At 73.1% G+C, this 57671-nt stretch carries 49 protein-coding genes and 1 tRNA gene (2 of these 50 only partly in view); 27 read left to right on the top strand and 23 right to left on the bottom strand.

Annotation, left to right across the window (positions count from 1 at the left end):
• The 6 genes from ACF053_RS24395 to ACF053_RS24370 all read right to left on the bottom strand — a co-directional run.
• Positions 1 to 262, bottom strand: partial view of a hypothetical protein gene (locus ACF053_RS24395; RefSeq protein WP_391955899.1) — the start only. The gene continues 1136 nt to the left of window position 1, outside the view; the window shows 262 of its 1398 coding nt (coding positions 1-262); it begins with the start codon at positions 260 to 262; its stop codon lies beyond the left edge, outside the window.
• Positions 259 to 1035 carry an ATP-binding cassette domain-containing protein gene (locus ACF053_RS24390; protein ID WP_391955898.1) on the bottom strand — a complete coding sequence of 259 codons (777 nt, stop codon included), beginning with the start codon at positions 1033 to 1035 and terminating at the stop codon, positions 259 to 261. The genes ACF053_RS24395 and ACF053_RS24390 overlap by 4 nt, the downstream gene beginning before the upstream one ends.
• 28 nt (positions 1036 to 1063) lie before the next feature.
• On the bottom strand, positions 1064 to 1486 hold the full coding sequence (locus ACF053_RS24385; RefSeq protein ID WP_058941617.1) for a hypothetical protein: 423 nt from the start codon (positions 1484 to 1486) through the stop codon (positions 1064 to 1066).
• A 193-nt stretch (positions 1487 to 1679) separates the two neighbouring features.
• The gene (locus ACF053_RS24380; RefSeq protein WP_391955897.1) at positions 1680 to 2471 is read right to left on the bottom strand and encodes an ASCH domain-containing protein; all 792 of its coding nucleotides are present in this window, start codon (positions 2469 to 2471) and stop codon (positions 1680 to 1682) included.
• A 112-nt stretch (positions 2472 to 2583) separates the two neighbouring features.
• The gene (locus ACF053_RS24375; protein ID WP_391955896.1) at positions 2584 to 3984 is read right to left on the bottom strand and encodes a GntP family permease; all 1401 of its coding nucleotides are present in this window, start codon (positions 3982 to 3984) and stop codon (positions 2584 to 2586) included.
• A 151-nt stretch (positions 3985 to 4135) separates the two neighbouring features.
• Positions 4136 to 4645, bottom strand: a complete 510-nt coding sequence (locus ACF053_RS24370) for a gluconokinase (RefSeq protein ID WP_391955895.1) — start codon at positions 4643 to 4645, stop codon at positions 4136 to 4138.
• A gap of 182 nt (positions 4646 to 4827) precedes the next feature.
• Between ACF053_RS24370 and ACF053_RS24365 the strand changes: the two genes are divergently transcribed.
• From ACF053_RS24365 to ACF053_RS24350, 4 genes are all read left to right on the top strand, one after another.
• Positions 4828 to 5529 carry a FadR/GntR family transcriptional regulator gene (locus ACF053_RS24365; RefSeq protein ID WP_391955894.1) on the top strand — a complete coding sequence of 234 codons (702 nt, stop codon included), beginning with the start codon at positions 4828 to 4830 and terminating at the stop codon, positions 5527 to 5529.
• A 355-nt stretch (positions 5530 to 5884) separates the two neighbouring features.
• Positions 5885 to 7351, top strand: coding sequence for an amino acid permease (locus tag ACF053_RS24360; RefSeq protein ID WP_391955893.1), 1467 nt, complete (start codon positions 5885 to 5887; stop codon positions 7349 to 7351).
• 238 nt (positions 7352 to 7589) lie between these two features.
• Positions 7590 to 8675: an S-(hydroxymethyl)mycothiol dehydrogenase gene (locus ACF053_RS24355; protein ID WP_391955892.1), complete on the top strand. Its 1086-nt coding sequence runs from the start codon at positions 7590 to 7592 to the stop codon at positions 8673 to 8675.
• On the top strand, positions 8675 to 9304 hold the full coding sequence (locus tag ACF053_RS24350; RefSeq protein ID WP_391955891.1) for an MBL fold metallo-hydrolase: 630 nt from the start codon (positions 8675 to 8677) through the stop codon (positions 9302 to 9304). Before ACF053_RS24355 ends, ACF053_RS24350 begins: the two co-directional genes overlap by 1 nt.
• On the opposite strand, the gene ACF053_RS24345 is transcribed toward ACF053_RS24350, so the two are convergent.
• The 3 genes from ACF053_RS24345 to xylB form a co-directional block, all read right to left on the bottom strand.
• A complete protein-coding gene (locus tag ACF053_RS24345; protein WP_391955890.1) occupies positions 9288 to 10220 on the bottom strand; it encodes a pseudouridine synthase in 933 nt (310 codons plus the stop codon). The two genes, ACF053_RS24350 and ACF053_RS24345, sit on opposite strands and share 17 nt — an antisense overlap.
• Before the next feature lie 76 nt (positions 10221 to 10296).
• Positions 10297 to 12570, bottom strand: a complete 2274-nt coding sequence (yicI, locus tag ACF053_RS24340; protein ID WP_391955889.1) for an alpha-xylosidase — start codon at positions 12568 to 12570, stop codon at positions 10297 to 10299.
• Positions 12567 to 14030 carry a xylulokinase gene (gene xylB / locus ACF053_RS24335; RefSeq protein ID WP_391955888.1) on the bottom strand — a complete coding sequence of 488 codons (1464 nt, stop codon included), beginning with the start codon at positions 14028 to 14030 and terminating at the stop codon, positions 12567 to 12569. The genes yicI and xylB overlap by 4 nt, the downstream gene beginning before the upstream one ends.
• Positions 14031 to 14170: 140 nt before the next feature.
• Between xylB and xylA the strand changes: the two genes are divergently transcribed.
• Entirely contained in the window at positions 14171 to 15340 is a 1170-nt protein-coding gene (gene xylA / locus ACF053_RS24330; protein ID WP_391955887.1) for a xylose isomerase, read from the top strand.
• 97 nt (positions 15341 to 15437) lie between these two features.
• On the opposite strand, the gene ACF053_RS24325 is transcribed toward xylA, so the two are convergent.
• Positions 15438 to 16691, bottom strand: coding sequence for an ROK family protein (locus ACF053_RS24325; RefSeq protein ID WP_391955886.1), 1254 nt, complete (start codon positions 16689 to 16691; stop codon positions 15438 to 15440).
• A 59-nt stretch (positions 16692 to 16750) separates the two neighbouring features.
• Positions 16751 to 16838 (bottom strand) — tRNA-Leu (locus ACF053_RS24320).
• 172 nt (positions 16839 to 17010) lie between these two features.
• Between ACF053_RS24320 and ACF053_RS24315 the strand changes: the two genes are divergently transcribed.
• The 3 genes from ACF053_RS24315 (at position 17011) to ACF053_RS24305 (ending at position 19688) form a co-directional block, all read left to right on the top strand.
• Entirely contained in the window at positions 17011 to 18345 is a 1335-nt protein-coding gene (locus ACF053_RS24315; RefSeq protein ID WP_391955885.1) for a M20/M25/M40 family metallo-hydrolase, read from the top strand.
• Positions 18346 to 18498: 153 nt separating this feature from the next.
• Positions 18499 to 18732 carry a chaplin ChpH gene (chpH, locus tag ACF053_RS24310; protein ID WP_391955884.1) on the top strand — a complete coding sequence of 78 codons (234 nt, stop codon included), beginning with the start codon at positions 18499 to 18501 and terminating at the stop codon, positions 18730 to 18732.
• A 149-nt stretch (positions 18733 to 18881) separates the two neighbouring features.
• The gene (locus ACF053_RS24305; protein ID WP_391955883.1) at positions 18882 to 19688 is read left to right on the top strand and encodes a chaplin; all 807 of its coding nucleotides are present in this window, start codon (positions 18882 to 18884) and stop codon (positions 19686 to 19688) included.
• A gap of 86 nt (positions 19689 to 19774) precedes the next feature.
• On the opposite strand, the gene ACF053_RS24300 is transcribed toward ACF053_RS24305, so the two are convergent.
• On the bottom strand, positions 19775 to 19963 hold the full coding sequence (locus tag ACF053_RS24300; protein ID WP_058941632.1) for a DUF5703 family protein: 189 nt from the start codon (positions 19961 to 19963) through the stop codon (positions 19775 to 19777).
• A gap of 47 nt (positions 19964 to 20010) precedes the next feature.
• On the opposite strand from ACF053_RS24300, the gene ACF053_RS24295 reads away from it, so the two are divergent.
• Positions 20011 to 20679 carry a hypothetical protein gene (locus tag ACF053_RS24295; RefSeq protein WP_391955882.1) on the top strand — a complete coding sequence of 223 codons (669 nt, stop codon included), beginning with the start codon at positions 20011 to 20013 and terminating at the stop codon, positions 20677 to 20679.
• 209 nt (positions 20680 to 20888) lie between these two features.
• Here the strand turns inward: ACF053_RS24295 and ACF053_RS24290 are convergent, their stop codons facing one another.
• Together ACF053_RS24290 and ACF053_RS24285 are read right to left on the bottom strand one after the other, a co-directional pair.
• Positions 20889 to 23342: a helix-hairpin-helix domain-containing protein gene (locus ACF053_RS24290; protein ID WP_391955881.1), complete on the bottom strand. Its 2454-nt coding sequence runs from the start codon at positions 23340 to 23342 to the stop codon at positions 20889 to 20891.
• Positions 23339 to 24328 (bottom strand): aldo/keto reductase, encoded by a 990-nt coding sequence (locus ACF053_RS24285; RefSeq protein ID WP_391955880.1) that lies wholly within the window; start codon positions 24326 to 24328, stop codon positions 23339 to 23341. Before ACF053_RS24285 ends, ACF053_RS24290 begins: the two co-directional genes overlap by 4 nt.
• A 139-nt stretch (positions 24329 to 24467) precedes the next feature.
• Here ACF053_RS24285 and ACF053_RS24280 point away from each other — a divergent pair, with 139 nt between their 5' ends.
• Positions 24468 to 25520: an LLM class F420-dependent oxidoreductase gene (locus ACF053_RS24280; RefSeq protein WP_058941636.1), complete on the top strand. Its 1053-nt coding sequence runs from the start codon at positions 24468 to 24470 to the stop codon at positions 25518 to 25520.
• Positions 25521 to 25790: 270 nt separating this feature from the next.
• Positions 25791 to 26576, top strand: a complete 786-nt coding sequence (locus ACF053_RS24275; RefSeq protein WP_391955879.1) for a ferritin-like domain-containing protein — start codon at positions 25791 to 25793, stop codon at positions 26574 to 26576.
• Positions 26577 to 26604: 28 nt separating this feature from the next.
• Here ACF053_RS24275 and corA read toward each other — a convergent pair whose 3' ends face one another.
• A complete protein-coding gene (corA, locus tag ACF053_RS24270; protein ID WP_391955984.1) occupies positions 26605 to 27597 on the bottom strand; it encodes a magnesium/cobalt transporter CorA in 993 nt (330 codons plus the stop codon).
• Positions 27598 to 27706: 109 nt separating this feature from the next.
• Here corA and ACF053_RS24265 point away from each other — a divergent pair, with 109 nt between their 5' ends.
• From ACF053_RS24265 to mshC, 4 genes are all read left to right on the top strand, one after another.
• Positions 27707 to 28411 carry a histidine phosphatase family protein gene (locus ACF053_RS24265; protein WP_391955878.1) on the top strand — a complete coding sequence of 235 codons (705 nt, stop codon included), beginning with the start codon at positions 27707 to 27709 and terminating at the stop codon, positions 28409 to 28411.
• An 81-nt stretch (positions 28412 to 28492) separates the two neighbouring features.
• The gene (locus ACF053_RS24260; RefSeq protein WP_391955877.1) at positions 28493 to 29083 is read left to right on the top strand and encodes a DUF3090 domain-containing protein; all 591 of its coding nucleotides are present in this window, start codon (positions 28493 to 28495) and stop codon (positions 29081 to 29083) included.
• Positions 29047 to 29880, top strand: coding sequence for an SCO1664 family protein (locus ACF053_RS24255; protein WP_391955876.1), 834 nt, complete (start codon positions 29047 to 29049; stop codon positions 29878 to 29880). Before ACF053_RS24260 ends, ACF053_RS24255 begins: the two co-directional genes overlap by 37 nt.
• A 114-nt stretch (positions 29881 to 29994) precedes the next feature.
• Positions 29995 to 31224, top strand: coding sequence for a cysteine--1-D-myo-inosityl 2-amino-2-deoxy-alpha-D-glucopyranoside ligase (gene mshC / locus ACF053_RS24250; RefSeq protein ID WP_391955875.1), 1230 nt, complete (start codon positions 29995 to 29997; stop codon positions 31222 to 31224).
• A 484-nt stretch (positions 31225 to 31708) separates the two neighbouring features.
• Here mshC and ACF053_RS24245 read toward each other — a convergent pair whose 3' ends face one another.
• The 5 genes from ACF053_RS24245 to ACF053_RS24225 all read right to left on the bottom strand — a co-directional run bounded on the left by ACF053_RS24245 (position 31709) and on the right by ACF053_RS24225 (position 38484).
• Complete coding sequence (locus ACF053_RS24245) at positions 31709 to 32821, bottom strand: PAC2 family protein (protein WP_391955874.1); 1113 nt, start codon at positions 32819 to 32821, stop codon at positions 31709 to 31711.
• A gap of 447 nt (positions 32822 to 33268) precedes the next feature.
• Positions 33269 to 34879, bottom strand: coding sequence for a glycerol-3-phosphate dehydrogenase/oxidase (locus tag ACF053_RS24240; RefSeq protein WP_391955873.1), 1611 nt, complete (start codon positions 34877 to 34879; stop codon positions 33269 to 33271).
• A 16-nt stretch (positions 34880 to 34895) separates the two neighbouring features.
• Entirely contained in the window at positions 34896 to 36422 is a 1527-nt protein-coding gene (gene glpK / locus ACF053_RS24235) for a glycerol kinase GlpK (protein WP_391955872.1), read from the bottom strand.
• A gap of 32 nt (positions 36423 to 36454) precedes the next feature.
• Positions 36455 to 37246, bottom strand: a complete 792-nt coding sequence (locus tag ACF053_RS24230; protein ID WP_391955871.1) for an MIP/aquaporin family protein — start codon at positions 37244 to 37246, stop codon at positions 36455 to 36457.
• A gap of 473 nt (positions 37247 to 37719) precedes the next feature.
• Positions 37720 to 38484, bottom strand: coding sequence for an IclR family transcriptional regulator (locus ACF053_RS24225; RefSeq protein ID WP_058941645.1), 765 nt, complete (start codon positions 38482 to 38484; stop codon positions 37720 to 37722).
• Between the two features lie 242 nt (positions 38485 to 38726).
• Between ACF053_RS24225 and metH the strand changes: the two genes are divergently transcribed.
• From metH to ACF053_RS24205, 4 genes are all read left to right on the top strand, one after another.
• Complete coding sequence (gene metH, locus ACF053_RS24220; RefSeq protein ID WP_391955870.1) at positions 38727 to 42239, top strand: methionine synthase; 3513 nt, start codon at positions 38727 to 38729, stop codon at positions 42237 to 42239.
• Positions 42240 to 42387: 148 nt separating this feature from the next.
• Positions 42388 to 43089, top strand: coding sequence for an HAD family hydrolase (locus ACF053_RS24215; protein ID WP_391955869.1), 702 nt, complete (start codon positions 42388 to 42390; stop codon positions 43087 to 43089).
• Between the two features lie 480 nt (positions 43090 to 43569).
• The gene (locus ACF053_RS24210) at positions 43570 to 45174 is read left to right on the top strand and encodes an ABC transporter substrate-binding protein (RefSeq protein ID WP_391955868.1); all 1605 of its coding nucleotides are present in this window, start codon (positions 43570 to 43572) and stop codon (positions 45172 to 45174) included.
• Between the two features lie 38 nt (positions 45175 to 45212).
• Positions 45213 to 46802 carry an ABC transporter substrate-binding protein gene (locus ACF053_RS24205; protein WP_391955867.1) on the top strand — a complete coding sequence of 530 codons (1590 nt, stop codon included), beginning with the start codon at positions 45213 to 45215 and terminating at the stop codon, positions 46800 to 46802.
• Between the two features lie 184 nt (positions 46803 to 46986).
• On the opposite strand, the gene ACF053_RS24200 is transcribed toward ACF053_RS24205, so the two are convergent.
• Positions 46987 to 47658, bottom strand: a complete 672-nt coding sequence (locus ACF053_RS24200) for a response regulator (protein ID WP_058941650.1) — start codon at positions 47656 to 47658, stop codon at positions 46987 to 46989.
• A gap of 9 nt (positions 47659 to 47667) precedes the next feature.
• Positions 47668 to 48528, bottom strand: coding sequence for a RecB family exonuclease (locus ACF053_RS24195; RefSeq protein ID WP_391955866.1), 861 nt, complete (start codon positions 48526 to 48528; stop codon positions 47668 to 47670).
• Between the two features lie 121 nt (positions 48529 to 48649).
• Here ACF053_RS24195 and ACF053_RS24190 point away from each other — a divergent pair, with 121 nt between their 5' ends.
• From ACF053_RS24190 to ACF053_RS24180, 3 genes are all read left to right on the top strand, one after another.
• Positions 48650 to 49906 carry a site-2 protease family protein gene (locus ACF053_RS24190; protein WP_058941652.1) on the top strand — a complete coding sequence of 419 codons (1257 nt, stop codon included), beginning with the start codon at positions 48650 to 48652 and terminating at the stop codon, positions 49904 to 49906.
• A gap of 310 nt (positions 49907 to 50216) precedes the next feature.
• Positions 50217 to 51104, top strand: a complete 888-nt coding sequence (locus ACF053_RS24185) for a tRNA (adenine-N1)-methyltransferase (protein ID WP_391955865.1) — start codon at positions 50217 to 50219, stop codon at positions 51102 to 51104.
• A gap of 225 nt (positions 51105 to 51329) precedes the next feature.
• Positions 51330 to 51902 carry a hypothetical protein gene (locus tag ACF053_RS24180; protein ID WP_391955864.1) on the top strand — a complete coding sequence of 191 codons (573 nt, stop codon included), beginning with the start codon at positions 51330 to 51332 and terminating at the stop codon, positions 51900 to 51902.
• Between the two features lie 4 nt (positions 51903 to 51906).
• On the opposite strand, the gene ACF053_RS24175 is transcribed toward ACF053_RS24180, so the two are convergent.
• Entirely contained in the window at positions 51907 to 52218 is a 312-nt protein-coding gene (locus ACF053_RS24175; protein ID WP_058941655.1) for a ferredoxin, read from the bottom strand.
• Between the two features lie 254 nt (positions 52219 to 52472).
• Between ACF053_RS24175 and arc the strand changes: the two genes are divergently transcribed.
• The 5 genes from arc to prcA form a co-directional block, all read left to right on the top strand.
• Positions 52473 to 54239 carry a proteasome ATPase gene (gene arc / locus ACF053_RS24170; protein WP_391955863.1) on the top strand — a complete coding sequence of 589 codons (1767 nt, stop codon included), beginning with the start codon at positions 52473 to 52475 and terminating at the stop codon, positions 54237 to 54239.
• Between the two features lie 261 nt (positions 54240 to 54500).
• Entirely contained in the window at positions 54501 to 56012 is a 1512-nt protein-coding gene (gene dop, locus ACF053_RS24165) for a depupylase/deamidase Dop (protein WP_391955862.1), read from the top strand.
• Positions 56013 to 56154: 142 nt separating this feature from the next.
• A complete protein-coding gene (locus ACF053_RS24160; protein ID WP_391955861.1) occupies positions 56155 to 56373 on the top strand; it encodes a ubiquitin-like protein Pup in 219 nt (72 codons plus the stop codon).
• Between the two features lie 284 nt (positions 56374 to 56657).
• Positions 56658 to 57506, top strand: coding sequence for a proteasome subunit beta (prcB, locus tag ACF053_RS24155; protein WP_391955860.1), 849 nt, complete (start codon positions 56658 to 56660; stop codon positions 57504 to 57506).
• A 35-nt stretch (positions 57507 to 57541) separates the two neighbouring features.
• Positions 57542 to 57671 carry the beginning of a proteasome subunit alpha gene (gene prcA / locus ACF053_RS24150; RefSeq protein WP_391955859.1) on the top strand. It continues 638 nt past the right edge of the window, so the window shows 130 of its 768 coding nt (coding positions 1-130); the start codon lies at positions 57542 to 57544; its stop codon lies off the right edge, out of view.

Below are 57671 nucleotides of genomic sequence, written 5' to 3'. Positions count from 1 at the left end.
CGCGCGCGGTGGTCCCGGCCCAGTCGAGCGTGCGGAAGCGGTGCACGCGGCCCGCGGTCCACGCGGCGGCGGCGCTCGTCATGGGACCCATCACCATGACGGCGAAGACCTGCAGCTCGATCGAGGTCTGCGCCCACCAGCCGATCCAGTCGCTGGTCGACGCGTCGTCACCGGCGAAGTGCCACAGCCCGACGGCGGCGATGACGGCGGCGACCCACTTCGTCTCGCCGCGGCGCATCTCGGTCCACAGCAGGCGGATCACAGCGCGGCCCCTTCCGGGCCGACGACGTGGAGGTAGCCGCTCTCCACGGTGCCGCCCTCGCCGGGCAGCGCGCAGAGCTCGTCGACGGTGCCGGTGAACCGGACGTGCCCGTCGAGGAGCACGGCGATGCGGTCGCAGGTGTGGGCCACGTCCTCCGCGAGGTGCGTGCTCATCACCACCGCCGACCGGGTGCCGAGCTCGCGGATCAGCTCGCGGAACCCCACGCGCTGGGCGGGGTCGAGGCCGACCGTCGGCTCGTCGAGCAGGACGAGCGCCGGCCGGTTGACGACGGCCTGGGCGATGCCCACGCGGCGCAGCATGCCGCCCGACAGCTCGCCCATGCGGCGGTCGGCGTACTTGTCCATGCCGACCAGGGCGAGCGCCTCGCGGGCCCGCTCCCGGCGCTCCCGGCCCGGCACCTTGCGCAGCCAGGCGGCGTACTCGGTGAACTCCTGGGCGGTGAAGCGGGGGTAGAAGCCGAACGACTGCGGGAGCACCCCGATGCGTTCCCGCACCCGGCGGACGGTCCGGCGGTCCGCCGCCCGTTCGCCGAGGAGGGTGACGGCGCCCTCCGCGGGCGGCTGGGCGGTGGTGAGGAGGGAGAGCAGGGTGCTCTTCCCGGCGCCGTTCGGCCCGAGGAGGCCCGTCACGCCGGACGGGAAGGTCAGCGACACCCCGTCCAGCGCGACGAGCGCCCCGTAGCGGACCGACACGGCCTCGACGGCCGCGACCGGCGGAGAGCCGGCCGCGGCGCGTTCGTTGCCAAGGGACACGGTGTTCCTGTCGGTTCTGTCGTGCGTGCTAGTTCTGGGCGTTCACGTACCCGTAGGCGCGGCTGCCGGCGATGCCGGCCCAGGACGCCTTCGTGTAGTACTTCTTGTTCGTGCCGGTGCCCGCGTAGGAGCCACAGCCGTACGCCGAAGAGTAGTTCTTCGACACGGAGGCCTTCTTGCTGTCCGGCGCCCACGAGACGTCCTCGTAGACGTAGCCGCTGAAGGTCTGGACGTGGCTGGTGGGGACGTCGCCGCAGGCGCGGGCGTGGCCGCTGCCCGGGCCCGCCCAGCGGTCGCCGTCCTCCTTGCTGCCGGCGGTGGCTATCGCGAACGGCAGCCGGCTGCCGCTGATCTCGCCCGCGACGGCGCTGAACGCCGGGACGACGACGGCGACGGCGGTGGCCGCCGCGACGACCGCGGTCCGGCCCTTGCCGGACATGTGCTTCCACATGTGGAATTCCCCCTGTTGGTCTGGTGCTTGATTGGTCGTCATCGAGCCTAGGCAGCCGGTTCGGGTGCGTCTGTGGCGGAGATCACCATCCCCGCAGGTGTGTCGTAAAGGCGGGATCTCGCTCCTCGCTGGCCGGAATCCGCCTTGTTGGCCACCCTTTGCCGGAATCCTTCCGTCCGCCTCGCCCGGCCCCCTACCGTCCCTCCGCCGCCGGGGTCGCCTGGTGGTGGTACAGGCGCCACGGCGCCCCGGAGCCGTCCGCCGCGCGCCGCCACAGCGAGCTGCGGTGCGCCCGACGGCCCTCCACGACCGTCTCGTACGTCAGGTGCACGACGCCGGGCGCGAGCAGGACGCCCGCCATGCCGGAGGGCTCGTACCGTGGCCCCCGCGCGCCGCCGGGCATGTCGGGCAGGGCGGCGAGCAGCTCCTCGCGTGTCCAGCGCCGCCCCGACGCGCCGACCTCCGTGAACTCCGGGTCGAGCAGCCGTCCGGCCTCCTGCCGGGAGGCCCGAACGGACGGTTCGAGCAGCCGCAGTTCGCCCGCGACGGCCGCGGCCACGGGGTCGAGCAGCTCCACCACCCGGAACCGCTCCGCGACCACCGGTGTCGTGTCGTCCACGGTGAAGGCCGGATCGCCGAGGAGCTCCCGCAGCTCCCCGCCGTGCCAGAACCCCTCGTGCGCGGCCCGCCACTCGGCGACCGACCGGTGCCCCTCGCCCTCGTCGACGGCGTGCCGGAGGTCGACTCCGCCGAGCGGCAGCACCCGCACCTCCGTCACCTCCACCACCGCGACCGGCCGGCCGCCGGAGTCGATCAGCGCGGACCGCGTTCCGGCGGTGGGCAGCGGTTCGTCCTCGGCCTCGTACGCGGCGAGCAGTCCGGTCGTGGCCGTCTTCGCCCCGGTCAGGACGGCGGCGACCAGCCGGTCGCGCAGGGGACCGGGGAAGGCGAGCAGGTACGGGGGCAGGTGGGTGACGTCGCTCATGGGCCGTAGCGTCACACACGGCCGCGCCGGGGCGCCCCGGGTTTCCGGAGCACCCCGGCACGGACGTGCGGCGGGTGCCGGCGGCGCTCGCCGGATGCCGGGGCGCCGTCGGCTACAGCACCAGGGACAGCAGCAGCACGCAGACGATCCCGACGACGGAGATGAGGGTCTCCATCACCGACCAGGTCTTCACGGTCTGGCCGACGCTCATTCCGAAGTACTCCTTCACCAGCCAGAAACCGGCGTCGTTGACGTGGCTGAAGAAGAGTGAGCCGGCACCGATCGCCAGGACGAGCAGCGCCGCGTGCGTGGTCGACATGTCGGCGGCCAGCGGGGCGACCAGGCCGGCGGCCGAGATGGTGGCCACGGTCGCGGAGCCCGTCGCGAGCCGGATGGCCACGGCGATGAGCCAGCCGAGCAGGAGACCGGGGACGGCCCAGTCCTCGGAGAGGTCGAGGATCACCCGGCCCACCCCGATGTCGATCAGCGTGGTCTTGAAGCCGCCGCCCGCGCCGACGATCAGCAGGACGCCCGCGATGGGCGCGAGCGAACGCTCGACGGTCGTGGAGATCCGCTCCTTGGTGAAGCCGGCGGCGCGGCCCAGGGTGAACAGCCCGACGACCACGGCGGCGAGCAGGGCGATCAGCGGCGAGCCGATGACGTCCGTGACCCGCTGGAGACCGTCCTCCGGGTCGTCCACGACGATGTCGACGAGCGCCTTCACCATCATCAGGGCGACCGGCAACATGATCGTCGCGACCGTCACGCCGAAGCCGGGCCGCTTCTCGGGCGCGTCGGCCACGTCCGGCTGCGGCGCCATGTCCCGCGGTACGGGGACGTCCACCCAGCGTGCGGCGTACCGGGAGAACAACGGACCGGCGACGATCACCGTGGGTATGGCCACGACCAGACCGAGGGCGAGCGTCACGCCGAGGTCCGCGCCGAGCGCGTCGATGGCGGCGAGCGGCCCGGGGTGCGGGGGGATCAGCCCGTGCATCACGGACAGGCCGGCGAGCGCGGGGACGCCGATCCGCATGAGGGAGTGGTTGCCGCGCCGGGCGACCATGAGCACCACGGGGATCAGCAGCACGATGCCGACCTCGAAGAAGAGCGGCAGTCCGATCACCGACGCGATGAGCACCATCGCCCACGGCATGGCCCGCCCGCTCGCCCTGGCGAGGATCGTGTCGACGATCCGGTCGGCGCCCCCCGAGTCGGCGAGCAGCCTGCCGAGGATCGCGCCGAGCGCCACGAGCACGCCGACCCCGGCGACCGTCGAGCCCAGCCCGCCGGTGAACGACGCGATCGTCGCGTCCAGCGGCGCGCCCGCGAGGACCCCCAGGGCCAGCGACCCGATGGTCAGCGCCAGGAAGGCGTGCAGTTTGACGGTGGTGATGAGGACGACGATCAGGGCGATGCCGGCGAGTACGGCCACGCCCAGCTGCGCGTCGCCCGCCGAGGTGATCGGTTCGGCGGCGTCCGCTGCCAGCATCTCGACGCTGAGTCTGGTCACGGGGGGTCCCTTCGCGGGGGTCGGTCGGGTCGGTCGGGGGAGTGGCGGGGAGGGGGAGCGGTGAGCTGCGGATCGGAGGGCGGAGGAGCGGAGGAGCGGTGAGCGGCGGATCGGGGGAGCGGGGGTGCCGCGGGTCGGCGGAGCGGGGCCGTCAGCCGGCCCGGCGGCACAGCGCGGCCACCGCCCGGTCGGCGATGTCCGCCGGGGTGCCGGCCACGTCGACCGCGACCCCGGCCTCGTCGTCGCCGAGCGGCTGGAGCGTGGCGAACTGCGAGTCGAGCAGGGCCGTCGGCATGAAGTGGCCCCGGCGCGCCGCCATCCGCTCCCCGACGAGGGCCCGGTCCCCGGTCAGGTGCAGGAAGACGACGCCGGGTGCCGCGGCCCGCAGCCGGTCCCGGTAGGCGCGCTTCAGCGCCGAGCTGCTCACCACGCCGCCGCGTCCGGCCCGGCCCGCGGCCCACCGGCCGATCGCGTCGAGCCAGGGCCATCGGTCGGCGTCGTCCAGAGGGACGCCGGCCGTCATCTTGGCGACGTTCGCCGCGGGGTGGAAGTCGTCCCCCTCCGCGTACGGCACGCCGAGCCGCTCGGCCACCAGCGGCCCGATGGTGGTCTTGCCGGTCCCGGCGACCCCCATCACGACGACGACCTGGGGTTTCTCCATGGGTGGGGCCTCGCTGTCCTGACGTTGCCGGTCGTTGCCGGTCGGGGGGTGGGTCGGTCGTGGGTGGCGCCGCGAGCGGCGTCGGGACACTGAAACCCATGAGGTACGACGTATTCAAGACCCTGTGATCTAAAAGTCATACGTTTTGTTGGCGCTCTTCACCGGCGCTTAGGCTGGGGCCCATGACGACGCAGGCCCAGGGGCTCCATACGCGCGTGCTGGACGCCCTGGGTCTGGCGATCACCGCCGGGGAGTACCCGCCCGGCAGCGTCCTGCGCACGGACGAACTGGCCGCCCGCTTCGAGGTCTCCCGCACGGTCGTGCGCGAGGTCGTCCGCGTGCTGGAGTCCATGCACCTCGTCGAGTCCCGCCGCCGCGTCGGCGTGACCGTCCGGGCGGCCGAGCTGTGGAACGTCTACGACCCCCAGGTCATCCGCTGGCGGCTCGCGGGCGCCGACCGTCCCCGCCAGCTGCGCTCGCTCACCGTGCTGCGCTCCGCCGTCGAGCCGGTCGCGGCCGGGCTGGCCGCCCTGCACGCCACGCCGGAGCAGTGCCGCGCCCTCACGGAGGAGGCGCTCGGCATGGTCGCCACCTCGCGGGGCCGCCGGCTGGAGGCGTACCTCGTCCACGACGTGGCGTTCCACCGCGCGGTGCTGAACGCCTCGGGCAACGAGATGTTCGCCCGGCTCGGCGACGTCGTCGCCGAGGTCCTCGCCGGCCGCACCCACCACCACGTGATGTTCGACGACCCCGACCCGGCCGCCGTCACCCTCCACGTGCGGGTCGCCGAAGCGGTGCGCGAGCGGGACGCGGTGCGCGCCGAGGAGCTCACCCGCGAGATCGCCCTGGGCGCCCTGCGCGAGCTGGACGTCCTCGCCCCGTGACCACCGGCCCCCGGCGGCGCCCGGTCCGCCGGAGCGAGCCGGTCGCCCCCGCGCCATGTGACCCTCCGTGATCACCCGTGCGTCCCCGGCCCCGGAGCGCCCCGCGGCCGGCCCCGGACCCCGGCGTGGCACCTCGCCCCGGCGAGCCGGTATGTTACTGAGCCGTACTTAACCGGCACGTAACCTCAGAAACAGCTCAGATCTGCTTTTACGGGGTCTTGACGTGACATGGGCCACAGCCAAAAACGGCTGCGGACTGTGACGATGTGCCACTGGCGCCGCCGCGGAGACGACCCCTTCCTCGCGGCCGGCGGGCGCCAGACCCGATCCCCCCTTCACAAAGGCGACTAACCAGATGAGCGACCGCTCGCTGTCCGCGGCCCCTACAGGGAACGCCGGAACCCCGGCCACCCAGGCGTCGCCCCACGTCGACGCCGGAGACACCGGCTACAGCAAGGACCTCAAGTCCCGCCACGTCAACATGATCGCCATCGGCGGCGCGATCGGCACCGGCCTCTTCCTCGGCGCCGGTGGCCGCCTGGCGGGCGCGGGCCCCTCCCTCGCCATCGCGTACGCCGTCTGCGGCGTCTTCGCGTTCTTCGTCGTCCGAGCGCTCGGCGAGCTGGTCCTCTACCGCCCGTCCTCGGGCGCCTTCGTGAGCTACGCCCGTGAGTTCATGGGCGAGAAGGGCGCCTACACGGCCGGCTGGCTGTACTTCCTCAACTGGTCGACCACCGCGGTCGCCGACATCACCGCGGCCGCCACGTACGCCCACTTCTGGGCGATGTTCAGCGACGTCCCGCAGTGGATCCTCGCCCTGATCGCCCTCGCCGTCGTGCTCACCGCGAACCTGATCTCGGTGAAGTACTTCGGCGAGATGGAGTTCTGGTTCGCGATCATCAAGGTCGCGGCCCTCGTGATCTTCATGTGCGTCGGCATCTTCCTGGTCGTCACGCAGCACGAGGTCGGCGGGCACACCCCCGGCCTGGCCACGGTCTCCGACAACGGCGGCATCTTCCCGCTCGGCATGCTGCCGATGCTGATGGTCGTCCAGGGCGTCGTCTTCGCCTACGCCTCCGTCGAGCTGGTCGGCGTCGCCGCCGGTGAGACCGAGAACCCCGAGAAGATCATGCCCAAGGCGATCAACTCGATCATGTGGCGCGTCGGCCTCTTCTACGTCGGCTCCGTCGTCCTGCTGGCGCTGCTCCTGCCGTACACCGCGTACTCCGGCGACCAGAGCCCCTTCGTCACCGTCTTCGACAAGCTCGGCATCCCGGGCACGGCCGGCATCATGAACCTGGTCGTCCTCACCGCCGCCCTGTCCAGCCTGAACTCCGGCCTGTACTCCACCGGCCGCATCCTGCGCTCGATGGCCATGGCGGGCTCCGCGCCCAAGTTCACCGCCCGCATGAACAAGGGCCAGGTGCCCTACGGCGGCATCCTGCTCACCGCCGCCTTCGGCGTGCTGGGCGTCGGCCTGAACTACGTCATGCCGGGCGAGGCGTTCGAGATCGTGCTGAACCTCGCCTCCATCGGCATCCTCGGCACCTGGGGCATGATCATGATCTGCTCGCTGCTGTTCTGGTCCCGCTCCACGGAGGGCCGGGTCACCCGGCCGTCCTACCGGCTCCCCTGGGCCCCGTACACGCAGATCGTGACGCTCGTCTTCCTCGCGTCCGTCCTCGTCCTGATGTGGTGGGGCGGCGGCGTCGGCCGGACCACGGTCAACTGCCTGCCCCTCATCGCGGCCCTGCTCGTCGGCGGCTGGTTCGCCGTCCGCAAGCGGGTCGGCGCGCTGGCGGCCTCCGGGTCGCAGGACTGACCCCTCGGGGGCCCCGCGCCCCCACCCCCGCACTCCGGGGCCCCCGCCGGACCGCGTCCGGCGGGGCCCCGCGCATCCGACGGGGGGCTCCGGGGGCCTCGCGCGTCCCTCGGCCGAGCGGCCGTCGGACGCGCCCCGGCGCGTCCGGGCGCCCGTACGGCCGGAAACGACCCCCCGGCACGCCCGCCGACCGCGATAGTGGTGCCGTACACCCGTACCGAGGAAGGGACGCGCCGCGATGGCACAGCAGGTCCGAGGGGTCGTGGCCCCGGGGAAGAACGAGCCCGTGCGGGTCGAGACGGTGATCGTCCCGGACCCCGGCCCCGGCGAGGCGGTGGTGCGGGTGCAGGCGTGCGGCGTCTGCCACACGGACCTGCACTACAAACAGGGCGGCATCAACGACGACTTCCCCTTCCTCCTCGGCCACGAGGCGGCGGGCGTGGTGGAGAGCGTCGGCCCGGACGTCACCGAGGTCGCCCCCGGCGACTTCGTGATCCTCAACTGGCGAGCCGTCTGCGGCAGCTGCCGGGCCTGCCGGCGCGGCAGGCCCTGGTACTGCTTCGACACCCACAACGCCACGCAGAAGATGACCCTGGAGGACGGCACCGAGCTGTCGGCCGCGCTGGGCATCGGCGCCTTCGCCGAGAAGACCCTCGTCGCCGCCGGCCAGTGCACCAAGGTCGACCCGTCCGTGGCCCCCGCCGTCGCCGGGCTGCTCGGCTGCGGCGTGATGGCCGGCATCGGCGCGGCCGTCAACACCGGCGCGGTCGGCCGCGGCGACACGGTCGCCGTCATCGGCTGCGGCGGCGTCGGCGACGCCGCGATCGTCGGCTCCCGCCTCGCCGGGGCCGCCCGGATCGTCGCCGTCGACATCGACGACCGGAAGCTGGAGACCGCCCGCTCCATGGGCGCCACCCACACCGTGAACAGCAGCACCACCGACCCCGTCGAGGCGGTCCGCGAGCTGACCGGCGGGTTCGGCGCCGACGTCGTCATCGAGGCGGTCGGCCGCCCCGAGACGTACCGGCAGGCGTTCTACGCCCGCGACCTCGCCGGCACGGTCGTCCTCGTCGGCGTCCCCACCCCCGACATGAAGCTGGAGCTCCCGCTGCTCGACGTCTTCGGACGCGGCGGCGCGCTGAAGTCCTCCTGGTACGGCGACTGCCTGCCCTCCCGGGACTTCCCGATGCTCATCGACCTGCACCAGCAGGGCCGCATCGACCTCGGCGCGTTCGTCACCGAGACGATCGGCCTCGGCGACGTCGAGAAGGCGTTCGCGCGGATGCACGAGGGCGACGTCCTGCGCTCGGTGGTGGTCCTGTGATGGCCGCCCGCGTCGAGCACCTCGTCACCTCCGGCACCTTCTCCCTGGACGGGGGCACCTGGGAGGTCGAGAACAACGTCTGGATCGTCGGCGACGGCGCGGAGGCCGTCGTCATCGACGCCGCCCACGACGCCGACGCCATCCTGGCCGCCCTCGACGGCCGGACACTGCGGGCCGTCGTCTGCACCCACGCCCACGACGACCACATCGGCGCCGCCCCCGCCCTCGCCGCCGCCACCGGCGCCCGGATCCTGCTCCACCCGGACGACCTGCCGCTGTGGAAGCTCACCCACCCCGACCACCACCCGGACGGCGAGCTCGCCGACGGTCAGACCCTCACCATCGCGGGGACCGACCTCACCGTCCTGCACACCCCGGGCCACGCCCCGGGCGCGGTCAGCCTCCACGCGCCCGACCTGGGCACCGTCTTCACCGGCGACACGCTCTTCGCCGGCGGCCCAGGCGCCACCGGCCGGTCCTTCTCCCACTTCCCGACGATCATCGACTCGATCCGCGACCGGCTGCTCGCCCTGCCGCCGGAGACGGTCGTCCGCACGGGGCACGGCGAGAGCACCACGATCGGCGCCGAGGCCCCGCACCTGGAGGAGTGGATCAGGCGGGGCCACTGAGCGACAGGCGGCTCACGCACCGCACCGGGTCGCCCGTGACCGGGTCGGTGAACTCCAGCCTCCGCGCCAGCAGCCGCAGCGGACGGGTGAAGTCCTCCGGCCCGTCCTCCCGCACCACCGGGTACAGCGGGTCGTCCACGATGGGCACCCCCAACCGGGCCATGTGGACCCGCAGCTGATGGGTCTGGCCGGTCGCCGGCACCAGCCGGTACCGGCCCAGCCCGTCCCGGTGCGCCAGCAGCTCGATCCGGCTCTCGCTGTTCGGCTCGCCCGGCACCTCCCGCGCCGCGAGCACGCCCCGCTCCTTCACGATCCGGCTGCGCACGGTCACCGGCAGGGCGAGCCGCGGGTCGTACGGGGCCACCGCCTCGTACTCCTTGACCACCCGGCGGTCCCGGAACAGCGTCTGGTACGCCCCCCGGTGCTCCGGCCGCACCACGAAGAGCACCAGCCCCGCCGTGAGCCGGTCCAGCCGGTGCGCCGGCTGGAGGCCCGGCAGGCCCAGGTCGCGCCGCAGCCGCGCCAGCGCCGTCTCGGTCACGTGCCGGCCGCGCGGCGTCGTCGCCAGGAAATGCGGCTTGTCGGCCACCACGATCCGCTCGTCGCGGTGGACGATCCCGACCGCGAACGGCACCGGCTCCTCCGGTGGGAACTCCCGGTGGAACCACAGGTACAGCCCCGGCGCGTACGGCTCGCGACCGGTGACCGGCCGGCCGTCCGCCCCGACGAACGCCCCGCCGCTGAGCATGGCGTCCACGCGCCCGGCCCCGATCGCCGCGGCGTACCGCTCCACGAGGTGGTCGCGCACCGTGCGCCACGCCCCGTCCGGGTCGGCCGGCAGCCGCACCCGCGCGGGGTCCACCCCGTCCCGCTGCCCGAGCGGGGCCACGGGCACCCTCGTTCCACGTCGTCCCACGCCCCCCACCGTAGCCACCGCCTCCCGCGCCCCCGGCACGGGGCGGCCACGCACGCGGCCCGGCGCGGCTCCCGCCTCAGCGGGCCGGCGGTACGACGACCTCGCCGACCCCGCCGGCGGACCCCGCGCCCACCACGCGCACCCGGAACGGCCGGTCCGTGCCGGCCGCCACCACCCGCACCGCGCCACCGTCCCGGACGACCGTGAACCGCGCCGCCTCCGCGCCCGCCAGGTCCGGCACCGACACCACCGCGCCGTCCGCGTCCGGCTGGACCAGCAGCGTCAGCCCGTCCAGCCAGTCGCCGTCGGGCCGCTGGTCGTCCGCGCCGAGCGGCAGGACGGCACCCGGCCGCACGTACAGCGGCAGGCCGTCGAACCCGTACGTGTCCCGCCGCCACACCGGACCGGTCACCCGCTCCCCGGTCAGCAGGTGCGTCCACACCCCCTCCGGCAGGTAGAACTCGACCTCCCCGTCCGCCGAGAACACCGGCGCCACCAGCAGGTCGGGGCCGAGCATGTACTGCCGGTCCAGCGTCCGGCAGCCGGGGTCGCCGGGGAACTCCAGCAGCATCGGCCGCATCAGCGGCACGCCCGTGCGGTGCGCCTCCACGGCCGCCCCGTACAGGTACGGCATCAGCCGGTGCTTCAGCTCCGTGAACTGCCGGGCCACCTCCACCGCCTCCTCGCCGAACTCCCACGGCACGCGGTACGACATGTTGCCGTGCAGCCTGCTGTGCGACGACAGCAGACCGAAGGCGAGCCACCGCTTGAAGACGGCCGGCTCCGGCGTGCCCTCGAACCCGCCGATGTCGTGGCTCCAGAAGCCGAACCCCGACAGTCCCAGCGACAGCCCGCCGCGCAGCGACTCCGCCATCGCCTCGAACGACGCGAAGCAGTCACCGCCCCAGTGGACCGGGTACTTCTGCCCGCCGGCCGTCGCCGAACGGGCGAACACCACCGCCTCGCCGTGCCCGCGCTCCTTCTCCAGCAGCTCGAAGACGCACTCGTTGTACAGCTGGGCGTAGTAGTTGTGCATCCGCTCCGGGTCGGAGCCGTCGTGCCAGACGACGTCCGTCGGGACGCGCTCGCCGAAGTCCGTCTTGAAGCAGTCGACGCCCTGGTCCAGCAGCACCTTCAGCTTGCTCTGGAACCAGGCCCGCGCCTCCGGGCTCGTGAAGTCCACCAGCGCCATCCCGGCCTGCCACAGGTCCCACTGCCAGACGTCCCCGTCCGGCCGCCGCACCAGGTGGCCGAGGGCGGCGCCCTCGGCGAACAGCGCCGACTTCTGCCCGATGTACGGGTTGATCCACATGCTGACGCGCAGCCCCCGCTCCTTGAGCCGGGCCAGCATGCCCTCCGGGTCGGGGAAGGTCTCCGGGTCCCACTGGAAGTCCGACCACTGGTACTCGCGCATCCAGAAGCAGTCGAAGTGGAAGACCGACAGCGGGATGTCCCGCTCCGCCATCCCGTCGACGAAGGACATCACCGTCTCCTCGTCGTACGAGGTGCAGAACGACGTCGTGAGCCACAGGCCGAACGACCACGCCGGCGGCAGTGCCGGCCGCCCCGTCAGCGCCGTGTACCGGGCGAGCACCTCCTTCGGCGTCGGCCCCGCCACCACGTAGAACTCCAGCGACTGGTCCTCGACGCTGAACTGCACCTGGCCCACCGACTCGGAGCCCACCTCGTACGACACCCGGCCCGGGTGGTTGACGAAGACGCCGTACCCCCGCGACGACAGGTGGAACGGCACGTTCTTGTACGCCTGCTCGCTGCTGGTGCCGCCGTCCGCCTGCCAGATGTCGACGCTCTGGCCGTTCCGGACGAACGGCGTGAAGCGCTCCCCGAGCCCGTACACCTGCTCGCCCACGGCCAGGGCAAGCTGCGCGACCATGTGGTGCGCCCCGCCGGCGGTCTCCACGAAGGCGGTGCCCTTCGACTCCACCGCGGTCAGCCGCCGCCCGTCCGCGTCGAGGAACGTCAGCCCCCACGGCCCGTCGCGGTCCAGCCGCACCGTGAGCGGCCCGCTGGTCAGCTCGGTGACGGACCCGTCCCGGCGGGTGCGGGCGAAGCCCCCGCCGCCCGCGTCGGCCCCCGGCAGCGCGAACTCGGGCCCGCGGTGCGCCTTCCCCGCGTGGTGGGTGGTGCGGACGCCGATCACCCCCTCGGCGGGGGAGAAGCACTCCACGGTGAGCAGCGGCGAGTTGAGCGTGTGCCCCCGGTGCTCGACCCGCCGGACCGCCGCGTAGGCGGTCACGTGGTCGTCGCTGACGTGCAGGTCGCGCACCTCGGTCGCGTACGAGGCGCGGACGCCGTCCCGCATCAGCCAGAAGCCGTCGGTGAACTTCATCGGTGTCCCTGTGTGGTGAGGAGAGGGGTTGCCCGGTCGAGTACGGAGGCGATCCGGTCCAGCGTGTCACGGTCGGGCGCGACCGGCGGCAGCGTCTCGCCCCCGCCGGTGCCCCACGCCGTCGCGACGGCGACCGGGTCGTCGCCGGTCGCCGCGCCCGCCGCCAGCGCGGCGGCGCCGACGGCGACGAGTTCGGTGGTGCGCGGCAGCACGACGGGGCGTCCCGAGAGCCGCCGTACCGTCTCCACCCAGGCGCGGCCCCGGGCGCCGCCCCCGACGAGCCGCAGCGGCGCGTCCCCGCCGGCGCCCTGCGCGGGGAGCTCCTCCAGGGCGCGCAGCAGGGCGACCACGGCACCCTCGTAGGCCGCGCCCAGCAGTTGTTGCGGCGTGGTGGTGTGCCGCACCCCGGTGATCAGTCCGGCGGCGCCGGGCAGGTCGGGGGTGCGCTCGCCGTCCAGGTACGGCAGGACGACGGCCTCGCCGCCCGGCGCCGCGTCCTCGCGGTCCAGACCCAGCAGCGCGGCCATCCGGTCGACGGCGAGGGTGCAGTTGAGGGTGCAGCCCAGCGGCAGGTACGTGCCGTGTCCGTCGGCGGCGGCGAAGCCGGCGAGGGCCGCCGTCGCGGGGCGCGTCCGGGTCGCCGCGAAGACGGTGCCGGACGTGCCGAGCGAGACCGCCGGGTGGTCGAGCAGCCCGCGCGCGCCCAGGCCCAGCCCGACGGCGGCGGCCATGTTGTCGCCCGTCCCGGCGGCGACGGGGACACCGCCGGGCAGCCCGAGCGCCTCGGCGGCGGCCGCGGTGAGCGTGCCGACGCGGGTGCCGGCCGAGGGCGCGACCCGCGGCAGCAGCGCGGGGTCCAGTTCCAGCAGGGCGAGCAGCTCCGGGTCCCAGGCGCCGGTCGCGGTGGAGTACCAGCAGGTCCCGGAGGCGTCGCCGGGGTCGGTGGCGGCCGTACCGGTCAGCCGTTCGGTGAGGAAGTCGTGCGGGAGGCGCACCGCGGCGGCCGCGTCCGCGGAGCGCGGCTCGTTCTCGCGCAGCCACCGCCACTTGGCGGCCGTCATGGACGCCACCGGGACGGAGCCGGTCCGCTCCAGCCACGCCCCGGCGCCCAGTGCTCCGGTGAGGGCCGCCGCCTGGGGTGCGGAGCGGGTGTCGTTCCACAGCAGGGCGGGACGCAGGGGGCGCCCGGCGCCGTCGAGGACCACGAGCCCGTGCTGCTGGCCGGCGACGGCGAGTCCGGTCACGGCCCGGGGGTCGGCGCCGGCCTCCGCGAGCGCGGCGGCCACGGCCTCGGCGAGCGCGGCCCACCACCGTTCCGGGTCGCTCTCCCGGGCGCCGCCCTCACCGGTCACGGTGTGCGGGGCGCGCCCCACGGCCAGCAGGCGGCCGCTCGCGGCGTCCACGACGGCCGCCTTGGTGGACTGCGTCGAGCTGTCCACGCCGATGACTAGGGGATCCATCTTTTGATCGTACACAGAACAAATTCCCCGTCACCAGGGTTCGTCACAGGCTTGACCGAGCGCGCCCTCTTGGCGGGATGGGATGCTTGCGCTATTAGTAATCAAAGCAAACAAATAGCCGAGCCGAGGGATCCAGAGCCATGCCGGAACGCTTCGCCCCCACCCCCGACGACCTGTTCACCTTCGGTCTGTGGACCGTGGGCTGGCAGGGCGCCGACCCCTTCGGCGCCGCCACCCGCCCGCCGCTCGACCCGGTCGAGACGGTGGAGCGCCTGGCCGGCCTCGGCGCGTACGGCGTCACCTTCCACGACGACGACCTCATCCCGTTCGGCTCGTCCGACGCCGAGCGCGAGGCCGTCGTCAAGCGCTTCCGCGACGCGCTGGACCGCACCGGCATGAAGGTGCCGATGGCCACCACGAACCTCTTCACCCACCCGGTCTTCAAGGACGGCGCCTTCACCGCCAACGACCGGGACGTCCGCCGCTACGCGCTGCGCAAGACGATCCGCAACATCGACCTGGCCGTCGAGCTCGGGGCGCACACCTACGTCGCCTGGGGCGGCCGGGAGGGCGCGGAGTCGGGCGCCGCCAAGGACGTCCGCGTCGCCCTCGACCGCATGAAGGAGGCGTTCGACCTCCTCGGCCAGTACGTCACCGAGCAGGGCTACGACCTGCGCTTCGCCATCGAGCCCAAGCCCAACGAGCCGCGCGGCGACATCCTCCTGCCCACCGTCGGCCACGCCCTGGCCTTCATCGAGCGACTGGAGCGCCCCGACCTCGTCGGCGTGAACCCGGAGACGGGCCACGAGCAGATGGCGGGCCTCAACTTCCCCCACGGCATCGCCCAGGCCCTGTGGGCGGGCAAGCTCTTCCACATCGACCTCAACGGCCAGTCCGGCATCAAGTACGACCAGGACCTCCGCTTCGGCGCCGGGGACCTGCGCCAGGCGTTCTGGCTGGTCGACCTCCTGGAGAGCGCCGGTTACGACGGCCCGCGCCACTTCGACTTCAAGCCGGTCCGCACCGACGGCGCCGACGGGGTGTGGGAGTCCGCCCGGAACTGCATGCGCAACTACCTGATCCTCAAGGAGCGCGCCGCGGCCTTCCGCGCCGACCCCGAGGTCCGCGAGGCCCTGCGCGCCTCCCGCCTGGACGAGCTCTCCCGTCCGACCGCCGAGGACGGCCTCGCCGCGCTGCTCGCGGACCCGACGGCGTACGAGACCTTCGACGTGGCCGGCGCGGCCGGCCGCTCCATGGCCTTCGAACGGCTCGACCAGCTCGCCATGGAGCACCTCCTGGCCGTCCGCTGACCGCGGCCCCGGCCCCGGCGCGCGGCCCCCGGGGGCGTGCGGGGACGGACGGCGGCCGGCGCGCGGCCCGTTCACGGGGCCGCGCGCCGGGGGCGTACTACCGCGCCCCGTCCCGCTCCGCGTAACCCGCCGGATCGGCGATCACGTCCCGCACCACCAGGGCCGCCGCCCCGCGTGCCGCGTCCCCCGACCACGACGAGCCCCGCAGCCGCCCGCTCCCCGCGGTCCACAGCCCCGACACCACGCGCGCGGTGAGCTCCCCGTCGGCGGCCGGCGCCAGCCAGGGCACCAGGCCCCGGTAGATCCCGCCCAGCACCACGGCCTCGGGGTCCAGCAGGTTCACCACCCCGGACAGCACCAGCCCCAGCATCCGGCCGGCCCGCTCCAGCGCCGCCAGCGCGCGGGCGTCCCCCGCCGCGGCCCGGCGCTCCAGCTCGGCGACCCCCGCGCCGCCCGCGTCCGCGCCGACGCCCGCGTCCCGCAGCAGCGCCGTCTGTCCGGCGTACTGCTCCAGGCACCCCCGCGACCCGCAGCGGCACCGCGGGCCGGTCGCGTCCGCCACCACGTGCCCGACCTCGCCGGCGAACCCGTGCGCCCCGCGCAGCAGCTCCCCGTCGACGACGACGGCGCCGCCCACACCGATCTCCCCGGAGACGTAGAGGAAGTCCCGCGCCCGCGCCCGGTCGGCCGGCCCGTCGCCGAACCACAGCTCCGCCAGCGCGGCGGCGTTCGCCTCGTTCTCGGAGCCGACCGGCAGGGTCCCGGTGTCCGGCCGCACCGCGGCGAGGGCCCGCCCGAACAGCTCCTCCGCCGCCACCCGGCTCCACCCGAGGTTCGGGGCCTGCCGGACGGTGCCACCGGAGACCAGTCCGGGCAGCGCGAGGCGCACGCCCGCCGGGCTGAGCTGCTGCTCCGCCGCGGACTCCAGCGTCCGGGCCGCGATCCGCGCCGCCCGCCCGAGCACCTCCGCGGGCGGTACGTCCCGATTGTCCAGATGCTCGGTCAGTCGTACCCGATCAGTTCCAGCCAGATCCACGACACAGACGGACACGTAATCGATGTTGATCTCGACACCCAGTCCGGCCGCACCGGTCCGCGCGACCCGCAGCGCCGTCCCCGGCCGCCCCGCCTGGCCGCTGAACGTCTTGCCCGACTCGGTGAGGAAGCCGCTGCCCAGCAACTGCTCGACCAGCGAGGACACCGCCGCGCGCGTCAGCCCGACGCGCGCCGCCACCGCGGCCCGCGTGGTCTCGCCCTCGTCGTGCACGGCCCGCAGCACCAGGCTGAGGTTGTGCCGCCGCACGGTGGCCTTGTCGGCCTTGGGCTCGAGCGGATCCAGTGTGTTCTTCATCGCCTCTCGCAGCAGCAGCCCGAACAGCAGAAAGACCCCAGGTGAACTGGGGTCTTCGCTGGTGTCCGAGGGGGGACTTGAACCCCCACGCCCGATAAAGGGCACTAGCACCTCAAGCTAGCGCGTCTGCCATTCCGCCACCCGGACAAGGTGTCTGTCTCGCGGCCCTGGGCCGTTCCGACGTGGAAAACCATAGCAAACATTCGGCGTGCTCGATCACGCCCCCGCCCCGCCCGCCGGCCTTGGGCCGGGAGCATGGTCGGTAGCAGGATGGCGCCGTACCAGCAGCACCGACAGCACCGACGCGGGAGGAACCAGCGTGAGCGAGACCAACCCGGCCAGGACCGGTCCCGGCGCCACCGCCGAGAGCGAGGTCGTCGACCTCTGCAGTGAGCTCATCCGTATCGACACCAGCAACTACGGCGACCACTCCGGCCCGGGCGAGCGGGGCGCCGCCGAGTACATCGCCGAGAAGCTGGCCGAGGTGGGCCTGGAGCCGCGGATCATCGAGGCGCACAAGGGCCGCGCCTCGACCGTGGCCCGGATCGAGGGCGAGGACCCCTCGCGCCCCGCCCTCCTCATCCACGGCCACACCGACGTGGTCCCGGCCAACGCGGCCGACTGGACGTACGACCCGTTCTCCGGCGAGATCGCCGACGGCTGCGTCTGGGGGCGCGGCGCCGTCGACATGAAGGACATGGACGCCATGACCCTCGCGGTCGTGCGCGAGCGGATGCGCAGCGGCCGCAAGCCGCCCCGCGACATCGTCCTCGCCTTCGTCGCGGACGAGGAGGCGGGCGGCACCTACGGGGCGCGTCACCTGGTCGACCGGCACCCCGACGTCTTCGAGGGCGTCACCGAGGCGATCGGCGAGGTCGGCGGCTTCTCCTTCACCGTCAACGAGGACCTGCGCCTGTACCTGGTGGAGACGGCGCAGAAGGGCATGCACTGGATGCGGCTCACCGTCGAGGGCACGGCCGGGCACGGCTCGATGACCAACGACGACAACGCCATCACCGAGCTGTGCGAGGCCGTGGGCCGCGTCGGCCGGCACACCTGGCCCGTCCGGGTCACCAAGACCGTGCGGTCCTTCCTGGACGAGCTGTCCGACGCGATCGGCACGCCGCTCGACCCGGACGACATGGAGGGCACGCTCGACAAGCTCGGCGGCATCGCCAAGATGGTCGGCGCCACGCTCCGCAACTCCGCCTCCCCCACCATGCTCGGCGCCGGGTACAAGGTGAACGTCATCCCCGGCCAGGCCACCGCCCACGTCGACGGCAGGTTCCTGCCCGGGTACGAGCAGGAGTTCCTGGAGGAGCTCGACCGGTTGCTCGGGCCCCGGGTGAAGCGCGAGGACGTGCACGCCGACAAGGCGCTGGAGACGAGCTTCGACGGCGCCCTCGTCGACGCGATGCAGACGGCGCTGCGGGCGGAGGACCCGATCGCCCGTGCCGTGCCGTACATGCTGTCCGGCGGCACCGACGCCAAGTCCTTCGACGACCTCGGCATCCGCTGCTTCGGCTTTGCCCCGCTCCAGCTGCCGCCGGACCTCGACTTCGCCGGGATGTTCCACGGCGTGGACGAGCGGGTGCCGGTCGAGGGCCTGAAGTTCGGTGTCCGCGTCCTGGACCGCTTCCTCGACGCGAGCTGAAAGTCAGCTGAAACGACACTCCAATAATCGACCGCCTGTGCACGTCTGACCGAAAAGGGTGAACGGGGCGGCCGCCTCGTAGCCCACCCTCCTCCGCCTCGTTACAGGTGTTGCGGTCCGCGGCTGGGACCGCATTGCCAACTAGGAGGAATAATGATCAAGAAGGTTGTCGCCACCGCGGCCGCCACCGGCGGTCTGCTGCTGGCCGGTGCGGGCATGGCCGTCGCCGACGCGGGCGCCAACGGCGCGGCCGTCGGTTCCCCGGGTGTGATCTCCGGCAACGTGGTCCAGGTTCCGATCCACGTGCCGGTCAACGTCTGTGGCAACACGATCAACGTCATCGGTCTGCTCAACCCCGCCTTCGGCAACGTCTGCATCAACGACTGACCCAGCGCCAGGCGTTGTGCCTCGACCCATGAGGGTCTGAGCCCGGCCGGCCTCGGAGCGCGCGCCATGCGCTCCGGGGCCGGTGGGCATTCAGCTCCCGCGCGAGGTGTGCGGGGGCCTTCGGAAGCCAAGAAGGCAGGAAACTAGCTATGCGACAGGTCACGCGCAAGGGGCTGACCATTGTGGCGGCGGCGGGCGGAGTGCTCGCCCTCGGCGGTGGGTACGCGCACGCGTCCCACGGTGCGGGAGCGGACGGAGTCGCCGCCAACTCGCCGGGTGTCGCGTCCGGCAACTCGGTCCAGGCGCCGGTCAGCGTGCCGGTGAACGCGTGCGGCAACACCGTGGACGTCGTCGGGGTGCTCAACCCCGCGTTCGGCAACAAGTGCGTCAACAAGAGCAGCGGCGCGCACGCGAAGGGCTCCGCCAGCAACTCGCCGGGCGTGGCGTCCGGCAACAACGTCCAGGCCCCGGTCAACGTGCCCGTGAACGCCTGTGGCAACAGCGTGAACGTGGTCGGCGGCCTGAACCCGGCGTTCGGCAACGACTGCGCGAACGGCGCGAAGACCCCGGACAAGCCGGGCAACCCCGGGAACCCGGGCAACCCCGGAAACCCGGGCAACCCCGGAAACCCGGGTCAGCCGGGCAACCCCGGGAACCCCGGCCAGCCGGGCAACCCCGGAAACCCGGGTCAGCCGGGCAACCCCGGGAACCCCGGCCAGCCGGGCAACCCCGGGAACCCGGGCCAGCCGGGCCAGCCGAGCCACCCCGGTGAGCCCGGCTCGCCGATCGAGCCGAACGAGCCCGCCCCTCAGGGCGGCGACGGCAGCACCCCGCCGAAGGGCGACGACGAGCTGGCCGAGACGGGCGCCGGAGCGCTCGGCGTGCTCCTCCCGGCCGGAGCGGCCGCGCTGCTCGGCGGCACGGTCCTGTACCGCCGCGCCCGCCGCACCGCGTAAGCACGGCGCACCCTCCCGCGCCCCACGACGGAGCGGGCCCCGCACTCAGCGGGGCCCGCTCCGTCCTGTTGCTCCCGTTCCGTCCCTCACCAGGTGGCGCGCACCTGACGGATGATGCGCCGCCGCAGCCGCACCCGGCGGCTGCCGTCCCGGTGCAGGGTGAGTCGGTCCAACTCCCAGTGCCCGTACTCCGCGTGCTCGGTCAGGAGCCGCGTCGCCTCCTTCCGGGAGACGCCCCGCGGCACGTACACGTCGACAAATTCGTATTCCGGCATCGCATCTATTGTGCGGGCACGGGCCAGGTACGGATAGCGTCTGCTGTATGTCTGATGCTGCGCAGCCCACAGCTGCCGAGGTACGCGCCGCCGCCGAGGCGGTCAAAGCCGCACTGGACCGTCACCTGGCGGCGGTCGAGAACCGCACCGGTGACGACGACCCCGCGGTCTACGCCGCGTTCAACGACCTGGCCGCCGCGGCCGAGGCGTACGACGAGCGGCTCTACGACCGCTACGACGAGGTCACGCCCTTCGAGATCCCCGGCGCCGAGGACTCCCTGCCGCCGTACGCGGGACCGGGCCAGCCGAACGCGCTGAGCGTACTGATCCGCCGCGACTACGCCGTGGCGGAACCCGAGCGACTGCTCGCCCAGGCGCAGCGCATCGCGGACGCCGAGGGGGACGGCGACGACAGGTCGGCCAGGACCACCGCCGCGGTCGGCGCCAGCGTGCACGCTGCCCTCGGGATGCTGTTCGGCGAGTACGAACCGGACGAGATCGCCTCGCGCCACAAGGAGTTCGGCCTGGAGGAGGGCGACTCGACGCTGTGGGTGGCCGCCGCGGACGAGCTGCCCGAGGCGGGGGAGTGGCTCGGCGCCCCCTTCGACCAGGCCGACCCCAGCCGGGTCATCTGCCGCTTCGACGTAAGCGCGGTCTTCGACGAGGACGAGCTGTACGAGGAGGACCCGACGGGTCGCTCCCGCGACCTGCCCTGACGCGCCCCGCCGCCACATGGGCGCCACCGTGCCCGCGCCCCACCCGGGCGCGGGCACGGTCGCGCCGGGAGCCGGGAGCCGCGCCGGGCCCCCGGAGCCGGAGGCCGAGGGCCGGGCCCCACAGCCGGACGCCGGCAGCCGGACGCCGGCGGCGGCAGCCGGGCCCCCGGAGACAGGAGCCGGGGCGTGGCCGCGGCCGGCGGCTCCGCCTACTCCGCCGCCGGCTCCGGGACGGCTTCCAGCAGCCCCCGCAGCCGTGTGGTCCGCGTCTGCGCGGGTGGCTCGGCCACCGCCCGGGCCAGCGCCTGGTCCACGCCGTGCACGACGGACAGGTGCCGGGCGCCCCGGCCGAACGCCGTGTACACCCACGCCCTGCTCAGTCCGCCCACCGCGTCTCCCGGCAGGACCGCCACGACCGCCGGCCAGCGCATCGCCGCCGCCTGGTGCGCGGTGAGCGCCCACCCGTGCCGAACGACGGCTTCGACCCGGTCCTTGGGCACGACCACCCGCGCGGGCTCGGCCTCGCACTCCAGGTGCAGCCCCTCCGCGTCGGCGGACACCACCCGGCCCTGCACGGTCCGGCCCGGGGCCACCGCGTACGCCACGCGGTCACCCGGGTCGAAGCCGCCGAAGCGACCCGGTCCGGGGTTGAGCCGCTGCTTCAGCGCCGCGTTCAACGCGCGCGTCCCCGCCGCGCCGCCGTGGCCCACGGTGACCACCTGCGTGTCCTCCACCGGGACGCCGAGTGCCCGCGGCACCGAGTCGGCGACCAGCTGCACCGTCCGGTGCACCGCCTCGCCCGCGTCCCGCACGGGCACGATCACGACCTCCTTGCCGGGGGCCTCCACCTGGGACAGCTCGCCCACGCCGATCCCGGACACGAGCTCCCCGATCGGGCCCGGATCCGGCGTGCGGGAGGCGACCTGCGGGCACACCCGGGCGGCCAGCAGGTCCGCGAAGACCCGCCCCGGACCCGCCGACGGCAGGACGTGCGGGTCGCCGCTCAGCACCAGCCGGCACCCGTCCGGTACGGACTCGACGAGCATCGCCGCGGCCTCCACGTCCAACTGCGGCGCGTCGAGGACGACCAGCAGGTCGAGGGGGAAGGTCCCCTCCTCGTCCCGGCCCGGCCCCGCCGCGCCGGACAGCAGCGCCGCGACCGTCACCGCGCCCGTCTCCGGGTCCAGCCTGCGGCGGCCGTTCTCGCTGTGCACCGCCACCGCGGCCCGTAGCCCCAACCGGCCGGCCGCGGCGGCCAGCGCGACCGGCTCCGCGCGCGCAGCCTCACCGCCCGTGTGGACCACGAGGCCCTCTGTGGCGACCGCCCGGGCCAGCTCGGCGGGCTCCGCCTCCGCCCAGCGGGGATCCGGGCCGGACCGGGCCAGTCGCGCCAAGCCGTCCGCGAGGCTCTCCTCCGCCATGGCGTAGCGGTCGAGACCCAGCAGGACCGGCGGAGCCTCCGCACCCTCCGCGGTCCCGGCGTCGGCGTCGGTGCCGCCCTCGGCGGTGTCGTCGTACCCGGCTTCTGCCCCGTCCTCCGCCTCGTCGTGGAACACCAGCACGGTGCCTTCGGCCACGGCGTGCCGCACCGCTCCGTCCGGGTCCGGTACGGACCGGTCGGCGAGGGCCGCCCGTACGGTGGCCGCGTCCAGGGCGGTGTGCCCCCGCAGCGCGGCCTGCTCCAGCAGCCAGCCGACCAGCGCGTCCGTCCGTCGCGGGTCCCCCGGGCCGCACTCGGCGCCCAGCAGCGCCCGCGCGAACCCGTCGGCCTGCTCCGGCAGCACACCGGACACCGACAGCAGTCGCCACGGGTCCTCGCGGAGGAGTTCGCCCGCGGCGTCCCCGAGCACGCCCGCGACCCGCACCGCCAGCGCCTCGGGCGCCCCGCCCGCCGTCAGCACGGACCGGACGGCGGCCACTACCTCCGGTGCCGCGACCCGAGGGGCGGGCGCGGCGGGCGCCGGGGTCCGTGGGCGGGGCGGTGCGGCCGGCGGCGGAGCGACCCGCCGCGGCGGCGCTGCCGGAGTGGGGGAGTCGTCGAAGACGGAGCCCGGCTTCTCGCCGCTCTCCACCGCCCGGACCGCCGCGAGCAGGTCGGCGGCCCGGCCGCTCAGCTTGGTGCCGCTCTCGATCGGCCCGCCCCGCTCGGCCTTGCGCCGCTCGATCCGCTCCCGCAGCTCCCGCTGCGCGGCCAGCTCGGCCTCGGCCTCGGAGAGCGCGGCTTGGGACGGCGCGGCCTCGGCCCCGCCGCCCGGTGCCTCCGCGGCCTCCGCATCACCACCGGCCGGTGCCTCCGTGTCCCCGGCGTCGCCGTCCGTCCGGTTCTCCGCGCCTGCGGCGTCGCCCTCCCCCCGTGCCTCCGTGACCGCGGCGTCACCGTCCGGCTGAGCCACCTCGGCGCCTGTGCGCTCCTCCCCGCCGGAGCCCGCAGCCCCCGCGTCCCGTGCCGCGTCCACCTGCCCGCCCCCGCCCGCGGGGTCCTCGCCGTCCGCGACCGCGGGGTCCCCGGCCGCCTCCGTCCCGGCGGCCGCCGCCGCAGCCGCAGGCGCGCCCGCGGCCGGTGGGGTGCCCGGGGTCTCGGTGGGCTGGCTCGCCGTCGGCGTGGCGGTCCGGTCGTCGTCGGCCGGGGAGCCGGGGTTCTCCCCCCGGGGAAGCGCGGTCACAGCGTGCTCCAGTCCTGATCGGGGTAGCGGTGCAGGGGCGCCGACACGTCGTCGAGCGCCCGGCGGATCTCGTCAGGAAGGGTAAGGCCCTCCACTGACAGCGCGGCCGTGAGCTGCCGCGCCGTGCGCGCGCCGACCACCGGGGCCGCCACGCCCGGCCGGTCGCGCACCCAGGCCAGCGCGACCTGCAGCGGGGTCGCCGCGAGTCCGTCGGCCGCCGTCACCACGGCCTCCACGACGCGCTGCGACACCTCGTCCAGGTACGGCTCCACGAACGCCGACATGTGGCCGGACGCGCCCCGCGAGCCGGCCGGCACGCCCGTGCGGTACTTGCCCGTGAGCACGCCCCGGCCCAGCGGCGACGACGGCAGCAGACCGACGCCCAGGTCCCGCGCTGCGGGCAGCACCTCCCGCTCCACGCCGCGCTGGAGCAGCGAGTACTCCATCTGCGTCGCCGCCAGCCGCGCCCGTGTCCCCGGCGCGGCCAGCTGCCACGTCGCCGCCTTCGCCAGCTGCCAGCCGCAGAAGTTCGCCACCCCCACGTACCGGGCGCGGCCGCTGGTGACGGCTATGTCCAGGGCCTGGAGCGTCTCCTCCAGCGGCGTCCACGGGTCGTACGCGTGGACCTGCCACAGGTCCACGTGGTCGGTGCCCAGCCGGGCCAGCGAGGCGTCGAGGGCGGACAGGAGGTGGCCGCGCGAACCGTCGAAGCGCCGCTCCGGATCCGGGTCGGGCACGCTGCCGGCCTTCGTGGCGATCACCAGGTCCCGGCGCGGCACCAGCCGCTCCAGCAGCCGGCCCAGCACGTACTCGGCCTCCCCGCCGCCGTACACGTCCGCCGTGTCGACGAGCGTCCCGCCGGCCTCCCAGAAGACCTTCACCTGCTCGGCCGCCTCGTGCTCGTCCGTGTCGCGCCCCCAGGTGAGGGTGCCCAGGCCGATCCGGGACACGCGCAGGCCGGTGCGGCCGAGATGCCTCTGCTCCATGGCCGCGACATTACTGGCCGGGACAGGAGGCCGCGGGACCCTGTGGACAACGCGGCCGGCCGGCGCACTGCCGCACCGGCCGCCCGCGCGCTAGAGTCCGCTCACCACGGACGTTACTGATCGGTAAAAGGGGACCCGCATGCGGCTCGGCATCAACCTCGGCTACTGGGGCGCGGGCATGGACGGCGACAACCTCGCCGTCGCACAGGAGGCGGACCGCCTCGGCTACGACGTGTGCTGGGCGGCCGAGGCGTACGGGTCCGACGCCCCGACCGTGCTGTCGTGGGTGGCCGCGCAGACCGAGAGCATCGACGTCGGTTCCGCGATCATGCAGATCCCGGCGCGGCAGCCCGCCATGACCGCCATGACGGCCGCCACCCTCGACTCGCTCTCCGGCGGCCGCTTCCGCCTCGGCCTCGGCGTCTCGGGCCCGCAGGTCTCCGAGGGCTGGTACGGCGTCACCTTCGACAAGCCGCTCGCCCGCACCCGCGAGTACGTCGAGATCGTCCGCCGGGCCATGTCCCGCGAGCGGCTGACCTACGACGGCGAGCACTGGACCCTGCCGCTGCCCGACGGACCCGGCAAGCCGATCAAGCTCACGGTCCACCCGCAGCGCGAGCACATCCCGCTCTACATCGCGGCGATCGGGCCCAAGAACCTGGAGCTGACCGGCGAGATCGCCGACGGAGCCCTGCTGATCTTCCCGTCCGCCGCGCACCTGGAGGAGACCGCCGTCCGGTACCTGCGCGCCGGGCGCGAGAAGGCCGGGCTCACCATGGACGGCTTCGACGTCTGCCCCACCGTCCCCCTCGCCCTCGGCGACGACGTCGCCGCCCTGGCCGACACCTTCCGCCCGTACACCGCCCTCTACGTGGGCGGCATGGGCAGCCGGAAGCAGAACTTCTACAACCGGCTCGCCCAGCGCATGGGGTACGAGAAGGAGGCCGCCGAGATCCAGGACAAGTACCTGTCCGGCGACAAGAACGGCGCCGCCGCCGCCGTGCCGCACCAGCTCATCGACGACACGACCCTGCTCGGCTCCGTGGAGCGGATCGCCGACCGGATGGCGGCCTACGCGGCCGCCGGCGTCACCACCCTGACCCTCGCGCCGGCCGGCTTCACCCTCGACGAGCGGATCGCCGCCCTCCGGGCGGGCACCGAGGCGCTGGAGCGCGCGGGCCTCGTCGACTGACCGGGCGGCCGGTTCAGCCCGCCCGCCCGCCCGCCTGGCCGGCGGTCCGGCTGGCCGGGCCCCGGGGAAAGCCCGCGGCCGTGGTGGGGGCTCGGGGTCATCCCCGCCACGGCCGTCACGCAGCACAACGCGCCACCGGCCGCCGGGTTACGCACCGGCTGCGGCGCGCACGGCCCCGTCGCTGCTCCGTTCGATGGAGTGGCGGCGGGGTGTCGTTGCCTCACCCCTTCCCCGGCACTTGACTCGTGCCGACACGTGGAGGTGACAGCGATGCTCTCGGCCCGCAGCCTGTTCCAGGAGATCGTCGACGACGACCGTTCCTACCAGCTGTTCTGTTCCATCGCCGCCAGTGGTGAGACCCAGGGGGGCTGGGAGAACGCCCGGATCGCCGCCCTGGTCCCGCAGTCCCTCGCCGGGCTGGCCCCGAAGATCACCCGGCACGGCGCCGACGAGGACAAGCACGGGCGCATCTTCAACGGGCTGCTGCGCAAGCGCGGCCTCGACCCGGTGCCGGTCCCGCCGGAGACCGACTACACGATGCTGCTGGAGCGCGCGGGCATCGGCCTCGCCCACGACAAGCTGCGGCGCGACGAGCCGCTCACCGAGTACGACATCCTCGTCTACCTCTCGCACAGCCGCGTCACCGAACAGCGCGCCGCCGACCAGATGAACACGCTCGTGCGGCACTTCGGCGACCACCCCGAGGTCGGCAAGGCCGTCCGCATCATCAGCGCCGACGAGGACAACCACCTCGCCTACTGCCACGAGGAACTGCTCCGCCTCGCCCGCGCCGGCCACGCCCGCACCATCCAGCGCACCCTGCGCGAGTGCGCCCTCGCCGAGATCGCCGTCTACCGCGACGTCAGCCTCGCCGTCATGGAGCACATGGGTCGCATCCTGCGGTGGCCGCGCGCCAAGTCGGCCGTCCTCGCCGCCGGCATCCACGCCGTGTACGCGTACGAGCGGGCCGGCGGCCGGCGGCGCATGGTCCGCCTCGCCATGCCCGCGCGGCGCGACGCCCTGGGCGGACCGGCCGAGGCCGCGCCGGTCCTCTGACCCGCCGCGGTCCGGGGCGCGGCCGGGGTCAGAGCCAGCCGCGCCGCTTGAACAGCCGGTACAGCCCCGTCACCGCGACCGCCATCAGACCCACCACCGCCGGGTACGACCACGCCCAGTCCAGCTCGGGCATGTGCGTGAAGTTCATGCCGTACACGCCCGCCACCATGGTCGGCACCGCCGCCATCGCCGCCCAGGCGGAGATCTTGCGCATGTCGTCGTTCTGCCGGACGCCCATCTGCGCGAGGTGCGCCGAGAGGATGTCCGACAAGAGCCGGTCCAACCCCTCCACCTGCTCGTTCGCCCGGGTCAGGTGGTCGCTGACGTCACGGAAGAACGGCCGGGCCGACTCGACGACGTACGGCACGCCCGGCCCCGCCAGCCGCTCCATGGGGGAGGCCAGCGGGCCCGTCGCCCGGCGGAACTCCAGCACCTGCCGCTTGAACGTGTAGATCCGTGACGCCGTGTTCTTCGCGTCGCCCCCGGACGGGGCGAAGACCTCCGCCTCCAGCTCCTCCAGGTCCACCTGCAGCTCGGCCGCCACGTCGATGTAGTGGTCGACGACGGAGTCGCTCACCGCGTACAGCACGGACGTCGGGCCCTGGCGCAGCACGTCCGGGGCGGACTCCAACCGCCGACGCACCTCCGACAGCGGCGCCCCTTCGCCGTGCCGGACCGTCACCACGAACGAGTCGCCCAGGAACAGCATCAGCTCGGACGCGGAGACGGTGTCATCGGCCGGTTCGTAGTGCACGGGCTTCAGCACCATGAAGAGCGAGTCGTCGTACACCTCCAGCTTGGGCCGCTGGTGGGCCTTCAGCGCGTCCTCGACCGCGAGGGGGTGCAGCCCGAACTCCGTGGACACCCGGTCGAACTCCTCGGCGGTCGGCTCGTGCAGCCCGATCCACAAGAAGCCGTCCACGGAGTCGCGCGCCTCCGCCAGGGCGGCGACGACGTCGGTGGGACCCCGGAGGCGTCGCCCGGCACGGTAGATGGCGCAGTCAACGATCACGGCGCGTATTCTTCCCTCCGCCCACCAGCGCATGCACGTGCGACGCCCCCGGGAGGCGTCCCGCCGATCACGTCGGGCCCGCGACCCGACCGGCGCGCCACCGCCTAGGCTGGCCGCCATGGCGACCCTGATCCTCGTCCGGCACGGCCGGTCCACCGCGAACACCGCCGGCCTCCTCGCGGGCCGCACCCCCGGCGTCGGCCTCGACGAGCGCGGCACCGCGCAGGCCGCCGCGCTGCCCGGCCGGCTCGCCGGCGTGGAACTCGCCCTGGCCGTCAGCAGCCCCCTCCAGCGCTGCCACGAGACCCTCGCCCCGCTCCTCGCGGCCCGCCCCGGTCTCGCCCTGCACACCGACGAGCGGATCAACGAGTGCGACTACGGGGACTGGTCCGGCCGCGGGCTGGCGGAGCTCGGCGGCGAGCCCCTGATGGAGGTCGTCCAGCACCACCCGTCGGCGGCGGCCTTCCCCGGCGGGGAGTCCATGCGCGGCATGCAGGCCCGCGCCGTCGAGGCGATACGCGAGTGGAACGCGCGCGTGGAGGCCGAGCACGGCGAGGGGGCCGCCTACCTGGTGTGCTCGCACGGCGACATCATCAAGTCGCTCGTCGCGGACGCCCTCGGCATGCACCTCGACCTCTTCCAGCGCCTCCACGTCGACCCCTGCTCGGTCACCGCGATCCGCTACACCCGGACGCGGCCCTTCCTCGTCCGCCTCGGCGACACGGGCGACTTCGCCGGCCTCGCCCCGGGCGCCCCCGGCGGCCCGGCACCGGCGGGCCGCGACGGCGCGGCGCAGGTGGGCGGCGGCGCGGGCGCACCGTGATCGACGCGCACAGTAGGGTTGGATGCGCTGCCGTCACGGCCCCCGGCCGGACCCGCGTAACAAGACTAAGGGAGAGGGAACGTGTCCCGTCAGGTGTTCCTCTATGACCCGCCGGAGCGCTTCGTGGCCGGTACGGTCGGGCTGCCTGGCCGCCGTACGTTCTTCCTGCAGGCGTCCGCCGGGGGGCGGGTCACCAGCGTCGCCCTGGAGAAGACCCAGGTCGCCGCGCTGGCCGAGCGCATGGACGAGCTCCTGGACGAGGTGGTGCGGCGCACCGGGGGCAACGCCCCGGTCCCGGCGGTCGCGCCCGCCGACGTCGCCGACACCGCTCCCCTGGACGCCCCCGTCGAGGAGGAGTTCCGCGTCGGCACCATGGCCCTGGCCTGGGACGGCGAGGACCAGCGGCTGATCGTCGAGGCGCAGGCGCTCGTCGAGCTCGACGTCGACTCGGAGGAGGACCTCGTCGAGGCGGAGGAACGTCTCCTCCAGGACGAGGAGAACGGCCCGCCCATGCTCCGCGTCCGGCTCACCGGCGCCCAGGCGAGAGCCTTCGCCAAGCGCGCCCTGGACGTCGTGAACGCCGGCCGCCCGCCCTGCCCCCTGTGCAGCCTCCCGCTCGACCCGGAAGGACACGTATGCCCGCGCCAGAACGGATACCGCCGCGGGGCCTGACGGCGGCGACCGACGTGCTGGAGGTCCTCGCCGAGGGCGAGCTGACCGTGCGCGGCCAGGTCCGTGAGGCGTCCAACGCCGTACTGCTCTGCTCCGCCGTCCTCGACGGCCGCGCGGTCGACTGCGTGTACAAGCCCGTCGCGGGCGAGCGGCCCCTGTGGGACTTCCCCGACGGGACGCTCGCCGAGCGGGAGGCCGCCGCGTACGCGGTCTCCGAGGCCACGGGGTGGCACCTCGTCCCGCCGACCGTCCTGCGCGAGGGGCCGTACGGGACCGGCTCCGTCCAGCGGTGGATCGACGCCGACCCCGCGGCCCCGCCGCTGCTCTCCCTGGTGGAGGGCGACGAGGCCGGCGACGGCTGGCGGGCGGTGGGCCTCGCGGAGGTGGGTGAGGGGCGCACGGCGCTGCTCGTCCACGCCGACGACCCGCGGTTGCGGCGCCTCGCCGTGCTCGACGCCGTGATCAACAACGGCGACCGCAAGGGTGGCCACCTGCTGCCGGCCGGTGACGGAGCCCTGTACGCCATCGACCACGGCGTGACGTTCCACGTGGACGACAAGCTGCGGACGCTGCTGTGGGGCTGGGCCGGCGAACCGCTGCCCGGCGAGGCCCTGGCGGTCCTGGCCCGGCTCGACGCGGAGCTGGCGCCCGGGGCCGCGCTGGCCACCCGTCTGGAGCACCTGATCACCCCGGCCGAGCTCGACGCGCTGCGCGCCCGGGTCACCGTCCTGCGCACCACCGGCCGGCACCCCGAGCCCTCCGGCACCTGGCCGCCCATCCCCTGGCCACCGGTGTGAACCGGGTCTGAGCGGTCCCACAGCACACCGCGCCGCCGAGCACAAGAGGGCGGAACCGGTCATGGTCCTGCATCCGGTTCGTATCCGGAACACCCGTCCGGTTAGGCTCAAGGCATGCATGCCTGGCCCGCTTCTGAGGTCCCCGCCCTGCCCGGCAAGGGCCGCGACCTCCGGATCCACGACACCGCGACCGGCGGACGAGTGACCCTCGACCCCGGCCCCGTCGCCCGCATCTACGTCTGCGGCATCACGCCGTACGACGCGACCCACATGGGTCACGCGGCGACCTACAACGCGTTCGACCTCGTTCAGCGCGTGTGGCTCGACACCAAGCGGCAGGTCCACTACGTGCAGAACGTGACCGATATCGACGACCCGCTCCTGGAGCGGGCCGCGCGTGACGGCATCGACTGGACCGGTCTCGCCGAGCGGGAGACCTCCCTGTTCCGCGAGGACATGACGGCGCTGCGGATGCTGCCGCCGCAGCAGTACATCGGGGCCGTCGAGGCCATACCGGGCATCGTCCCGATCATCGAGCGGCTGCGCGACATGGGCGCCGCCTACGAGCTGGACGGCGACGTCTACTTCTCCGTCGAGTCCGACCGGCACTTCGGTGAGGTCTCCCACTACGATGCCGAGCTCATGCGGGCCCTCTCCGCCGAGCGCGGCGGCGACCCCGACCGTCCCGGCAAGAAGAACCCGGTCGACCCGCTGCTGTGGCTGGCCGCCCGCGAGGGCGAGCCGAGCTGGGACGGCGGCACCCTCGGCCCCGGCCGGCCCGGCTGGCACATCGAGTGCGTGGCCATCGCCCTGGACCACCTGGGCATGGGCTTCGACGTACAGGGCGGCGGTTCGGACCTGATCTTCCCGCACCACGAGATGGGCGCCTCCCACGCCCACGCGCTGACCGGGGAGTTCCCCTTCGCCAAGACGTACGTGCACGCCGGCATGGTCGCCCTGCACGGCCAGAAGATGTCCAAGTCCAAGGGCAACCTCGTCTTCGTCTCCGCGCTCCGCCGCGAGGGCGTCGACCCCGCCGCGATCCGCCTCACCCTGCTCGCGCACCACTACCGGGCCGACTGGGAGTGGACCGACCGGATCCTGCGGGACGCCGAGGAGCGTCTGGACCGCTGGCGCGCCGCCGTCTCCCGCCCGGACGGACCGTCCGCCGACGGGCTCGTGGAGGAGGTCCGCGAGGCGCTCGCCGACGACCTGGACACGCCGACCGCGCTCGCCGCGGTCGACCGCTGGGTCGAGCGCCAGCACGCCGAGGGCGGCACGGACGAGAGCGCGCCGGGCCTGGTCTCGCGCACCGTCGACGCGCTGATGGGCGTGGCCCTCTAGGGGGCGTCGTCGCGGAGCGTCCACACCCCGCCCCCACCGTGATGATCGCGGTGGGGGCGGGGCCTTTTCCGGAGGGGCCCCTCAACCCCGGCTCCGGCAGCCCTCGAACCGGTGGGCGTCGACGGGGCGGGGCCGCCGGGAACGCGCGGCGCCGGTCGGTGAGCACGCGGTGGACGCACTCGACGGTCGTCCCGTCGCAACGCCGCCCCGGGAGTCGGGTCCGGCCGTCCTCCTGCACGAGGAGGGTGCCGGGGTGCGGGCCCTCGGTGAGCCGGGAGTCCCGGCCGGCCTGCTCGGGGGCGGAGACGGAGACGAGACGGCAGGCAGGGAAGCGGACGCGACCGACATCGACGCCGGGCCTGCGGCGCGGTGGCGGAGCCGCCCGGCCGGCACACGGGGCGGTACCGCCGTACGGCACCGCCCCGTCGCGAGCCGGCTCCTGATCGGGTCCTGCTCCGGCCCGGGTCCTGCTCCGCCCCGGGTCCTACTCCGCGTCCCGCGGGCCGTCCGCCGGTGGCGGGCCGTCGTCGGGGCCGCCGGGGCCCGCGGGCCCTTCGGCGTCGCGGGGACCGTCGGCGGAGGTGCCCCGCGCGCTGTCCGCCGGACCGTCGGCGGAACCCTCCTGGGGGCCGTCCGCCGTTCCTTCGGTGCCGCGCCGGGGCGGCTTCGGCGGGCGGGTGCGACCGCCGGAGGTGTCGCGCAGGTACGAGCCGTCGCCGCCGTCGGTGGCGTGCCCGGGGGCGCCGGGGCCCGGGCCGCCGTCCCGCCGCCGCAGGTACCGCTCGAACTCGCGGGCGATGGCCTCGCCGGACGCCTCCGGCAGCTCGGCCGTGTCCCGCGCCTCCTCCAGGGTCTGGACGTACTCGGCCACCTCGCTGTCCTCGGAGGCCAGTTGGTCGACGCCGAGCTGCCAGGCGCGGGCGTCCTCGGCCAGTTCGCCGAGCGGGATCCGCAGGTCGATGAGGTCTTCCAGCCGGTTGAGCAGCGCCAGGGTGGCCTTGGGGTTCGGCGGCTGGGACACGTAGTGCGGCACGGCCGCCCACAGGCTCACCGCCGGGACGCCCGCGTGCGTGCACGCCTCCTGGAGGATGCCGACGATGCCCGTCGGGCCCTCGTACCGGGTCTCCTCCAGTTCCATCCGCCGCGCCAGGTCCGGGTCGGACGTCACGCCGCTGACCGGTACCGGCCGCGTGTGCGGGGTGTCGCCGAGCAGCGCGCCCAGGATCACGACCATCTCGACGCCCAGCTCGTGGGCGAAGCCCAGCAGCTCGTTGCAGAACGAGCGCCAGCGCATCGACGGCTCTATCCCGCGGACGAGGACCAGGTCACGGGGCTTGTCGCCGCCGACGCGGACCACGGACAGCCGGGTGGTGGGCCAGGTGATCCTGCGCACCCCGCCGTCCAGCCACACCGTGGGCCGGTTGACCTGGAAGTCGTAGTAGTCCTCGGCGTCCAGCGCCGCGAACACCTCGCCCTTCCACTCCCGTTCCAGGTGCGCGACCGCGGTGGAGGCGGCGTCGCCGGCGTCGTTCCAGCCCTCGAACGCGGCCACCATGACCGGGTCGATCAGCTCGGGAACCCCCTCGAGCTCGATCACCCAGGCCTCCTTCCGAAGTTCCGTGCGTACGGACCAACCTTACGGCGTGCGGACCCTCCGCCCGCAGCCCCTTGTACACGTCCGGGTGCTGTATCGGCCTGCCACGGCCGGGCCGCACCAAACCTCGTGGCGGCCCCCGGAGGTACGTGAAGCGCCAGGGGAGCGACCCCCGGCCGCCCACCCGGCCGATCACCGGGGCGGCCTCCCGCCCGAGCCCCGCGACCTCCCTGCCGGCCCCCGCCGACCACCCGCCCGCGGAGCCCGGGCGGCCCCACGGTCCGGGCGCCGGCCGCGGAGGCCAAGGCGGCCTCGGGCGCGTCCCGTTCGCCGCCGGCGATCCGGTACCGCCGCGGGGGAGGACGCCCTCCGGCCCGGCGCGCGGGAGGGCGGCTCCCGCAGGGAGCCGCCCTCACACCTCACCGGCCCGGATCCGCCGGGCCCTCGCGGTCAGGCGCCGCGGCGGAGCATCTCCTCGACCCGGCCCCGGATGTCGTCCGTCGCCAGGCCCCGGATCGTCAGGGTCGTACGGCGGCGCAGCACGTCGTCCGCCGTCTCGGCCCACTCGTGGTCGCGGGCGTAGGCGACCTGCGCCCAGATCTCCGGCGCGTCCGGGTGTATGCGCTCGGCCAGCTCCGGGGCCTCGTTCGCCAGGCGCGCGATGTCGAAGGCGAGCGAGCCGTAGTGCGTGGCCAGGTGGCGGGCGGTGTCGGCCGCCATGCGCGGGCCGGGCATCCCCCCGTCGACGAGCAGCCGGTGGGCGACCGCGTTGGGGTTGGCGATGCCGGGCAGCGGCAGCTTCTTCGGGAGGCTGGCGATCGGCTCCATGTCGTCGGCGAGCGGGCGGCCGGGCAGCGTGGCGAGCTTGTTCATCACCGTGCGACCGATGTGGCGGAAGGTCGTCCACTTGCCGCCGGCGACCGACAGCATGCCGCCGCGGCCCTCGGTGACGACCGTCTCGCGCTTGGCCTTGGAGGTGTCCCCGGGCCCGCCCGGCAGCACGCGCAGTCCCGCGAAGGCGTAGGTGATCAGGTCACGGGACAGCTGCTGGTCGCGGATGGAGAAGGCGGCTTCGTCCAGGATCTGGGCGGTGTCCTTCTCGTTGACCGCGACGTCGGCCGGGTCGCCCTCGTACTCCTCGTCGGTGGTGCCGAGCAGGAGCATGTCCTCCCAGGGCAGGGCGAAGGTGATGCGGTACTTGTCGATCGGGGTGGCGAGCGCGGCCTTCCACGGCGAGGTGCGCTTCAGGACGAGGTGCGCGCCCTTCGACAGGCGGATGGACGGTGCCGCGTTCGGGTTCTCCATCCGGCGCAGGTGGTCGACCCAGGGGCCGGTCGCGTTGAGCACGAGCCGGGCGTCGACGCCGAACTCGGTGCCGTCGAGCCGGTCCCGGAGCTCGGCGCCCGTGACGCGGCCCTGCGTGAACCGCAGCCCGGTGACCTCGGCGTGGTTGAGGACGGTGGCGCCCGAGTCGACGGCCGCGCGGACCGTCATGAGCGCCATCCTGGCGTCGTTCATCTGGTCGTCGCCGTACACGGCCACGGCCTTCAGGTTCTCGGTGCGCAGCTCCGGCACGTCCTGCGCGGCCTTGGCCGGGCTGAGCAGGTGACCGACGCCGTCACCGAACGCGGAGAGCGCCGAGTAGGCGAAGACCCCCGCGCCGAGCTTGGCGGCGCCGTGCGGCCCGCCCTTGTAGACCGGCAGGTAGAAGGTGAGCGGGTTCGCCAGGTGCGGGGCGACCTGGCGGGAGACCGCACGGCGCTCGAAGTGGTTCTCCGCGACCAGCTTCACCGCGCCGGTCTGCAGGTAGCGCAGGCCGCCGTGGAGCAGCTTGGAGGAGGCGGAGGAGGTGGCGCCGGCGAAGTCGCCGGCGTCCACCAGGGCCACCCGCAGCCCGGACTGCGCGGCGTGCCAGGCCGTGGAGATGCCCAGGATGCCGCCGCCGATCACCAGGAGGTCGTAGGTGGCCTTGGAGAGCTGCTCCCGCGTCTCGGCACGGCTCGGCAGGGAACCGGCAGCCGGGTGCGTCCCGAGGGTGGGGACGCTCTGCAGGGTGGTCATGTCGATGTACTCCTCGTCAGTTCTCTTCTTCGAACCAGCCCATGGAGCGTTCAACGGCCTTGAGCCAGTTCTTGTACTCGCTGTCACGCTTGTCAGCGTCCATGCGGGGGGTCCACTCGGCGGCCCTGCGCCAGTTGGCGCGCAGCGCGTCGGTGTCGGGCCAGAAGCCGACGGCCAGGCCGGCGGCGTAGGCGGCGCCGAGGCAGGTCGTCTCGGCGACCATGGGGCGCACCACGGGGGCGTCCACGAAGTCCGAGAGCGTCTGCATCAGCAGGTTGTTGGAGGTCATGCCGCCGTCGACCTTGAGCGCGGCCAGCTCGACGCCGGAGTCCTTCGTCATGGCGTCGGTGATCTCGCGGGTCTGCCAGGCGGTGGCCTCGAGCACGGCGCGCGCGATGTGCGCCTTGGTGACGTACCGGGTGAGGCCGGCGATCACACCGCGGGCGTCGGAGCGCCAGTACGGGGCGAACAGGCCGGAGAAGGCGGGCACGAAGTACGCGCCGCCGTTGTCGTCGACCGAGGACGCGAGCGTCTCGATCTCGGCGGCGGAGTTGATCAGGCCCATCTGGTCGCGCATCCACTGCACCAGGGAGCCGGTGACGGCGATGGAGCCTTCCAGGGCGTACACCGGGGCCTGGTCGCCGATCTTGTAGCCGACGGTGGTGATCAGGCCCGAGTACGAGTTGATGATCTTCTCGCCGGTGTTCAGCAGCAGGAAGGTGCCCGTGCCGTACGTCGACTTGGCCTCGCCCTCGGAGAAGCAGGTCTGGCCGAACAGGGCCGCCTGCTGGTCGCCGAGCGCGGAGGCGACCGGGACGCCGTCCAGGACGCCGCCCTTGACGTGGCCGTACACCTCGGCGGAGGACCGGATCTCCGGCAGGACCGTGGTGGGGACGTCCATGGACTGGGCGATCTTGTCGTCCCACTCCATGGTGTGGAGGTTCATCAGCATGGTCCGGGAGGCGTTGGTGACGTCGGTGACGTGACGACCGCCGTCGACACCGCCCGTGAGGTTCCAGATGACCCAGGAGTCCATGGTGCCGAACAGGATGTCGCCGGCTTCCGCGCGCTCGCGCAGGCCCTCGACGTTGTCGAGCATCCAGCGGATCTTCGGGCCGGCGAAGTACGACGCCAGCGGCAGGCCCGTCTCGCGGCGGAAGCGGTCCTGGCCGACGTTGCGGCCGAGCTCCCTGCACAGGGCGTCGGTGCGGGTGTCCTGCCAGACGATGGCGTTGTGGACGGGCTCACCGGTGTTCTTGTCCCACAGCAGCGTGGTCTCGCGCTGGTTGGTGATGCCGATCGCCTTGACGTCGGCGGAGGTGATGCCGGCCTTCTCGATCGCGCCGGCGACGACCTCCTGGACGTTGGTCCAGATCTCGGTCGCGTCGTGCTCCACCCAGCCGGGCTTGGGGAAGATCTGCTCGTGCTCCTTCTGGTCGACGGAGACGATGCGCCCGTCGCGGTCGAAGACGATGCAGCGGCTGGAGGTGGTGCCCTGGTCGATGGCCGCGATGAACGGGCCGGCGGTGTGTGCGTCGGTCACGGTTGCTCCCGTAGGTGAGTGAGAAGGACGGCTCAGGCGAACGCGATGGTGTAGATACCCGCGGCGAGGGCTCCGCCGATCAGCGGGCCGACGACGGGGATCCAGGCGTAGCCCCAGTCGGAGCCGCCCTTGTTCGGCAGCGGGAGCAGGGCGTGCACGATGCGCGGTCCGAGGTCACGGGCCGGGTTGATGGCGTAACCGGTCGGGCCGCCGAGCGAGAGGCCGATGGAGACCACGACGAGCGCGACCATCAGCCCGCCGAGGGCGCCGAGGCCCTTGCCGCTGTCGTTGAGGCCCTGCGTGAGGACCGCGAGGACCAGCACGACGGTGCCGAGGACCTCGGTGGCCAGGTTCTGCCAGACGTTGCGGATCTCGGGGCCGGTGGAGAAGACACCGAGCACGGGGCCGGCCTTGGCGGCGGACCCGCCGTGGGGGCCCTCGATCGCCTTGTCGGCCGGGTCGCCCACGATCTCGCGGTCCGTGAGGTGCGCGTGGAACTGCCCGTAGTAGGCGACCCACACCAGCGCCGCGCCGATCACGGCGCCGAGGAGCTGGCCCGCGAAGTAGACCGGGACGTTGTTCCAGTCCCCGTCCTTGACCGCGATGCCGACCGTGACGGCGGGGTTGAGGTGGGCGCCGGAGAGCGAGCCCGTCATGTAGACGGCGGTCAGGACCGCGAAGCCCCACCCGAAGGTGATGGCCAGCCAGCCGGCGTTCTGCGCCTTGGAGCGCTTCAGCGTGACGGCGGCGCACACGCCACCGCCGAGCAGGATGAGTACGGCGGTACCAATGATCTCGCCGATGAAGATGTCGGAGCTGGACACCCGCGACTCCTTTGTCCTTCGTCCAGGGGAAGGCGAACCCCGGGTCCCTCCGGTGGTCCGCGCCCTCGGGTGAGGGCGGTGCCGGCCTCCTGGCGTTGTCACACTCTAGCGCGTCATTCCGGTAGGTGTTCGACAATGCCGACCGATGGACGGCAGTTTTGCCCCCGGGTGAATTCCGCGTCAAGGGTTCGCGCCCGAGAGACCCGATCGTTACCGCAGGCCGGCGCGCGCGGCACGGTCACGACCGGCGTGTGGGGGGGCGCGGCGGGCGGACCGGCCCGGGGCGGCCGACCGCCGCGGGAGCCCGTACGAGGGGCCCCGGAGGGTACTCCCGGCGGCCCGCGGCAGCCCGCGGCGGCCCGGGGGTGCGGACGAGGGCGTGCCCACCCGGCCGCGTGCGTACGGCGGGCCCCGGCGGGCGCCCCGCGGCCGGGCCCGGCACGCGTCCACGGCGGACGGGGCGGCCCGCGGGGTCAGAAGCGGCCGGCGCCCAGGTCGCGCGAGACGGCGCGGGCGCACTCGCGCACCGCCGCCACCAGTTCCGACCGCAGCTCGCCGGCGGCGCACACGCGCTCCACGGCCCCGGTGATCGCCACGGCCCCGACGGGCATCCGCCGCCGGTCGTGGATCGGCGCCGCGACCGAGGCGACGCCCTCCCAGGTCTCCTCCACGTCCGCGGCCCAGCCACGCGCCCGCGTCAGGTCCAGGAGCTCCTCGAAGTCCTCCAGGCCCGTCACCGTCCGGGGGGTGAACGCCTTGCGCTCCACCTCCATCGCCTCGCTGTGCGCGACGGGGTCGTACGCGGACAGGACCTTGCCGAGCGCCGTGGAGTGCAGCGGCTGCATGGCGCCGACCTCCAGCACCTGCCGGCTGTCGTCGGGGCGGAAGACGTGGTGGATGACGAGCACCCCGTGCTGGTGGAGCACGCCCAGGTGCACGCTCTCCCCGCTGGAGCGGGCCAGGTCGTCCGTCCAGACCAGCGCCCGGGCCCGCAGCTCGTGCACGTCGAGGTAGCTGTTGCCGAGCCGCAGCAGCTCGGCGCCGAGCTGGTACCGTCCCGACGCCGCGTCCTGCTCCACGAAGCCCTCCGACTGGAGGGTGCGCAGGATGCCGTGGGCCGTGCCCTTCGCCAGGCCGAGTGACGAGGCGATGTCGGAGAGACCCAGCCGGCGCTCCCCGCCCGCGAGCAGGCGCAGCATCGCCGCCGCCCGCTCCAGCGACTGGATGTTCTTCGCCATCCCCGCCCTGCTCCTTCACTCCGTGGTTCGACAATGCTGAACACTATCGGTCGTTGCCGACCCGCGGCCACATCCTGGGACGCCTCCCCGCGCCGACCGGCCGGACCTCGACCCCGCCAAGCATGCCGTCCGCCACGTGGGACGCCGTGTCCGCCCCGGGGGAGGGGCGGTTACGCTGACGACGTGCGCCTCCCCGACGGGGGCGCAAAGCCGACAGCCGTCGCACTCCAGGGAGCACCTCCATGGCCTCGTTGCCGACCCCGTCCCCCTCGTCCGCCGCCGGTGACCGCGCGGCCGCACTCCGCGAGGCGCTCGCCACCCGCGTGGTCGTCGCCGACGGAGCCATGGGCACGATGCTCCAGGCGCAGGAGCCCACCCTCGACGACTTCGAGAACCTCGAGGGCTGCAACGAGATCCTCAACCTCACCCGGCCCGACATCGTCCGTTCGGTCCACGACGCCTACTTCGCCGTCGGCGTCGACTGCGTCGAGACGAACACCTTCGGCGCCAACCACTCCGCGCTCGGCGAGTACGACATCGCCCACCGCGTGTACGAGCTGTCCGAGGCAGGCGCCCGCATCGCCCGCGAGGTCGCCGACGAGTACACCGCCGCGGGCGGGGGCCCGCGCTGGGTCCTCGGCTCCATGGGCCCGGGCACCAAGCTGCCCACCCTGGGCCACGCCCCGTACACGGTCCTGCGCGACGCCTACCAGAGCAACGCCGAGGGCCTGGTCGCCGGCGGCTCCGACGCCCTGCTCGTGGAGACCACCCAGGACCTCCTCCAGACCAAGGCCGCCGTCCTCGGCGCCCGCCGCGCCCTCGAGGCGCTCGGCGCCGACGTGCCGCTCATCGTCTCCGTCACCGTCGAGACCACCGGCACCATGCTGCTCGGCTCGGAGATCGGCGCCGCGCTCACCGCGCTGGAGCCGCTCGGCATCGACATGATCGGCCTGAACTGCGCCACCGGCCCCGCCGAGATGAGCGAGCACCTGCGCTACCTCGCCCGCCACTCGCGCGTCCCCCTCTCCTGCATGCCCAACGCCGGGCTGCCCGTCCTCGGCAAGGACGGCGCCCACTACCCCCTCACCGCGCCGGAGCTGGCCGACGCCCAGGAGGGCTTCGTCCGCGAGTACGGGCTGTCGCTCGTCGGCGGCTGCTGCGGCACCACCCCCGAGCACCTGCGCCAGGTCGTCGAACGCGTGCGCGGCATCACGCCCGCGCCCCGCGACCCGCGCCCCGAGCCCGGCGCTGCCTCCCTCTACCAGACCGTGCCGTTCCGCCAGGACACCTCCTACCTCGCCATCGGCGAGCGGACCAACGCCAACGGCTCCAAGAAGTTCCGCGAGGCCATGCTGGAGGGCCGCTGGGACGACTGCGTCGAGATGGCCCGGGACCAGATCCGCGAGGGCGCCCACATGCTCGACCTGTGCGTCGACTACGTGGGCCGCGACGGCGTCGCCGACATGGAGGAGCTGGCCGGCCGCTTCGCCACCGCCTCCACCCTCCCCGTCGTCCTGGACTCCACCGAGGTGGACGTCCTGCGCGCCGGTCTGGAGAAGCTCGGCGGCCGCGCCGTCATCAACTCCGTCAACTACGAGGACGGCGACGGGCCCGAGTCCCGCTTCGCTCAGGTCACCGCCCTCGCCCGGGAGCACGGCGCCGCCCTCATCGCCCTCACCATCGACGAGGAGGGCCAGGCCCGCACGGTGGAGAAGAAGGTCGAGATCGCCGAGCGGCTCATCGCCGACCTCACCGGCAACTGGGGCATCCACGAGGAGGACATCCTCGTCGACTGCCTCACCTTCACCATCTGCACCGGCCAGGAGGAGTCCCGCAAGGACGGCGTCGCCACCATCGAGGCGATCCGGGAGCTCAAGCGCCGCCGCCCCGCCGTGCAGACCACCCTCGGCCTGTCCAACATCTCCTTCGGCCTCAACCCGGCCGCCCGCATCCTGCTCAACTCCGTCTTCCTCGACGAGTGCGTGAAGGCCGGCCTCGACTCCGCGATCGTGCACGCCAGCAAGATCCTGCCGATCGCGCGCTTCTCCGAGGAGGAGGTCCGCACCGCCCTGGACCTCGTGTACGACCGCCGCGCCGAGGGCTACGACCCGCTCCAGAAGCTCATGCAGCTGTTCGAGGGGGCCACCGCGAAGTCCCTCAAGGCCGGCAGGGCCGAGGAACTGGCCGCCCTCCCGCTGGACGAACGCCTCAAGCGCCGCATCATCGACGGCGAGAAGAACGGCCTGGAGGCCGACCTCGACGAGGCCCTGACGACCCGCAAGGCCCTCGACATCGTCAACGACACCCTCCTGGACGGCATGAAGGTCGTCGGCGAGCTGTTCGGCTCCGGCCAGATGCAGCTGCCCTTCGTCCTCCAGTCGGCCGAGGTGATGAAGACGGCCGTCGCCTACCTCGAACCGCACATGGAGAAGACGGACGACGACGGCAAGGGCACCATCGTGCTGGCCACCGTCCGCGGCGACGTCCACGACATCGGCAAGAACCTCGTCGACATCATCCTGTCGAACAACGGCTACAACGTCGTCAACCTCGGCATCAAGCAGCCCGTCTCCGCCATCCTCGAAGCGGCCGAGGAGCACCGCGCGGACGTCATCGGGATGTCCGGGCTCCTCGTCAAGTCGACCGTGATCATGAAGGAGAACCTGGAGGAGCTCAACCAGCGCGAGCTCGCCGCCAAGTACCCCGTGATCCTCGGTGGCGCCGCCCTCACCCGCGCCTACGTCGAGCAGGACCTCCACGAGATCTACCAGGGCGAGGTCCGCTACGCCCGGGACGCCTTCGAGGGCCTGCGCCTGATGGACGCCCTCATCGCCGTCAAGCGCGGCGTCCCCGGCGCCGCGCTCCCCGAACTCCGGCAGCGCCGCGTGCGCCCCGCGGTCACCGTCGAGGAGCGCGAGCCCGAGCCCGGCGTGCGCTCCGACGTCGCCACCGACAACCCGGTCCCCGAGCCGCCCTTCCGGGGCACCCGCGTGATCAAGGGCATCCAGCTGAAGGAGTACGCCGGCTGGCTCGACGAGGGCGCGCTCTTCAAGGGCCAGTGGGGCCTGAAGCAGAACCGCACCGGCGAGGGTCCCTCGTACGAGGAGCTGGTGGAGACCGAGGGCAGGCCCCGGCTGCGCGGCTGGCTCGAGCAGCTCCACACGCGCAACCTCCTGGAGGCGGCCGTGGTGTACGGCTACTTCCCCTGCGTCTCCAAGGGGGACGACCTGATCGTCCTCGACGAGGCGGGCAACGAGCGCACCCGCTTCACCTTCCCGCGCCAGCGCCGCGGCCGCCGCCTGTGCCTCGCCGACTTCTTCCGGCCGGAGGAGTCCGGCGAGACCGACGTCGTCGGCTTCCAGGTCGTCACCGTCGGCTCCCGCATCGGCGAGGCCACCGCCGAGCTGTTCGCCGCCGACGCCTACCGCGACTACCTGGAGCTGCACGGGCTGTCCGTCCAGCTCGCCGAGGCCCTCGCCGAGTACTGGCACGGCCGGGTCCGCGCGGAGCTCGGCTTCGGCGGCGAGGACCCGGCGGACGTGGAGGACATGTTCGCGCTCAAGTACCGCGGCGCCCGGTTCTCCCTCGGCTACGGCGCCTGTCCCGACCTGGAGGACCGCGCCAAGATCGCCGACCTGCTGCGGCCCGAGCGGATCGGCGTCCACCTCTCCGAGGAGTTCCAGCTGCACCCCGAGCAGTCGACGGACGCCATCGTCCTGCACCACCCGGAGGCGAAGTACTTCAACGCCCGCTGACCCGCCAGGGCGCGCCGCAGCGTGACGGCGGCGCGCCGGGGCGTCACGACGTACACTGGTCGGTCCAGCGCAGGCCGGTCGCTTTTCCACCACCGGGGGTTCCCGGCGGGGAGGCGGCCGGCCTTCTCGTCCCCTTGGAGGTGTGCCGATGACCAGTACGGTCCCCGCGTCCCTGACCCGAACGGCCGACGGTGCCGCGCTGCAGGCGGTCTTCCTGGACATGGACGGCACGCTCGTCGACACCGAGGGCTTCTGGTGGGACGTGGAGGTCGGTGTCTTCGCCGACCTCGGCCACGAGCTGGACGAGTCCTGGCGCGACATCGTCGTCGGCGGCCCCATGACCCGCAGCGCGGGGTACCTCATCGAGGCCACCGGCGCCGACGTCACCCTCCCGGAGCTCACCACGCTCCTCAACGACCGCTTCGAGGAGCGCATCGACGGCGGCGTCCCCCTCATGCCGGGCGCCGCGCGGCTGCTGGCCGAGCTCACCGAGCACGCCGTCCCCACCGCCCTGGTCTCCGCCTCCCACCGCCGCATCATCGACCGGGTGCTGCGCACCCTCGGCGCCGAGCACTTCACCCTCACCGTGGCCGGCGACGAGGTGCCCCGGACCAAGCCGCACCCGGACCCCTACCTGCTGGCCGCCCGGCGGGTGGGCGCGGACCCGGCGAGATGCGCCGTCATCGAGGACACCTCCACCGGTGTGGCCGCCGCCGAGGCCGCGGGCTGCCGCGTCGTCGCCGTCCCGTCGCTGGCCCCGATCGCCCCCGCCGACGGGCGCGTCGTCGTCGGTTCCCTCGAAGAAGTCGACCTCCGCTTCCTGCGCGCACTGATCACCGGACGACACTGACCCGCCCACCGTGCGTGGCTCACCGAATATCGGAAAAACTCTCGGCGTCGGAGCGTGCATTTTCCGTAACGGGGTGGAAAACCGCCCAACGTGACCTTGGTCACCCAGCGTGCCGCCGTCCCGGTGCCCGCAACGCCGCGCATGCCTGGATCGGACCGCTTCGAACGTGCCCATGTGTCCGCATTCATGAGTGCGTGTACGAATCATTCCGGCGTTTTCCCGCCCCCCGCATTCGGTTCGAAGATCGAATTCTGATGACGCCTCAACTCCGGTCGGGTCGGGCATTACAGGGCGATGCCACTAATCTTTGCGCCGAGCCCTTCGCCGCACCCACCCCGTGCCGCGGCCGCCACCACGCAGCCGTGACCACGGGGTCGATCGTGCGCACACCCGGCCCGATCGCCCCGCCCCACAGGGCGCCCGCGGCAGGGGCTCCGCACACCGCCTCACCCCCGTGCCGGACCAGGAGTACGTCCCCCCATGAACCGCAAGACCTTGGTGCTGCCGGCCGTCGTCGGCCTGCTGGCCTCCCCCCTCCTCGCCGCCTGCGGGAGTGAGACGGCCGGCAACGGCGGAGGCAACGCCATCGTCGTCGGCACCACCGACCAGTTCACCGCCACCGAGGACGCCCCGGCACCCTTCGACCCGGCCTACGCGTACGACACCGGCGTGTGGAACGTGCTCCGCCAGACCGTCCAGACGCTCATGCACATGCCGCGCGGCGGCGGGCGCCCGGTCCCCGAGGCCGCGTCCCAGTGCCAGTTCACCGACAACGCCAGCGAGAGCTACCGCTGCACCCTGCGCGAGGACCTGACCTTCGCCGACGGCGCGCCCGTCACCGCGCAGGACGTGAAGTTCTCCATCGAGCGCGTCCTGGCCATCAAGTCCGACAACGGCGCCGCGGGCCTCCTGTCCAACATCGACACCATCGAGACCAAGGGCCCCCGCGAGGTCGTCTTCCACCTGAAGACGCCCGACGCCACCTTCCCGTACAAGCTCTCCACGCCCGTCGCCGGCATCGTCCCCAGCGACAAGTACGAGGCCGGCGCCCTCCGCGAGGGCTTCCAGGTCGACGGCTCCGGGCCGTACACGATGAAGCCCGAGGTCCGCGACGGCCGCCTCGTCGACGTCGTCTTCACCAGGAACCCGCGCTACAAGGGCGACATCAAGCTCCGCAACGACAGCGTCGAGCTGCGCCCCTTCGAGGACGCCGAGGCCATGGGCCGGGCCCTGCGCGCCGGCGACATCGACATGATGGCCCGCACCCTCGAACCCGAGCAGATCAAGAAGCTCGACGAGGAGCCGGAGGAGGGCGTCAAGCTCACCGAGGTGCCCGGCCTGGAGATCCGCTACCTCGCCTTCAACACCCAGGCCCCCGCCGTCAAGGACAAGGCCGTCCGCCAGGCCATGGCCGCCCTCGTCGACCGCAGCCGGATCGCGCAGACGGTCTACGGCCCCACGGCCACGCCGCTCTACTCGCTGATCCCGTCGACGATCGCCGGCCACTCCAACTCGTTCTTCAACAAGTACGGCGAGCCCAGCCGCGCCAAGGCCGCCGGCCTCCTGCGCGACGCGGACATCGACACCCCGGTCAAGCTGACCCTGCACTACACCAGCGACCACTACGGGACCGCCACCGCCAAGGAGTTCGCCGCCCTGCGCGACCAGCTCAACGGCAGCGGGCTCTTCGACGTGACGGTCGAGGGCGTCGAGTGGTCCACCTTCCGGCCCGCCCAGAAGCGGGGCGACTACGCGGTCTACGGACTCGGCTGGTTCCCCGACTTCCCGGACCCGGACAACTACATCGCGCCGTTCCTCGACGCCGACAACTTCCTCAACACCCCCTACGTCAGCACGGAGGCGCGGGAACGGCTCATCCCCGCCTCCCGCCGCGCAGCGGACCGCGCCGCCGCCGCACCCGCCTTCCAGCGCCTCCAGGACATCGTCGCCGACGACGTCCCGGTCCTCCCGCTCTGGCAGGGCAAGCAGTACGTCGCCTCCCGCGACACCCTCACCGGCGTCGAATGGGCCCTCAACACCTCCTCGGACCTCCAGCTCTGGGAGCTCGGCCGAGGAACCGCCTGACCCCTGCTGTACCGAAGAGATCCAGAGGCAAGGTTCCAGTGAAGGCACACAACAAGTGGCTGACGGCCCCGCTCGCCGCGGGGCTGGCCGCCGCCACGCTCAGCGGCTGCGGCACCGACAAGGACGCCGGTTCCGGTGACGGCGCCGGGGCGATCGTCGTCGGCATGTCCGAGGAGGTCCTGGCGACCGACCCGGCCACCGGCTACGACCCCGGCTCCTGGCTGCTGTTCAACAACGTCTTCCAGTCCCTGCTCAGCTTCCCCAAGGGCGCCACCACGCCCCAGCCGGAGGCCGCCGAGAGCTGCGAGTTCGAGAAGGGCGCCAGCAGGGTGTACCGCTGCACCCTGCGCGAGGGCCTGAAGTTCAGCAACGGAAACCCGCTCACCGCCGAGGACGTCAAGTTCTCCTTCGAGCGCGTCCTGAAGATCGACGACGAGAACGGCCCCGGGCCGCTGCTCTCGACGCTCGACAAGATCGAGACGCCCGACGACCGGACGGTCGTCTTCACGCTGAAGGTGCCCGACGCCACCTTCCCCAGCAAGATCGCTTCCGGTGCCGGCTCCATCGTCGACCACCGCGAGTACCCGGCCGACTCCCTGCGCACCGACGGCAAGGCCGTGGGCTCCGGCCCCTACCGGCTGGACTCCTTCGGCGACACGGAGGCCGCCTTCTCGGTCAACCCGGAGTACAAGGGCACCGCCAAGGTCAAGAACGACGGCGTCAGGCTGAAGTTCTACCAGGGCGACCGCAAGGCCCTCGCCGACGGCCTGATCAAGGGCGACGTCGACGTCGCCTACCGCGGCCTGGCCGCCGCCGACATCAAGGCCCTCAACGGCTCCCCGACGGCCGGCCAGAAGGGCATCGAGGTCATCGAGGGCTCCAGCGCCGAGGTCCAGCACCTGGTCTTCAACATGCAGGACCCGGTCGCCGGCAAGCTCGGCGTCCGCAAGGCCATCGCCCACCTCGTCGACCGTGACGCCCTGGTGCAGAACGTGTACGAGTCCACGGCGACGCCGCTCTACTCGATCGTCCCCGCCGGCATCCTCGGCCACAACACCGCCTTCTTCGACCGCTACGGCGACCGCCCGCAGCCCGAGAAGGCGAAGGCGGCGCTGAAGGAGGAGGGCATCAAGGGCAAGGTCAAGATCACCCTCTACTCCACGCCCAGCCGCTACGGCCCGGGCACGGACGAGCAGCTGAAGGCCATCGCACAGCAGCTCAACGACAGCGGGCTGTTCGAGGCCGAGATGAAGTCCGTCGAGTACGACCAGTACGAGAAGGACATCAAGGCCGGCAAGTACGGCGTCTACATCAAGGGCTGGGTCCCGGACTACCCGGACCCGGACAACTTCACCCAGCCGTTCTTCGGCGAGGGCAACGTCCTCGACAACCACTACGAGAACAACAAGATCACCGGCAAGATCATCCCGGACACCGCCGCGGCCGCCGACCGCAGCGCCGCCCAGGACGACTTCGGCCGGCTGCAGAACCTCGTCGCCGACGACGTCCCGCTCCTCCCGCTGTGGCAGGCCAAGCAGTACGCCGTCGCGCACAACACCATCACCGGTCTGGAGTGGACCCTCGACGCGTCCACGGTCTTCCGCTTCTGGGAGATCAAGAAGGGCTGACCCCCGCCCGCCGCGACCCCGCCCGCAGCGCGCCGCCGCCCCCGTGGAGCACCCACGGGGGCGGCGGCGCGCCCACGGTCCCGCCGGCCGCGCACGACGTGCGGCCCGCGGCCCGCCGCGCGGTCGTACCCGCGCGGCGGTCGTACCCCGCGTGGCGGTCGTACCCGCGCGGCGGTCGGCCGGACTACTGCGCGCCCGGCCGCACCAGGCCGCTCTCGTACGCGTACACCGCCGCCTGCACCCGATCGCGCAGACCCAGCTTCGTCAGCACGTGGCCCACGTGGGTCTTCACGGTCGTCTCCGACACGAACAGGTCCGCCGCGATCTCCGCGTTCGACAGGCCGCGCGCGACCAGCTTCAACACCTCGACCTCGCGGTCGGTGAGGGTGTTCAGGGCGTCCGGCACCGGCTCGTCGCCCGACGGCAGGTGGTCGGCGTACTTGTCCAGCAGCCGCCGCGTGATGCTCGGCGCCAGCATCGCCTCACCGGCCGCCACCACCCGGATCGCCTGCACCAGCTCGTTCGCCGGGGCGTCCTTCAGCAGGAACCCGCTCGCCCCCGCGCGCAGCGCCTCGACCACGTACTCGTCGAGGTCGAACGTCGTCAGCACGAGCACCTTCGCCGGCCCGTCCCGCCCCGGCCCGGTGACCTGGCGGGTGGCCTCCACCCCGTCCATCCGCGGCATGCGGATGTCCATCAGCACCACGTCCGGTTGGAGCGCGCGCACCTGGTCGAGTGCCTGGAGGCCGTCACCGGCCTCACCCACGACCGCGATGTCCTGCTCGGCCTCCAGGATCATCCGGAAGCCGGTGCGCAGCAGCGGCTGGTCGTCGACCAATAGGACGCGGATGGCCACGGGTACTCCTCACGGGATAGCTGGTCCCGGCCCATTCTGCCCCGAGCGGGGCGGCGGGACGGGCAGGGGGTAGACCGGGGGAGTCCCGCCGAACTCGGGGCAGAACGCCTGGTGGTCGCACCACCCGCACAGCTTGGTCCGCCGCGGCCGCCAGTCGCCCGTCTCCGTCGCCGTGCGGATCGCGTCCCACAGGGCCAGCAGCTTGCGCTCCACCCGCCGCAGGTCGGTCATCACCGGGTCGTACGTCACCACGTCGCCGCTGCCGAGGTACACCAGCTGGAGGCGGCGGGGGACCACCCCCTTCAGCCGCCACACCACCAGCGCGTAGAAGGTCATCTGGAACAGCGCGCCCTCGCCGTACTCCGGCCGGGGGGCCTTGCCCGTCTTGTAGTCGACGATCCGCACCTCACCGGACGGGGCCACGTCGATCCGGTCGATCACCCCGCGCAGCCGCAGCCCCGACTCCAGCTCCGTCTCCACCATGAGCTCCCGCTCCGCCGGCTCCAGCCGCGTCGGGTCCTCCAGCGTGAACCACCGCTCGACGAGCTCCTCCGCCTCCCCGAGCCAGCGCGCCAGCCGCTCGCCGTCGGCGTCGTCCTCGAACAGCGTGCCCAGCTCCGGCCGCGACTCCAGCAGCCGGTCCCACTGCCCCGGCACCATCGCACGGGCCCGCGGAGCCGTCCGCTCCACGGCCGGGTCGTCGAAGAGCCGCTCCAGCACCGCGTGCACCAGCGTGCCCCGCGTCGCCGCCGGGCTCGGCTTCTCCGGCAGCCTGTCGATCACCCGGAACCGGTACAGCAACGGGCACTGCATGAAGTCACCGGCACGGGAGGGCGAGAGCGAGGCGGGCGGCTGGGGAGCGGAGGTCATGACGAAGACCCTACGGCCCGCCACGGACATCCGGCGGCATACCATCGACGGCAGACCACCACACACTGCATGATCGAGAGAGAAGCACCCCGCAGCGCACCCTCCACCCCGAAGGGAACCCGTGAACCAGGACGACGAGAGCGGCGACGGCACGCGCCCCCGGTCCGACACGGCCCGCACCCCCCGCCGCCCCGCCGGGCGGCGACGCGGCGACGAGCCGGGCGGCGGCCTGCTCATGGGCCGGGTCTTCGGGGTCCCCGTCTACGTGGCTCCGAGCTGGTTCCTCGTCGCGGCGCTGATCACCTGGGTCTTCGGCGGGCAACTGGACCGCGTCCTGCCGGAGCTGGGGAACGTCCGGTACCTCGTCTCGCTCTTCTTCGCCGTCGCCTTCTACGGTTCGGTGCTCGTCCACGAGCTGGCCCACACGGTCGCCGCCCTCCGCTTCAAGCTGCCGGTCCGCCGCATCCAGCTCCAGTTCTTCGGAGGCGTCTCCGAGATCGAGAAGGAGACCGAGACCCCGGGCCGGGAGTTCGTCCTCGCCTTCGTCGGGCCCCTCCTCTCCCTGGTCCTCGCCGGTGTCTTCTACGCCGGGATGTCGGCCGTCGAGCCCGGTACGGTCCCCGGCGTCCTCCTCGCCGGACTGATGATCTCCAACCTGCTCGTCGCCGCCTTCAACCTCCTGCCGGGCCTCCCGCTCGACGGCGGGCGCATGCTCCGCGCGGTCGTCTGGAAGATCACGGGTCGCCCCATGAGCGGGACGGTCGCCGCCGCCTGGGCCGGCCGGGCCCTCGCGGTGGCCGTCCTGATCGGCCTCCCCCTGCTCACCCACACGGGCGCCCTGGGCAACGCCGCGGACGAGCTCAGCGGCATGGACACCGTCATGGACGCCCTGCTCGCCGCGATCCTCGCCGCGATCATCTGGACCGGCGCCGGCAACAGCCTGCGCATGGCCCGCCTGCGCGAACGCCTCCCCGACCTGCGGACCCGCGCGCTGACCCGGCGCGCCGTCCCCGTCAGCTCCGACACCCCCCTCAGCGAGGCCCTGCGCCGGGCCAACGACGCCGGCGCCCGCGCCCTCGTCATCGTCGACGGCCAGGGCGAGCCGACCGCCCTCGTCCGGGAGGCCGCCATAGTCGGCGTCCCGCAGCACCGGCGGCCGTGGGTCGCCGTGAGCGGACTGGCGCAGGACCTCACCGACGGCATGCGCGTCCCCGCCGACCTCTCCGGCGAGGCACTGCTCGAACGCCTCCGCGAGACGCCCGCCACGGAGTACCTCGTCGTCGAGGACACCGGCGAGGTGTACGGAGTGCTCTCCACCGCCGACGTCGAGCGCGCCTTCGTCCAGGCGATGGCCCGCCCGGGCAGCGGGCCCCGCTAGGGCCTGTCTTTCGGATCGTGCCGGGCTCGTGGTGTCCGGCACCGCGCCCCGCCGCGTCGTCGTCGGTCGCCCATGCTCCGCGGTGACTCCCTCCTCCGCCCTGCGATCCACGGCACCGGACCCCGCCCCCCGATCCGGCCTGATCCAGAGGACAGGCCCCAGCCGCGCCCGTCGGACCCGGTCGGGCCTGCCCGCTCTCCGGACGGGACCCGGGGGTCCCGACCGGCCGGGCGGCCGCGTCGGGAGGGGCGCCGGGCGCGCGCCCGGCACCGTGGTCGGGCCGCCCGCCACCGACGGGTACCCTGGTCACATGTCCGAACCGACCGGTGCCGCCCGCCGTCGCGGGCCCTTCAAGGTCGGGGACCAGGTCCAGCTCACCGACCCCAAGGGACGCCACTACACGTTCACGCTCGAGGCCGGGAAGAACTTCCACACCCACAAGGGTTCCTTCCCGCACGACGAGCTGATCGGCGCCCCCGAGGGCAGTGTTGTCCGTACCACGGGAAACGTCGCCTACCTCGCGCTGCGCCCCCTGCTCCCCGACTACGTCCTGTCCATGCCCCGTGGGGCCGCAGTCGTCTACCCGAAGGACGCGGGCCAGATCCTCGCCTTCGCCGACATCTTCCCCGGCGCCCGCGTCGTGGAGGCCGGTGTCGGCTCCGGCTCGCTCAGCAGCTTCCTGCTGCGCGCCGTCGGCGACAGCGGCATGCTCCACTCCTACGAGCGCCGCGAGGACTTCGCGGAGATCGCCAAGGCGAACGTGGAGCGCTACTTCGGCGGTCCCCACCCGGCCTGGCAGCTCACCGTCGGCGACCTCCAGGACAACCTGACCGACGCCGACGTCGACCGCGTCATCCTGGACATGCTCGCCCCGTGGGAGTGCCTGGAGGCCGTCTCCAAGGCGCTGGTGCCCGGTGGCATCCTCTGCTGCTACGTCGCGACGACGACCCAGCTGGCCCGGACCGTGGAGTCCATCCGCGAGATCGGCTGCTACGCCGAGCCGCAGCCGTGGGAGTCGATGATCCGCAACTGGCACGTCGAGGGCCTGGCCGTCCGGCCGGACCACCGCATGATCGGCCACACCGGATTCCTCGTCACCGCCCGCCGCCTCGCGGACGGCGTGGAGCCCCCCATGCGCCGCCGCCGCCCCGCCAAGGGCGCCTACGGCGAGGACTACGAGGGCCCCAACAAGGGCTGACGCCCCGCAACACCACGACGCCGCCGCCAGGTTCCCTTACACGCACGGGGAACTCCGCGGCGGCGTCGCCGCGTTCCCCCGCGGGGGACCGCCCCCGTGCGGCCCCGCCCCGCCACCCGCCGCACGGACCCCCGCGGTTCCCGCCGGGTGTGACGTGTGGCACGATGCTGGGCACTCCACCGGCCACGCGCCACCGCCACCGCACGACCACAGGAGACGCTCCGCGTGCAGACCTCCGCCGCCCCGGACCTCGCGCACACCCACGCCCGCCCGACCCACTGGCTCGCGACCGCGACCGCCATGGCCGGCGTCGTCGCGCTCGCCGCCCTGGCACAGCCGGCGCCCGCCGTCGCGACGCTTCCCGCCGCGGGTACCGGGACCGCCGTGGGGGCGGTCGCCCCCGCGCCGGACGCGAAGTCCGCCACGTACCCGCTGACGTGCGCCGGAGCCCCCACCGCCGTCGCCCGGACGGTCACCGGGGACCTCGACGGGGACGGCCGGCCGGAGACGGTCGCCGCGGCCCACTGCCAGGCGGGCTCGGGCACCCCGCCGCACGGCCTGTTCGTGCTGACCACGGGCCGGGAGGCCGGCGCCCCCCGCGTCGTGGCCACGCTCCTCGACCCCGCGGACGGCCGCACGGTCGGTGCGCTCGCCGTACGCGACGGCCTCGTCACGGCGACCCTGCTCGGCTACTCCTCCACCGACGTGCCGCGCTGCTGCCCCGACGAGCGGGAGGCGGTCGAATGGCGGTGGAGCGGAGGGACGTTCCTGCGCGCCACGGCCACCGCCGGTCGCTGACCCGTCACTCGGCGTCCGGACCGTACACCTCGACCCTGTCCGAAACCCGCCGTACGTGGATGCAGTCGCCCGGGCACTCCTTGGCGGAGTCCACCACGTCCCGCAGCAGGGGCAGCGGCACCGGGGTCGTCGCGCCCGGCTCCTGGAGCAGCTCGTCGTCGGAACTCTTGACGTAGGCCAGGCCGTCGATGTCGAGCTCGAACACCTCGGGGGCGTACTGCACGCAGATCCCGTCGCCGGTACAGAGATCCTGGTCGATCCAGACCTCCAGAGCCTCTCCGGCGGCCGTGGTGGGAGCCTCGTGCTGCGCGGTCATATGCCCTGCCGTTTCCTGCGTCGGGTGATGCTTCGTCGGTTAAGTCCGGCCCGCCCTGACGGGTGTTGGCCACAGACGACGATACAACCGGCCGCTTTCCGATGTTGATGGGTGGGTATTCCCTTGACGTCGGGGAGAGCGCAAGGGTGAAGATCGGACACACCTCGAGAGTCTTTGTGATCTAGGGGTTTCAATCATCACCCACGCAGGTAGGGTCTGGAAGCGTCCAGCTCCCCTTGGAGGAGGTGAGGACCGTGGCAGCCCACGACGACGACATCAACCGCGGCATCCGGCCGGGGCGAGGGTCTGATGACCCCGCCGGTCAGGTTGCCTATCTCGAGCAGGAAATCGCCGTCCTGCGACGTAAGCTCGCCGACTCTCCGCGCCACACGAGGATTCTCGAGGAGCGGATCGTCGAGCTGCAGACCAACCTGGCCGGCGTGTCCGCGCAGAACGAGCGGCTCGCCAACACGCTCCGCGAGGCCCGCGACCAGATCGTGGCCCTCAAGGAGGAGGTCGACCGCCTCGCCCAGCCACCGGCCGGCTTCGGCGTCTTCCTGCAGGCCAACGAGGACGGCACGTGCGACATCTTCACCGGGGGCCGCAAGCTCCGGGTGAACGTGAGCCCCGGCATCGAGCTCGAGGAGCTCAGGCGGGGCCAGGAAGTCATGCTCAACGAAGCGCTCAACGTGGTCGAGGCCATGGCGTTCGAGCGCGCCGGGGACATCGTCACCCTCAAGGAGATCCTGGAGGACGGCGAGCGCGCCCTGGTCATCGGCCACACCGACGAGGAGCGAGTGGTCAGGCTCGCCGAGCCCCTGCTGGACGTCACCATCCGGCCCGGCGACGCGCTGCTGCTCGAGCCCCGTTCCGGCTACGTGTACGAGGTCATCCCGAAGAGCGAGGTCGAGGAGCTCGTCCTCGAAGAGGTGCCGGACGTCGACTACGACAAGATCGGCGGTCTGGGGAACCAGATCGAGCTGATCCGCGACGCGGTCGAGCTCCCGTACCTCTACCCCGACCTCTTCAAGGAGCACGAGCTGCGGCCGCCCAAGGGCATCCTGCTCTACGGCCCGCCCGGGTGCGGCAAGACGCTCATCGCCAAGGCGGTGGCCAACTCCCTTGCCAAGAAGGTCGCGGAGGTCACCGGACAGCCCGCCGGCAAGAGCTACTTCCTCAACATCAAGGGCCCGGAGCTCCTCAACAAGTACGTCGGCGAGACAGAGCGGCACATCCGCCTCGTCTTCCAGCGCGCGCGGGAGAAGGCGTCCGAGGGCACGCCCGTCATCGTCTTCTTCGACGAGATGGAGTCCCTCTTCCGCACCCGTGGCTCCGGTGTCAGCTCGGACGTGGAGAACACCATCGTCCCGCAGCTGCTCGCGGAGATCGACGGTGTCGAGGGGCTCGAGAACGTCATCGTGATCGGCGCCTCGAACCGCGAGGACATGATCGACCCGGCGATCCTCCGGCCCGGCCGGCTGGACGTGAAGATCAAGATCGAGCGTCCGGACGCCGAGGCCGCCAAGGACATCTTCGCCAAGTACCTCACCCCGTCGCTGCCGCTGCACGCGGACGACCTCACCGAGCACAACGGCTCCAAGGACGCCGCGGCACACGCCATGATCCAGTCGGTCGTGGAGCAGATGTACGCGGAATCCGAGGAGAACCGGTTCCTCGAGGTCACCTACGCGAACGGCGACAAGGAAGTCCTGTACTTCAAGGACTTCAATTCCGGCGCGATGATCCAGAACATCGTCGACCGGGCGAAGAAGATGGCCATCAAGGCCTATCTGGACCACAACCAGAAGGGCATCCGCGTCTCCCACCTCCTCCAGGCGTGCGTGGACGAGTTCAAGGAGAACGAGGACCTGCCCAACACCACCAACCCGGACGACTGGGCCCGGATCTCCGGCAAGAAGGGCGAGCGGATCGTCTTCATCCGCACCCTCGTCACCGGAAAGCAGGGCGCCGACACCGGTCGGTCCATCGACACGGTGGCGAACACCGGGCAGTACCTGTAAGACCGCGCAGTACCGGCTGCGGATGTCCCGGGACCCCGTGAGGGGGTGGGCGTCCGCAGCCGGCCGCGTTCCGAGGGGCCCGCCACGGACGGACCACACCGGAGCAATGACGCAATCGATCTCCCCCCGGGCGCGAAGGCGCTCTAGGCTCTTCCGTACCGCCGAATCGCGCAGTGCGGGGTCGGGCACCGCACACGCATCGGAGAACCGGTACTCGAGCGCCGTTCCCGCGGGGGGACGCCGCCGGGCAAGGAGGGCCGCATGACCGTACGGCGAGTAATGGGCATCGAGACGGAGTACGGGATCTCCGTCCCCGGCCACCCGAACGCCAATGCCATGCTCACCTCGTCCCAGATCGTCAACGCCTACGCGGCGGCGATGCACCGGGCGCGCCGCGCCCGCTGGGACTTCGAGGAGGAGAACCCGCTGCGGGACGCCCGCGGCTTCGACCTCGCCCGCGAGGCCGCCGACTCCAGCCAGCTCACCGACGAGGACATCGGCCTCGCCAACGTCATCCTGACCAACGGCGCCCGGCTCTACGTGGACCACGCCCACCCGGAGTACAGCGCCCCGGAGGTCACCAACCCCCGCGACGCCGTCCTGTGGGACAAGGCCGGCGAGCGGATCATGGCCGAGGCGGCCGAGAAGGCCGGCCTGCTGCCGGGCGCCCAGCCGATCCACCTGTACAAGAACAACACCGACAACAAGGGCGCCTCCTACGGCACGCACGAGAACTACCTGATGAAGCGGGAGACCCCCTTCTCGGACATCGTGCGCCACCTCACGCCGTTCTTCGTCTCGCGCCAGGTCGTCACGGGCGCGGGGCGCGTCGGCATCGGCCAGGACGGCCAGGAGCACGGCTTCCAGATCAGCCAGCGCGCGGACTACTTCGAGGTCGAGGTCGGCCTGGAGACGACACTCAAACGGCCCATCATCAACACCCGGGACGAGCCGCACGCCGACGCCGAGAAGTACCGCCGCCTCCACGTGATCATCGGCGACGCGAACCTCTCGGAGATCTCGACGTACCTGAAGCTCGGCACGACGGCCCTGGTCCTGTCGATGATCGAGGACGGCTTCATCACCGTCGACCTCGCCGTCGACCAGCCCGTGCGCACGCTCCACCAGGTCTCGCACGACCCGACGCTCCAGCGGCTGGTCACGCTGCGCAGCGGCCGCACGCTCACCGCGGTCCAGCTCCAGATGGAGTACTACGAGCTGGCGCGGAAGTACGTCGAGAACCGCTTCGGCGCGGACGCGGACGAGCAGACCAAGGACGTGCTGGCCCGCTGGGAGGACGTCCTCGGCCGGCTGGAGAACGACCCGATGAGCCTCGCCGGGGAGCTGGACTGGGTGGCGAAGCTGGAGCTCATGGAGGGGTACCGGCGCCGCGACCGGCTCGACTGGGACGCCCCCCGCCTGCACCTGGTGGACCTCCAGTACGCCGACGTGCGCCCCGAGAAGGGCCTGTACAACCGCCTGGCGGCCCGCGGGCGCATGAAGCGCCTGCTGGACGAGTCGGAGGTGGAGCGGGCCGAGAAGCAGCCCCCGGAGGACACCCGGGCCTACTTCCGGGGCCGCTGCCTGGAGCAGTACGCGGACGACGTCGCGGCGGCCTCCTGGGACTCGGTGATCTTCGACCTGCCGGGGCGGGACTCCCTCCAGCGGGTGCCCACCCTGGAGCCGCTGCGGGGTACCCGGGAGCACGTCAAGGACCTCCTGGACCGGTGCCGCACGGCCGAGGAGCTGGTCCGGGTCCTTTCGGGCGGCTGAGGAGGGCTTCAGGGGGCCGCCGTGGGGAATCATGGAAGTGGCCCCCTGGACGTCGAGAAAGACAGGGCCGATGTCAGACCGGGCTTGTAGGGTCTGATCTTGAGACACCTGACCAAGCGGGCAACCGAGCGGGGTGAGGGACATGGCGACCAAGGACACCGGCGGCGGGCAGCAGAAGGCCACGCGCTCCACGGAGGAGGTCGAGGAGCAGGCGCCCGAGGCGCAGTCCTCGGAGGACCTCAAGGAGCGCCACGAGAAGCTCAGTGACGACGTCGACTCCGTCCTGGACGAGATCGACGACGTCCTGGAGGAGAACGCCGAGGACTTCGTGCGTTCCTTCGTGCAGAAGGGCGGCGAGTAACCGCCCCTCCCCTTCGATTCGATGATCATGGGGGCGGGCGTCCGGCCCGTTCGACGCAGCGCTGCTCGCGGCGGAGTCGTCTCCGTCCGCGAGCAGCCCGCGTAGGGCGCGGGCGCCGACCGCCGCGCAGGCCGCGCGCGGCGGGGCCGTCACCCGTGTGGATGATCGTCACAGGCCGGGTAAGGTCCGTGGCGTACCGTGCTTCAACCGCAATTCGGCCATCGGAGAGCCGGGAGACCTCCCGGCACCGCGGGCCGGGCTGCCACCAACCTGGAGGGGAACTCGTGGAAGCCAACACTCGCAGCACCGGGCGTCTACCAGCTGCCTTCCTGACGCCCGGCTCCTCGTCCTTCATGGACTTCCTGAGCGAGCAGTCACCGGAGCTGCTGCCGGGACGTCGGACGCTGCCGGTCGTACAGGGCGCCATCGAGGTGCCGCACGGCACGACGATCGTCGCGGCCACCTTCCCCGGCGGTGTGGTCCTGGCCGGTGACCGGCGGGCCACCATGGGGAACATGATCGCCCAGCGCGACATCGAGAAGGTCTTCCCGGCCGACGAGTACTCGGCCGTGGGCATCGCCGGCACGGCCGGCCTGGCCGTGGAGATGGTCAAGCTCTTCCAGCTGGAGCTGGAGCACTTCGAGAAGGTCGAGGGCGCCCAGCTCTCCCTGGAGGGCAAGGCCAACCGGCTCTCCACGATGATCCGAGGCAACCTCGGCATGGCCATGCAGGGCCTCGCCGTCGTCCCGCTCTTCGCCGGCTGGGACGTCGACCGGGAGAAGGGGCGCATCTTCTCCTACGACGTCACCGGCGGACGCTCCGAGGAGCACGTCGGGTACGCGGCGACGGGCTCCGGCTCGCTCTTCGCCCGCGGGTCGATGAAGAAGCTGTACCGCGAGGACCTCACCGAGCAGCAGGCCGTGACGCTGGTCGTGCAGGCGCTGTACGACGCGGCCGACGACGACTCGGCGACGGGCGGGCCCGACATGGCCCGCCGGATCTTCCCGATCGTCACGGTGATCACGGAGGACGGGTTCCGCCGGCTCACGGACGCGGAGGGGGCCGACGTGGCCCGTGCCGTCCTGGAGCGCCGCATGGAACACCCGGACGGCCCCCGCGCCGAGCTGCTCTGATGAACCCGCCACTGACAGAAAGGGACGGATAGCCGGTGTCGACGCCGTTCTATGTCTCACCCCAGCAGGCCATGGCCGACCGGGCGGAGTACGCCCGGAAGGGGATCGCCCGGGGCCGCAGCCTTGTCGTGATGCAGTACGCCGACGGCATCGTCTTCGTCGGGG

The organism is Streptomyces kanasensis (assembly GCF_043077165.1).
GTDB classification, from domain to species: Bacteria; Actinomycetota; Actinomycetes; order Streptomycetales; family Streptomycetaceae; genus Streptomyces; species Streptomyces changanensis.
This window is presented reverse-complemented; position numbering and strand designations above follow the sequence as displayed.

Bases quoted from the DNA above. Each gene is read 5' to 3' on its own strand.
- mshC (WP_391955875.1), top strand. From the start codon at position 29,995: ATGCATGCCTGGCCCGCTTCTGAGGTCCCCGCCCTGCCCGGCAAGGGC.
- ACF053_RS24350 (WP_391955891.1), top strand. From the start codon at position 8,675: ATGGCCGCCCGCGTCGAGCACCTCGTCACCTCCGGCACCTTCTCCCTG.
- ACF053_RS24295 (WP_391955882.1), top strand. From the start codon at position 20,011: ATGTCTGATGCTGCGCAGCCCACAGCTGCCGAGGTACGCGCCGCCGCC.
- ACF053_RS24195 (WP_391955866.1), bottom strand. From the start codon at position 48,528: ATGACCTCCGCTCCCCAGCCGCCCGCCTCGCTCTCGCCCTCCCGTGCC.
- ACF053_RS24370 (WP_391955895.1), bottom strand. From the start codon at position 4,645: ATGGAGAAACCCCAGGTCGTCGTCGTGATGGGGGTCGCCGGGACCGGC.
- ACF053_RS24355 (WP_391955892.1), top strand. From the start codon at position 7,590: ATGGCACAGCAGGTCCGAGGGGTCGTGGCCCCGGGGAAGAACGAGCCC.
- ACF053_RS24325 (WP_391955886.1), bottom strand. From the start codon at position 16,691: ATGAAGAACACACTGGATCCGCTCGAGCCCAAGGCCGACAAGGCCACC.
- ACF053_RS24215 (WP_391955869.1), top strand. From the start codon at position 42,388: ATGACCAGTACGGTCCCCGCGTCCCTGACCCGAACGGCCGACGGTGCC.
- ACF053_RS24175 (WP_058941655.1), bottom strand. From the start codon at position 52,218: ATGACCGCGCAGCACGAGGCTCCCACCACGGCCGCCGGAGAGGCTCTG.
- ACF053_RS24265 (WP_391955878.1), top strand. From the start codon at position 27,707: ATGGCGACCCTGATCCTCGTCCGGCACGGCCGGTCCACCGCGAACACC.
- ACF053_RS24380 (WP_391955897.1), bottom strand. From the start codon at position 2,471: ATGAGCGACGTCACCCACCTGCCCCCGTACCTGCTCGCCTTCCCCGGT.
- ACF053_RS24305 (WP_391955883.1), top strand. From the start codon at position 18,882: ATGCGACAGGTCACGCGCAAGGGGCTGACCATTGTGGCGGCGGCGGGC.
- ACF053_RS24225 (WP_058941645.1), bottom strand. From the start codon at position 38,484: ATGGCGAAGAACATCCAGTCGCTGGAGCGGGCGGCGGCGATGCTGCGC.
- ACF053_RS24255 (WP_391955876.1), top strand. From the start codon at position 29,047: ATGCCCGCGCCAGAACGGATACCGCCGCGGGGCCTGACGGCGGCGACC.
- ACF053_RS24300 (WP_058941632.1), bottom strand. From the start codon at position 19,963: ATGCCGGAATACGAATTTGTCGACGTGTACGTGCCGCGGGGCGTCTCC.
- chpH (WP_391955884.1), top strand. From the start codon at position 18,499: ATGATCAAGAAGGTTGTCGCCACCGCGGCCGCCACCGGCGGTCTGCTG.
- xylA (WP_391955887.1), top strand. From the start codon at position 14,171: ATGCCGGAACGCTTCGCCCCCACCCCCGACGACCTGTTCACCTTCGGT.
- dop (WP_391955862.1), top strand. From the start codon at position 54,501: ATGACCGTACGGCGAGTAATGGGCATCGAGACGGAGTACGGGATCTCC.
- ACF053_RS24385 (WP_058941617.1), bottom strand. From the start codon at position 1,486: ATGTGGAAGCACATGTCCGGCAAGGGCCGGACCGCGGTCGTCGCGGCG.
- ACF053_RS24185 (WP_391955865.1), top strand. From the start codon at position 50,217: ATGTCCGAACCGACCGGTGCCGCCCGCCGTCGCGGGCCCTTCAAGGTC.
- ACF053_RS24285 (WP_391955880.1), bottom strand. From the start codon at position 24,328: ATGGAGCAGAGGCATCTCGGCCGCACCGGCCTGCGCGTGTCCCGGATC.
- metH (WP_391955870.1), top strand. From the start codon at position 38,727: ATGGCCTCGTTGCCGACCCCGTCCCCCTCGTCCGCCGCCGGTGACCGC.
- yicI (WP_391955889.1), bottom strand. From the start codon at position 12,570: ATGAAGTTCACCGACGGCTTCTGGCTGATGCGGGACGGCGTCCGCGCC.
- ACF053_RS24280 (WP_058941636.1), top strand. From the start codon at position 24,468: ATGCGGCTCGGCATCAACCTCGGCTACTGGGGCGCGGGCATGGACGGC.
- xylB (WP_391955888.1), bottom strand. From the start codon at position 14,030: ATGGATCCCCTAGTCATCGGCGTGGACAGCTCGACGCAGTCCACCAAG.
- ACF053_RS24365 (WP_391955894.1), top strand. From the start codon at position 4,828: ATGACGACGCAGGCCCAGGGGCTCCATACGCGCGTGCTGGACGCCCTG.
- ACF053_RS24210 (WP_391955868.1), top strand. From the start codon at position 43,570: ATGAACCGCAAGACCTTGGTGCTGCCGGCCGTCGTCGGCCTGCTGGCC.
- ACF053_RS24275 (WP_391955879.1), top strand. From the start codon at position 25,791: ATGCTCTCGGCCCGCAGCCTGTTCCAGGAGATCGTCGACGACGACCGT.
- ACF053_RS24240 (WP_391955873.1), bottom strand. From the start codon at position 34,879: ATGACCACCCTGCAGAGCGTCCCCACCCTCGGGACGCACCCGGCTGCC.
- ACF053_RS24160 (WP_391955861.1), top strand. From the start codon at position 56,155: ATGGCGACCAAGGACACCGGCGGCGGGCAGCAGAAGGCCACGCGCTCC.
- ACF053_RS24360 (WP_391955893.1), top strand. From the start codon at position 5,885: ATGAGCGACCGCTCGCTGTCCGCGGCCCCTACAGGGAACGCCGGAACC.